This is a genomic window from Pseudomonas sp. MIACH, assembly GCF_001269925.1.
Classification (GTDB): Bacteria; Pseudomonadota; Gammaproteobacteria; order Pseudomonadales; family Pseudomonadaceae; genus Aquipseudomonas.
The window spans coordinates 1-40,463 of record NZ_LHVO01000055.1 but is presented as its reverse complement, the minus strand read 5'-3'; the positions used below and the strand labels follow the sequence as shown (position 1 = coordinate 40,463).

At 61.7% G+C, this 40,463-nt stretch carries 36 protein-coding genes, 1 tRNA gene and 1 pseudogene; 22 read left to right on the top strand and 16 right to left on the bottom strand.

The window, feature by feature from the left end; translation table 11 throughout:
• Positions 1-182: 182 nt before the first annotated feature.
• The 5 genes and pseudogenes from AD670_RS22825 to AD670_RS22815 form a co-directional block, all read right to left on the bottom strand.
• Positions 183-1,010, bottom strand: a complete 828-nt coding sequence (locus AD670_RS22825; protein WP_256243934.1) for a hypothetical protein — start codon at positions 1,008-1,010, stop codon at positions 183-185.
• Between the two features lie 284 nt (positions 1,011-1,294).
• Positions 1,295-1,510, bottom strand: a complete 216-nt coding sequence (locus tag AD670_RS32060) for a hypothetical protein (RefSeq protein WP_256243932.1) — start codon at positions 1,508-1,510, stop codon at positions 1,295-1,297.
• A 12-nt stretch (positions 1,511-1,522) separates the two neighbouring features.
• Positions 1,523-1,762 (bottom strand): hypothetical protein, encoded by a 240-nt coding sequence (locus AD670_RS32055; protein WP_256243931.1) that lies wholly within the window; start codon positions 1,760-1,762, stop codon positions 1,523-1,525.
• A 45-nt stretch (positions 1,763-1,807) separates the two neighbouring features.
• Positions 1,808-2,511 (bottom strand): annotated as a pseudogene (locus tag AD670_RS32050) (DUF927 domain-containing protein).
• Positions 2,512-2,747: 236 nt separating this feature from the next.
• Positions 2,748-2,824, bottom strand: a tRNA-Arg gene (locus tag AD670_RS22815).
• Positions 2,825-3,194: 370 nt separating this feature from the next.
• On the opposite strand from AD670_RS22815, the gene gabD reads away from it, so the two are divergent.
• From gabD to AD670_RS22800, 3 genes are all read left to right on the top strand, one after another.
• On the top strand, positions 3,195-4,637 hold the full coding sequence (gene gabD, locus AD670_RS22810; protein ID WP_027607874.1) for an NADP-dependent succinate-semialdehyde dehydrogenase: 1,443 nt from the start codon (positions 3,195-3,197) through the stop codon (positions 4,635-4,637).
• 181 nt (positions 4,638-4,818) lie between these two features.
• On the top strand, positions 4,819-6,096 hold the full coding sequence (gene gabT, locus AD670_RS22805) for a 4-aminobutyrate--2-oxoglutarate transaminase (protein ID WP_053137701.1): 1,278 nt from the start codon (positions 4,819-4,821) through the stop codon (positions 6,094-6,096).
• 208 nt (positions 6,097-6,304) lie between these two features.
• The gene (locus tag AD670_RS22800) at positions 6,305-7,513 is read left to right on the top strand and encodes an HDOD domain-containing protein (RefSeq protein WP_053137699.1); all 1,209 of its coding nucleotides are present in this window, start codon (positions 6,305-6,307) and stop codon (positions 7,511-7,513) included.
• 14 nt (positions 7,514-7,527) lie between these two features.
• Here AD670_RS22800 and AD670_RS22795 read toward each other — a convergent pair whose 3' ends face one another.
• Positions 7,528-8,529: a sensor domain-containing diguanylate cyclase gene (locus AD670_RS22795; RefSeq protein ID WP_053137697.1), complete on the bottom strand. Its 1,002-nt coding sequence runs from the start codon at positions 8,527-8,529 to the stop codon at positions 7,528-7,530.
• A 188-nt stretch (positions 8,530-8,717) separates the two neighbouring features.
• Positions 8,718-9,902 (bottom strand): delta-9 fatty acid desaturase DesA, encoded by a 1,185-nt coding sequence (gene desA, locus AD670_RS22790; RefSeq protein ID WP_053137693.1) that lies wholly within the window; start codon positions 9,900-9,902, stop codon positions 8,718-8,720.
• Between the two features lie 166 nt (positions 9,903-10,068).
• Between desA and dibA the strand changes: the two genes are divergently transcribed.
• The 6 genes from dibA (at position 10,069) to AD670_RS22760 (ending at position 16,298) form a co-directional block, all read left to right on the top strand.
• Entirely contained in the window at positions 10,069-11,982 is a 1,914-nt protein-coding gene (gene dibA / locus AD670_RS22785; RefSeq protein WP_053137690.1) for a phosphodiesterase DibA, read from the top strand.
• Between the two features lie 290 nt (positions 11,983-12,272).
• Positions 12,273-12,455, top strand: coding sequence for a sulfur starvation response protein OscA (gene oscA / locus AD670_RS22780; RefSeq protein ID WP_003170956.1), 183 nt, complete (start codon positions 12,273-12,275; stop codon positions 12,453-12,455).
• A gap of 66 nt (positions 12,456-12,521) precedes the next feature.
• On the top strand, positions 12,522-13,532 hold the full coding sequence (locus tag AD670_RS22775; protein WP_053137687.1) for a sulfate ABC transporter substrate-binding protein: 1,011 nt from the start codon (positions 12,522-12,524) through the stop codon (positions 13,530-13,532).
• 77 nt (positions 13,533-13,609) lie between these two features.
• On the top strand, positions 13,610-14,428 hold the full coding sequence (gene cysT, locus AD670_RS22770) for a sulfate ABC transporter permease subunit CysT (RefSeq protein ID WP_027607868.1): 819 nt from the start codon (positions 13,610-13,612) through the stop codon (positions 14,426-14,428).
• A 13-nt stretch (positions 14,429-14,441) separates the two neighbouring features.
• Complete coding sequence (gene cysW / locus AD670_RS22765) at positions 14,442-15,314, top strand: sulfate ABC transporter permease subunit CysW (protein WP_053137684.1); 873 nt, start codon at positions 14,442-14,444, stop codon at positions 15,312-15,314.
• Between the two features lie 3 nt (positions 15,315-15,317).
• Positions 15,318-16,298: a sulfate/molybdate ABC transporter ATP-binding protein gene (locus tag AD670_RS22760; protein ID WP_053137682.1), complete on the top strand. Its 981-nt coding sequence runs from the start codon at positions 15,318-15,320 to the stop codon at positions 16,296-16,298.
• 126 nt (positions 16,299-16,424) lie between these two features.
• Here AD670_RS22760 and AD670_RS22755 read toward each other — a convergent pair whose 3' ends face one another.
• Complete coding sequence (locus AD670_RS22755; RefSeq protein WP_053137679.1) at positions 16,425-16,952, bottom strand: DUF962 domain-containing protein; 528 nt, start codon at positions 16,950-16,952, stop codon at positions 16,425-16,427.
• 83 nt (positions 16,953-17,035) lie between these two features.
• Between AD670_RS22755 and AD670_RS22750 the strand changes: the two genes are divergently transcribed.
• Entirely contained in the window at positions 17,036-17,722 is a 687-nt protein-coding gene (locus AD670_RS22750) for a Crp/Fnr family transcriptional regulator (protein WP_053137676.1), read from the top strand.
• A 38-nt stretch (positions 17,723-17,760) separates the two neighbouring features.
• Positions 17,761-18,126 (top strand): response regulator, encoded by a 366-nt coding sequence (locus AD670_RS22745; protein WP_053137674.1) that lies wholly within the window; start codon positions 17,761-17,763, stop codon positions 18,124-18,126.
• Positions 18,127-18,228: 102 nt separating this feature from the next.
• On the opposite strand, the gene AD670_RS22740 is transcribed toward AD670_RS22745, so the two are convergent.
• Positions 18,229-19,233 (bottom strand): AraC family transcriptional regulator, encoded by a 1,005-nt coding sequence (locus tag AD670_RS22740; protein WP_053137671.1) that lies wholly within the window; start codon positions 19,231-19,233, stop codon positions 18,229-18,231.
• 101 nt (positions 19,234-19,334) lie between these two features.
• On the opposite strand from AD670_RS22740, the gene AD670_RS22735 reads away from it, so the two are divergent.
• Positions 19,335-20,414 (top strand): fatty acid desaturase, encoded by a 1,080-nt coding sequence (locus AD670_RS22735; protein ID WP_053137668.1) that lies wholly within the window; start codon positions 19,335-19,337, stop codon positions 20,412-20,414.
• On the opposite strand, the gene AD670_RS22730 is transcribed toward AD670_RS22735, so the two are convergent.
• The 3 genes from AD670_RS22730 to AD670_RS22720 are packed head-to-tail and all read right to left on the bottom strand — an operon-like array spanning position 20,386 to position 24,417.
• The gene (locus tag AD670_RS22730) at positions 20,386-21,996 is read right to left on the bottom strand and encodes an arylsulfatase (protein ID WP_053137665.1); all 1,611 of its coding nucleotides are present in this window, start codon (positions 21,994-21,996) and stop codon (positions 20,386-20,388) included. The two genes, AD670_RS22735 and AD670_RS22730, sit on opposite strands and share 29 nt — an antisense overlap.
• Positions 21,997-22,012: 16 nt before the next feature.
• A complete protein-coding gene (locus AD670_RS22725) occupies positions 22,013-22,828 on the bottom strand; it encodes an ABC transporter ATP-binding protein (RefSeq protein ID WP_053137662.1) in 816 nt (271 codons plus the stop codon).
• Positions 22,825-24,417 carry an ABC transporter permease gene (locus tag AD670_RS22720; RefSeq protein WP_053137659.1) on the bottom strand — a complete coding sequence of 531 codons (1,593 nt, stop codon included), beginning with the start codon at positions 24,415-24,417 and terminating at the stop codon, positions 22,825-22,827. Before AD670_RS22720 ends, AD670_RS22725 begins: the two co-directional genes overlap by 4 nt.
• A gap of 288 nt (positions 24,418-24,705) precedes the next feature.
• Here AD670_RS22720 and AD670_RS22715 point away from each other — a divergent pair, with 288 nt between their 5' ends.
• On the top strand, positions 24,706-25,707 hold the full coding sequence (locus AD670_RS22715) for an ABC transporter substrate-binding protein (RefSeq protein ID WP_053137656.1): 1,002 nt from the start codon (positions 24,706-24,708) through the stop codon (positions 25,705-25,707).
• Between the two features lie 53 nt (positions 25,708-25,760).
• Here AD670_RS22715 and AD670_RS22710 read toward each other — a convergent pair whose 3' ends face one another.
• Positions 25,761-26,681, bottom strand: a complete 921-nt coding sequence (locus AD670_RS22710) for a LysR family transcriptional regulator (protein ID WP_053137653.1) — start codon at positions 26,679-26,681, stop codon at positions 25,761-25,763.
• A 179-nt stretch (positions 26,682-26,860) separates the two neighbouring features.
• Between AD670_RS22710 and AD670_RS22705 the strand changes: the two genes are divergently transcribed.
• The gene (locus AD670_RS22705; protein ID WP_053137649.1) at positions 26,861-27,766 is read left to right on the top strand and encodes a TauD/TfdA family dioxygenase; all 906 of its coding nucleotides are present in this window, start codon (positions 26,861-26,863) and stop codon (positions 27,764-27,766) included.
• 238 nt (positions 27,767-28,004) lie between these two features.
• Here the strand turns inward: AD670_RS22705 and AD670_RS22700 are convergent, their stop codons facing one another.
• Both AD670_RS22700 and AD670_RS22695 read right to left on the bottom strand, forming a co-directional pair.
• Entirely contained in the window at positions 28,005-29,612 is a 1,608-nt protein-coding gene (locus AD670_RS22700; RefSeq protein WP_053137646.1) for an alkaline phosphatase family protein, read from the bottom strand.
• 100 nt (positions 29,613-29,712) lie between these two features.
• Positions 29,713-30,657, bottom strand: a complete 945-nt coding sequence (locus AD670_RS22695; protein WP_053137643.1) for a LysR family transcriptional regulator — start codon at positions 30,655-30,657, stop codon at positions 29,713-29,715.
• 155 nt (positions 30,658-30,812) lie between these two features.
• Between AD670_RS22695 and AD670_RS22690 the strand changes: the two genes are divergently transcribed.
• Positions 30,813-33,161 carry a TonB-dependent receptor gene (locus AD670_RS22690; protein WP_053137640.1) on the top strand — a complete coding sequence of 783 codons (2,349 nt, stop codon included), beginning with the start codon at positions 30,813-30,815 and terminating at the stop codon, positions 33,159-33,161.
• Here AD670_RS22690 and AD670_RS22685 read toward each other — a convergent pair.
• Positions 33,132-34,319, bottom strand: a complete 1,188-nt coding sequence (locus AD670_RS22685) for a CynX/NimT family MFS transporter (RefSeq protein WP_053137638.1) — start codon at positions 34,317-34,319, stop codon at positions 33,132-33,134. The genes AD670_RS22690 and AD670_RS22685 overlap by 30 nt on opposite strands.
• 108 nt (positions 34,320-34,427) lie before the next feature.
• Between AD670_RS22685 and AD670_RS22680 the strand changes: the two genes are divergently transcribed.
• From AD670_RS22680 to AD670_RS22650, 7 genes are all read left to right on the top strand, one after another.
• Positions 34,428-35,261 (top strand): LysR family transcriptional regulator, encoded by an 834-nt coding sequence (locus AD670_RS22680; RefSeq protein ID WP_053137635.1) that lies wholly within the window; start codon positions 34,428-34,430, stop codon positions 35,259-35,261.
• A 257-nt stretch (positions 35,262-35,518) separates the two neighbouring features.
• Entirely contained in the window at positions 35,519-36,334 is an 816-nt protein-coding gene (locus tag AD670_RS22675) for an energy transducer TonB (protein WP_053137632.1), read from the top strand.
• Positions 36,335-36,388: 54 nt separating this feature from the next.
• Positions 36,389-37,108, top strand: a complete 720-nt coding sequence (locus AD670_RS22670; protein ID WP_053137629.1) for a MotA/TolQ/ExbB proton channel family protein — start codon at positions 36,389-36,391, stop codon at positions 37,106-37,108.
• A gap of 1 nt (position 37,109) precedes the next feature.
• The gene (locus tag AD670_RS22665) at positions 37,110-37,511 is read left to right on the top strand and encodes a biopolymer transporter ExbD (protein WP_053137627.1); all 402 of its coding nucleotides are present in this window, start codon (positions 37,110-37,112) and stop codon (positions 37,509-37,511) included.
• A 317-nt stretch (positions 37,512-37,828) separates the two neighbouring features.
• Positions 37,829-38,410 carry an alpha/beta hydrolase gene (locus AD670_RS22660; RefSeq protein WP_053137623.1) on the top strand — a complete coding sequence of 194 codons (582 nt, stop codon included), beginning with the start codon at positions 37,829-37,831 and terminating at the stop codon, positions 38,408-38,410.
• 49 nt (positions 38,411-38,459) lie between these two features.
• The gene (locus tag AD670_RS22655; RefSeq protein ID WP_053137620.1) at positions 38,460-39,407 is read left to right on the top strand and encodes a sigma 54-interacting transcriptional regulator; all 948 of its coding nucleotides are present in this window, start codon (positions 38,460-38,462) and stop codon (positions 39,405-39,407) included.
• 123 nt (positions 39,408-39,530) lie between these two features.
• Positions 39,531-40,313 carry a MetQ/NlpA family ABC transporter substrate-binding protein gene (locus AD670_RS22650; protein ID WP_053137617.1) on the top strand — a complete coding sequence of 261 codons (783 nt, stop codon included), beginning with the start codon at positions 39,531-39,533 and terminating at the stop codon, positions 40,311-40,313.
• Positions 40,314-40,463 lie beyond the last annotated feature (150 nt).

The window sequence follows — 40,463 nt, the reverse complement described above, 5'->3', positions numbered from 1 at the left end:
TTTCTATGGGGTATGTTAGTAATAATAGTGTTAGTACAATGATAACAGAGACTATAGAGCCAGCCGATCCGGATGAAATTTTCTATTAAGTTGAAAGTCATAACATTGTTATTATCTATATGTTTCATAGATTAAGGATAGTCTGTTGGGAAAGCAGCCCGCATGTGCGGGCTGATTCGGATCTACGCGGCGAGAAGGTCGTCTAGAGAGAAGTTGCGGGCGACCGCTGCCAAATCGGAGCGTTCAAGGCTCGAATGGAAGGGATCGAAACGGGGCACCTCAAGCCCAGACAACGCATCACCCATTCCGCCTTTTTGGTAGCTGACGGCAAGTATCCGTGCGCCTACAGCGAGCAGTTGCTCGGTCACCGCGTTCCACTCCTCATCTAATGCAAATCCAACCGCGCTCAATGCGGCTGTCTTGGACTCATCTCCACGTTGGCGAGCACTCGTGATTTGAGCCTCAAGAGCATCAAGCTCGACTTGCAGAGCACTGAGGATCAGGTCTTGCCTCCTTACCTGCTCGTCCGTTGTTGCCAGTTGCTTAGCGGCCTTTTGCATTTCTCCGCTTGCTGATTTTTCCCCTTCGGCATCACCGCTCGCGAGGCATTTGGCGTAGGACGTTGCAGCATCGCGCTCGGCTTGTTGCGCCTTTTCCAGGTCTTGATCGGCTTCTGATTGAATTGTCAGAAACCGCTCGCTCAGGTGCGATTTTTTTCGTTCCAGCGCTTCTACTTCAGCGGTTGCATCGGTCATCGCTTGAATAGCGGCAGCTTTGATCTGACCAGTTTTTTCTAACCTCTCCAGGTGTTGAAGCTTGCGATCAATTGATGCCAGCTCACCGGGAATTGCATCTATGCGGGCTTTGACGCTTGATAATTTTTCCATAGCCTCGCGGCTTTCAGGGCTTCCAATTACGTTGCCATTCGCGCTGAATCCGCTGGGTGCATTGCGCCATTCGGCCTCCAGTTGTGGCAGGCTTTCTTCCAGTGTTTCCAGTTCTTGAATCAAGGCGGCTTGTTGCTGTTATAGCTGTTTCATGTTGCGTTCCTAAAGGCGAAAGGTTGACTGGTTTTTTTTCGTTGGCGGGCCAGGCCAAGGTGAGCCTGCATTCCTCATGGAGCGGCCGTTATTACGCCGCCTGGGCGCCGTGATCACCTTGTTCTGGCACTGGACAACCACATAGCAGCGCTGCAAGCCCTGTCCCGGTAGTCGCACTGCGGTTGAGGCTTTGCCGTCCTTTCCAGGCTCTAGAACACCCTTTCGCAAAAGCTCTTTGTTGACCGCACTCAGGTTCATGCCTCGGAAGATCTCGGGCGCCATGCTTCCGGCAGCACGTAGTAGGTGTTGGTGGTGTGCAGGGCGTCGCCCATCCCGTGTTCCATCGTCTTGCGAAAGCCCAACCGATCAATCGTGCGTGGGCCGTATTCATCGATCTTGGCGGCGGCTGATTCCCCGCGGGTGAAGCGGCTTTCTCCGAATCGTTCGATCACCTGGCGCAGTCGAGCCAAGATCGCATCACCCTAGAAGTTACCGGCGCCGCCACGCTCAGCCAGCCATGCATGCAGGCAAACCCGCGCGGCAGTCGTGGCCGTACCATCAGGCCAACCGGTGACGCCGAAGGAGGTGGCCAACTCTCCGGCTGCTGCTGCGAGGTCAAAGCGAAGGGCGGCACGCTGCGCCTGACCACTGGCCGAAACGGGCAGGTTTTGGGTGATGAACTGCTCCACCGTGCGGCGAATGATCACCGTCCATCTGAGCATTTCGACAGGCGCACACAGTGCGTGCAGGAAGGCGGTGAGGGGGGGCTAGTATTTGGCTACTCGGGCTTTGAGCGCATCGGAGAGAGCGGCAGCGTCCTCAAAACCGTTCAGCACATCGAACATACCGAGTCCTTTGCTGGCATCCGCAGGGACGGCGAGCATGCGCACCTCCATATCGGCTTTCAGCTCCTTGTTGGCATCCGCCATGTGCTGCGCCAAAGTCTTCTCGCCCGTCGAGAGAAACAGCAAGCACCACTCCTGCACCTGTCGGCCCGCTTGTCCTCGATCATTCGCCCGGGCCTTACCGGTGCCGTTGCCGAGCATGTACACCGTCTCGCCAACAATGCGTGGATCGCACATGCCGATTTCATTCAGCACCAGGAGACCGTTTGAGTGGGCGGCGGCGATGGATTCCAGGGCGTTATCTGTCGAGCGCCACGAACGCACCAAGCGCGGCCCGCCATAGACCGAGGCAGCGACCTGCAAGTGGGTGGTCTTGCCGCCGCAGCTGTCGCCGTAGAGGTGGAAGCCGCCTGACTCATCTCCAGCAGGTTCAGCAACGGCCCTGCAAAGGCCACAGAGACGACAAACGCCAAGCGGTGATTACCAACGCACAGCGCGCCGATTTGCTGCTGCCATTTCTCCAGAGAACCCGCTTCGCAGATCGGTGGCAACTGCGCACCGGCTTCATAAAAATAAAGGTGTTCGGAGTGCGAACCGATCTGTTGTTCGGGCAATAGAAAACGCATTGTCGTGCCAGCCCAAGCGCCTCACCAAGCGTGCGCGCTGGGTCCTGTCGAACCCGCCGAGATAACTCTGCAGGTCGTTGCGGGCATTGCGTCCTGATCGGCTTCCGGCAAGGCGAATACACGGCGGGAAGTTATAGGGGTAGACAGGGACGGATAGCCAGATACAAGAAAGCCCGCACAGGGCGGGCTTCTTGGGGTATTTCGTAGACTGTCTGAGAAAGCCCGAGACTGCTATATGGTGCACCCGGCGGGATTCGAACCCACGACCCCTGCCTTCGGAGGGCAGTACTCTATCCAGCTGAGCTACGGATGCTTGTGCGGGCGACATCATACCCATGTCGACCTTGGGCGTCCATGCTGGTCTTTGGCCGTTCAAACGTAGGCATTTGCTGCGCAGAGGCCCTGCGCCGGGCGCCGTTGGTCAACGCGGCGGAACGCGCTCAAATCACGCTGATCAGAAAAATCCAGCAAATGCGCCGTTTTCGTTCTTTTTTTCGAACAGACTATTGCCCTGTACCCCCATTGATCCTAGGATTCGTTTGAGATTTCAAACGCTCTGTCTCTCGTGCGCTATTTATTGATCGCGCGCGCGGGGGCTGATTTCCCTGACGGCAGCCCACAAGGCGCCTTTCAACAACTCTAATTCGCTCCGCGTGCGCGCGGTGCTGTTAAGGAAAGCCGACATGCAGCTCAAAGATTCCCAGTTGTTCCGCCAGCAAGCCTTTATCGATGGCGCTTGGGTGGATGCGGACAACGGTCAGACCATCAAGGTCAACAACCCTGCCACGGGCGAGATTATCGGCACCGTGCCGAAGATGGGCGCCGCGGAAACCCGTCGCGCTATCGAAGCTGCCGACAAGGCGCTGCCGGCCTGGCGTGCGCTGACCGCCAAGGAGCGCGCCAACAAGCTGCGCCGTTGGTTTGAGCTGCTGATCGAAAACCAGGACGACCTCGGTCGCCTGATGACCCTCGAACAAGGCAAGCCATTGGCCGAAGCCAAGGGCGAAATCGTCTACGCCGCGTCCTTTATCGAGTGGTTCGCTGAAGAAGCCAAGCGCATCTACGGTGACGTGATTCCCGGCCACCAGCCTGACAAGCGCCTGATCGTGATCAAGCAGCCTATCGGTGTGACCGCCGCCATCACTCCGTGGAACTTCCCGGCCGCGATGATCACCCGTAAAGCCGGCCCGGCCTTGGCCGCCGGTTGCACTATGGTGATCAAGCCTGCTTCGCAAACCCCGTTCTCGGCCCTGGCCCTGGTTGAGCTGGCGCACCGTGCCGGTATCCCGAAAGGCGTGCTGAGCGTGGTCACCGGCAGCGCCGGCGACATCGGCGGCGAGCTGACCAGCAACCCGATCGTGCGTAAATTGTCCTTCACCGGCTCGACCGAAATCGGTCGCCAGTTGATGGCCGAATGCGCCAAGGACATCAAGAAAGTTTCCCTGGAGCTGGGCGGCAACGCGCCGTTTATCGTGTTCGACGACGCGGACCTGGATAAGGCCGTCGAAGGCGCGATCATCTCCAAGTACCGCAACAACGGCCAGACCTGCGTCTGCGCCAACCGCCTGTACATCCAGGATTCGGTGTACGACGCGTTCGCCGAAAAGCTGAAAGTGGCGGTGGCCAAATTGAAGATCGGCAACGGTCTGGAAGAAGGCACCACTACCGGCCCGCTGATCGACGAAAAAGCCGTGGCCAAGGTCCAGGAACACATCGCCGACGCCCTGAGCAAAGGCGCCAAGCTGTTGGCCGGTGGCAAGGTCATGGAAGGTAACTTCTTTGAACCGACCATCCTGGTCGACGTGCCGAAAAACGCCGCCGTTGCCAAGGAAGAAACCTTCGGCCCGCTGGCGCCGCTGTTCCGCTTCAAAGACGAAGCCGAAGTGATCGCGATGTCCAACGACACCGAGTTCGGCCTGGCTTCCTACTTCTACGCCCGCGACCTGGGCCGTGTGTTCCGTGTGGCCGAAGCCCTGGAATACGGCATGGTCGGGGTCAACACCGGGTTGATCTCCAACGAAGTGGCGCCGTTCGGCGGCATCAAGGCCTCGGGCCTGGGCCGTGAAGGCTCCAAGTACGGGATCGAGGATTACCTGGAAATCAAATACCTCTGCCTGGGCATCTAAGCCGGGAAGGGATTGCAGTAAACGCAAAGGGCACGAGAGCGCTGACCCTTTGCGTGTTTCACACCGTTATTCGTAGTGGCCGGGAAAGCTGTGGCAGTCGATCATCGCATGCTGCCGTAGTTGCCTCCCCGTCACGTATTCCTTGAACAACGCCACCCGATGAGTGGCGAATGAGGACTTTATGAGCAAGACCAACGCTTCCCTGATGAAACGCCGCGAAGCCGCTGTACCGCGCGGTGTTGGCCAGATTCACCCGATCTTCGCCGAATCCGCGAAGAACGCCACCGTGACCGACGTTGAAGGTCGCGAGTTCATCGACTTCGCCGGCGGTATCGCCGTGCTGAACACCGGCCACGTGCACCCGAAAATCATCGCCGCCGTGACCGAGCAGTTGAACAAGCTGACCCACACCTGCTTCCAGGTACTGGCCTACGAGCCGTACGTAGAAGTGTGCGAAAAAGTGAACGCCAAGGTCCCAGGCGATTTCGCCAAGAAAACCCTGCTGGTCACCACCGGTTCCGAAGCCGTTGAAAACGCCGTGAAAATCGCCCGTGCCGCGACTGGCCGTGCTGGCGTGATCGCCTTCACCGGCGCCTACCACGGCCGCACCATGATGACCCTGGGTCTGACCGGTAAAGTCGTGCCTTACTCGGCCGGCATGGGCCTGATGCCCGGCGGCGTGTTCCGCGCGCTGTACCCGAACGAACTGCACGGTGTCAGCGACGACGACTCCATCGCCAGCATCGAGCGCATCTTCAAGAACGATGCCGAGCCGCGTGATATTGCCGCCATCATCATCGAGCCGGTACAAGGCGAAGGCGGTTTCTACGTCGCGCCGAAGCCGTTCATGAAGCGCCTGCGCGAACTGTGCGACAAGCACGGCATCCTGCTGATCGCCGACGAAGTGCAAACCGGCGCCGGCCGTACCGGTACCTTCTTCGCCATGGAGCAGATGGGCGTTGCCGCCGACCTGACCACCTTCGCCAAATCCATCGCTGGCGGTTTCCCGCTGGCCGGTGTGTGCGGCAAGGCCGAATACATGGACGCCATTGCCCCAGGTGGCCTGGGCGGCACCTACGCCGGTAGCCCGATCGCTTGCGCCGCTGCGCTGGCGGTGATGGAAGTGTTCGAAGAAGAGCACCTGCTGGACCGCTGCAAGGCTGTCGGCGAGCGCCTGGTGACTGGCCTCAAGGCGATTCAAGCCAAGTACCCGGTGATCGGCGATGTGCGTGCCCTGGGCGCGATGATCGCGGTCGAGTTGTTCGAAGACGGCGACAGCCACAAGCCAAACGCTGCTGCTGTGGCGGCCGTGGTGGCCAAGGCGCGTGACAAGGGCCTGATCCTGCTGTCCTGCGGCACCTACGGCAACGTGTTGCGCGTACTGGTCCCGCTGACCGCACCGGACGAGCTGTTGGACAAAGGCCTGGCAATCATCGAAGAGTGCTTCTCCGAGCTGTAACACAGCCCCTGTAGGAGCGAGCTTGCTCGCGAGAAACGCCCAGGCACCGCGTTATTCTGGTTGCCCGCGTTATCGTTGACGGTCTTCGCGAGCAAGCTCGCGCCTACAAACAACAAAAAACCGCTTCGGCGGTTTTTTTGTGCCCCAGCATTTTACGCAGTCGGCGTCATTGTCTAAGGTTGCAAGCATTGCCGATGGAGCGTGCTGGATGACTGCTGTTGATTTGCCGGCTGTACCCCGAGTGTTGATTGCCGAGGCGGACCCTTGGTCACGGGATCTGCTCAAGCAAGTGTTGTTGAATGTGCGCTGCGACGCGCGGCTGGATGTGTGTGCCGATGGGCAGCAGGCCGCCACGCTGCTGCGGGAAAAGGCCTACGACTTGATCCTGGCGGATTGGGAGCTGCCGGGCATCGATGGCCTCAGCTTGTTGCGCAACGTGCGTCAGACGCGTCGCGCGCCCGCGCTGCCGTTCATTCTGCTGAGCAGCCGCAATGACAGCGCCAGTGTGCGCGAAGCCCTGCCCCTGGCGCCCACGGCGTACCTCACCAAACCCCTGAACATGGAAAGCCTGACCCAGCGCCTGCAGGACCTGCTGCTTAACGAAGGCGAAAACGTGTACTGCGAGATTCCGCCGCTGGCGCCGGGCATGACGTTGCCCGTGTTCCTCGAACGCCGTCGCGAAGCGTCCGATGGCGCGCCGTTGCGGGTCGATGTGAAAGCCGCCGTGCAAGCTAGCCTCGGCCCCGACGGCCTGGACCTCAAGCACCTGGAAGACCTGGTGCGCATGGACCCGCAAATCACCGCCGTGCTGATCGCCGCTGCCAACAGCGCCGGCCATCACGGCTCGCCGGTGCAAACCCTGCCCGAGGCGTTGCACAAGCTCGTCGCCGGGCAAAGCATGAACCTGATCCTCGGCCTGGCCCTCAAGCACAACGTGGTATTGGGTGACCCGGGCCTGGTGGCCTACGCCGAGCGCCATTGGCAATTGTCCCAAGACACCGCCGACTATGCTCGGGGCCTCGCGCGTATGTTGGGGCTGGACGACGAGCGTTGTTACTGCGCCGGCATCCTGCACCGGTTAGGCGACCTGGCGTTGTTGCGCTGCCTGGAAGAGTGGCGCCAAGGCGGCGGGGCGCTGGATGACGAAGCGATTGGCGAGTCCCTCTACACCTTTGGCGCCGCCTATGGCTCAGCCCTGCGCGCCCGCTGGCGGTTGCCATTGGAGTTGCGCCAATTGATTGCGGCGACCTATTCCCTGGAGGGCGGGGTGTACGCCCGGGATGCGCTGGTGGTGAACCTGGCTGCGCAAATGGCTCGTTTGACCGAGCATGAAGGGCTGGAAGAGCTGGCCCGCGGCAAGACCGCGCGCTTGCTGAAGATTGGTTTGTCGGAACTGATGAGGCTGCGCAAGCCTTAGAGAACAATGAAGTTCTAACCCGCAATCACACGATTCTTGCCCAGGCGCTTGGCCTCATACATCGCGGCATCGGCGCGGGCGAACAGGCTGTCCAGGGTTGAGTCTTCCTCGGTCAGGCTGGCCAGGCCCTGGCTGATGGTCACGCCGAACGTCTGGCCTTCGTAGCTGAAACTCAGCTCCTGGATCTCCCGGCCCAGGCGCTCAGCCACTTGCAGGGCCATCTCCGGCGCGCAACCCGGCAACACGGCCGCGAATTCTTCGCCGCCAATGCGCCCGAACAGATCGCCACGGCGCAGTACCCCGCGACCGCTCTCGGCGATACGCCGCAGCACTTGGTCGCCCTCCAGGTGGCCGTAGGTGTCGTTCACGTCTTTGAAGTCATCAATGTCCAGCAACAGGAAGGCCAGCGGCGCGCCTTGGGCGCAGGCGCTGTCGAAGGCCTGGTTGGCGCATTCGAAGAAGTGCCGGCGGTTGCTGCTCTGGGTCAGCACGTCGGTGGTGGCGAGACGGTGCAACTCCAGTTCCAGCTGCTTTTTTTCAGTGATGTCCTCGGCGATGCCGACGACGATCACCGGTTCGCCGGGCTCGACCTGTTGGTTGATGTAGCACTTGTCGCTCAGCCAGCGGATCTGCCCGTCGGCGGTGATAATGCGGTACTCGCGGTCCTCCACGGCGCCCAGCTCAAGCACACGGGCCAGGCTGTGTTCGGCGTAGTCGAGGTCTTCGGGGTGAATGCTGTTGCGCCATTCCCGGTGGTCGGCCAGTAACAGGCCGGCGGAGCGTCCGAAAATCCGCTCATACGCCGGGCTCACGTAGAGCACGCGGCGGGTTTGCCAATCGATGGCCCACAGCACGGCGTTCACGCTGACCAGCAGAGAACTGAGCAGTTGTTCGCGCTCACTCAGCCGCTCGACTTCACCCTGGGCGTGCATCAGCGCCAGCAGGGTCGCCGCAGCTGCTGGGCGCGGCGGCTCAGCAGTGGGCGTATCGGGTAAGCAGGACTTTTCGTGAACCATCGGTACAACTCTCTCTGGGCGCGCCGCAAGATCGAGCAGCGGTCACTACAAGGGGTCACCATGATGGCGAAGTGTTCATTGAGAGAGGGGAATTGCAGTGAAGTTCCGTCAACAGGCGCGATTGACGGTGTCCGAGAAATGACGCCAAAAAGCTGATGGGCGGGAGGGAAGGCCCTCCCGCCATGTTGTCATACGGATGCAGGTCGCAGTGAGTAGGTCTTCAATTGGTGGGCAAAATCCCGCAGGGACTGGATGCCGCTGGCCTCGGCCTCGTGTACCCATTCCTTGATGGCGGCCAGCATGTCATGGCCGTTGGAACTGGTCTTGAGCCAGATCTGCTGCAGTGCCAGGCGTTTTTCATAGATCACTTTCAGGGCCTGGCTGTGTTCCAGCATGCTCTGGATACGCAGGTGGTGACGGTCATCCAGCAGGCTGGTTTCCCGCGACAGCAGGCGCTTGGCGCGGTGGAACTGGTGGCGCACCGAATGATCGACCTTCTCCAGCTCCTGCTTGACCAGCGGGCCAATTACCAACTTGCGGTATTGGGCCATGATCTGGAAGCGGTTATTGAGGATCGCCATGGCGGTGTCCATGTCCAGGTGGCCCTTGCCTTCCACGCGGTGGGCAATCGGTGCTACACGCTGCACTTTGGCCAGGCGCAGGAAACTGAATACCTTGATCCACGCCCACCCCAGGTCGAATTCCCACTTCTTCACCGACAGCTTGGCCGAGTTGGGATAGGTGTGGTGGTTGTTGTGCAGCTCTTCACCGCCGACGATGATCCCCCACGGCACCAGGTTGGTGGCGGCGTCACGGCATTCGAAGTTGCGATAGCCCACGGCATGGCCCAGGCCATTGATCACGCCGGCGGCCCAGAATGGAATCCACATCATCTGGATCGCCCAGATGGTGATGCCGATGGTGCCGAACAGCAGCAGGTCGATCACACCCATGATCGCCACGCCAAGCAGCGGGTAGGGGGTGTAGATCTTGCGCTCGATCCAATCGTCCGGGCAGTTCTTGCCGTAGATACGCAGGGTCTCCGGGTTTTCGGCCTCGGTGCGATACAGTTCGGCGCCTTTGCGCAGTACGGTAGACAGGCCCTTGATCACCGGACTGTGCGGGTCGTCGACGGTTTCGCATTTGGCGTGGTGCTTGCGGTGGATGGCAGTCCACTCGCGGGTGTTCTGCGCCGTGGTCAACCACAGCCAGAAGCGGAAGAAGTGTTTCAGGCCAGCATTGAGCTCCAGGGAGCGATGGGCTGAATAGCGGTGCAGATAGACCGTGACCGCAACGATGGTCACGTGGGTCATCAACAGAGTGACTGCCACCAGTTGCCAGGCTGACAGGTCAAGAAAACCGTTGTACCACATAGGCTGTATGGCCCTCAGATAAAGAAAAGAACAGCTCACGCATTATCACTAAGCCTACAGAGAAAACCAGCGGCCCTTTCAGATAAGACTTACGAGATGTTACATATCCTATAATCCACAGTCTTTGTAGGACAATTCCGGATTTTGGGTAAGGATTACTGGACATATGCTGTTTTCATACCGAGGTGCCCTGCGTGCGGGGCTGGTATACCTGCTGGCTTCGAGTGCCTGGATAGGTATCACTCATCGGGTATTGATCGAGTTTCTCGATAATCCGACCGAGCTAAGCCACTGGTTGCAGGTGCGCGGCTATGTGTGGGTGGTGCTCAGCGCCCTGCTGATCTACCTGATCTGTGCCCGGTTTGCCGGGGCCAGCCAGTTGCAGCAACCCTTGAAAGAGAACCGTGAGCGCCTGCGCCAGGCTGCCGCCGTGTTCGACTGCACCCGCGAAGGGGTATTGGTCACCGACGCCAACGGCCTGATCGTGCATGTGAACCGGGCGTTCATGGAAATTACCGGCTATCAGTGCGAGGACGTCATGGGCCAGCAGCCGAGCCTGTTCAAGTCCGGTCGCCACTCGTCGAATTTCTATCAGCAGATGTTCCAGACCCTGGAAGAAAGTGGCGAATGGAGCGGTGAAATCTGGAATCGGCGCAAAAGCGGTGAGATTTATCCACAGTGGCAAACCATTCGCGTGATTCACGATGACCAGGGCCACGTCAGCCACTACGTCGCGGTGTTTTCCGACATCAGCGCCATCAAGAATTCCGAACACGAACTGGCCCACCTGGCTCACCACGACCCGCTGACCGACCTGCCCAACCGCCTGCTGTTCACCGACCGCGCCGAGCAGGCGCTGGCCTCGGCGCAACTGCACAAACGCGGCTGCGCCCTGCTGTTGCTGGACCTGGACCACTTCAAGATCATCAACGACAGCCTCGGCCATAACATTGGCGACCAGTTGCTCAAGCTGGTGGGCGAGCGGCTCAAGGCGCTGTTCGGCCCCGGCGTGACCCTGGCGCGCCTGGGTGGGGATGAGTTCGCGGTGCTTGCGGAAAGCTGTTCACAGGTGGTGCAGGCCGCAGCGTTGGCGCAGCGCATGCTGGATGTGATGAAGCAGCCGTTCATCTTTGACGGCCATCAACTCTTTATCAGCGCCAGCATCGGCATCAGCCTGTTCCCAAATGACGCCCTGAGCGCCGAACAGTTGCTGCGCAACGCCGACTCCGCGCTGTTCAAGGCCAAAAGCGTGGGGCGCGAAGGTTACGCCCTGTACACCGAAGAACTCACCGCCCACGCGCAGAACCGTGTGGAAATCGCCCGCGAGCTGCGACGCGCCCTCGAACAGCAGGAGCTGCGCGTCTACTACCAGCCTGTGCATGATTTGCACACCAGCCGCCTGATTGGCGTCGAAGCCCTGGTGCGCTGGGAGCACCCGGAACGCGGCCTGGTGCCACCGGGCGAATTCGTCCCCATCGCCGAGCGGACCGGGTTGATTGCCGATATCGATGGCTGGGTGATGGAGCAGGCCTGCCGCCAGATGTGCCAGTGGCTGGCCGACGGCGTGCCGCTGAGTTTTATTGCCATCAACGTATCCAGCCGCCTGTTTGCCCGACGCGAACTCTACGATCAAGTCGCCCAAGTGCTGCACGATACCGGTCTGGACCCGGCGTTCCTTGAGCTGGAAGTCACCGAAAGCGCGGTGATGGACGACCCGGAAGTAGCCTTGGAACAACTGCACCGCCTGCGCGAACTGGGCTTGCGCCTGGCCATCGATGACTTCGGCACCGGCTATTCCTCACTGCTGCGCCTCAAGCGCCTGCCGGTGCAGAAACTCAAGATCGACCAGGGCTTTGTCGCAGGATTGCCATGGGACGACGACGACGCCGCGATTGTGCGCGTGGTCATTGCCCTGGCCAAAAGCATGGGCATGCAGGTGCATGCCGAGGGGATCGAGCAAGTGGAGCAGGCGCGGTTTTTGTTGGAACAAGACTGCGATATGGGCCAGGGATACTGGTTTGGGCGGCCGATGCCGGCGGACGAGATTGATTGGAGCCGCGCACCCACTCTCCAGCCTTGAAGTGCATTCAAAATGTGGGAGGGGGCTTGCCCCGATAGCGGCGCATCAGGCAGAACATCGGTACCTGACCCACCGCCATCGGGGGCAAGCGCCCTCCCACATAGAGGTCTTTGCAAGGTGCTGTTTTCGGCGCATGCCCCACGCAACCCCGCGTCCTGCCAGAAAATTCTTTTCGGTTATATAAACATTCTTAAATAGTATTTTTAAGAATATCCGCGCTTATCTACTATCGCCCTACGCCGCAAGCAGTGCCGCCACTGCGAGGCACTATTCATTTCAGGAGCGAGACCATGAGCGCATCTCTACGTAGCGTCGACGGCCAGGACGAAGCAGCCATTTTGCGTGAGATCCAGAGCGCCTTGCGCGATCTGCGGTTTGGCGCGGTGGAAATCACTGTGCACAACGCTCAAGTGGTACAGATCGAACGCAAGGAAAAATTCCGTTTGCAGAACCCGGGTAACAAACCGAGCTAAGCAAGAACGGCGATAGACCCGCAACTATAAGAAAAAGCCAACACCCCAGAATTTTCAGGAGCTTCTATGTCGTCGATTCGCCGTTATGCCTTGGCCGCCCTGGCCAGCGCCGTGTTTGCCGGTTCCGCCGTTGCCAAGGACTACGAGTTGCTTAACGTCTCGTACGACCCTACCCGTGAGCTGTACCAGGACTACAACGCAGAGTTCACCAACTTCTGGAAACAGTCCCACCCCGGCGACAACGTCAAGATCCAGCAATCCCACGGTGGTTCGGGCAAGCAAGGCCGGGCCGTGATCGATGGCCTGCGCGCCGACGTGGTGACCCTGGCCCTGGCCGGTGACATCGATGAAATCGCCAAGCTGGGCAAGACCCTGCCGGAGAACTGGCAGACCCGCCTGCCGGACGCCAGCACCCCGTACACCTCGACCATTGTGTTCCTGGTGCGCAAGGGCAACCCTAAAGGCATCAAGGATTGGGGCGACCTGATCAAGAAAGACGTGTCGGTGATCACGCCTAATCCGAAAACCTCCGGCGGTGCACGCTGGAACTTCCTGGCCGCCTGGGCCTACGGCCTGAAATCCGGTGGCAGCGAAGCCAAGGCCCAGGAGTACGTGAAAGAGCTGTTCAAGCACGTGCCGATCCTCGACACCGGCGCGCGTGGCTCGACCATCACCTTCGTCAACAACGGTCAGGGCGACGTGTTGCTGGCCTGGGAAAACGAAGCCTTCCTGGCCCTGAAAGAAGACGGCGGCGCCGACAAGTTCGACATCGTCGTGCCGTCCCTGTCGATCCTCGCGGAGCCGCCGGTGGCCGTGGTCGACAAGAACGCCGAGAAAAAGGGCAACACCGAGATCGCCACTGAATACCTCAAGCACCTGTACAGCCCGGCTGGCCAGGAGATTGCGGCGAAGAACTTCTACCGCCCACGCGATGCAAAAGTGGCCGCCAAATACGCCCAGCAGTTCCCGAAACTGGACCTGGTGACTATCGACAAAGACTTCGGCGGCTGGAAAACTGCCCAACCGAAATTCTTTAACGACGGTGGCGTGTTCGACCAGATCTACACGGCGCAGTAAGCCGAGCAACAACCCGCCCACAGAGCCCGCATTCACCTGCGGGTTTTGTGTGTCAGTTCCGCTAACCAAGGACTCTTATGTCGCGTCGTATTTCCCCCGTCATACCCGGCTTCGGGCTGACGCTGGGCTACACCGTGGTGTACCTCAGCCTGATCGTACTCATCCCCCTCGCGGCGATGTTTGTACACGCCGCACAACTCACCTGGGATCAGTTCTGGAACATCATCTCCGCACCGCGTGTGCTGGCGGCGTTGAAACTGAGCTTCAGCACCGCGCTTTACGCCGCCCTGATCAACGGCGTGATCGGCACGCTGCTGGCCTGGGTGCTGGTGCGCTACACCTTCCCCGGCCGCAAGATCATCGATGCGATGATCGACCTGCCGTTCGCCTTGCCCACCGCCGTGGCCGGTATTGCCCTGACTGCGCTGTACACGCCGACCGGCCTGGTGGGCCAGTTCGCCGCCGACCTGGGCTTCAAGATCGCCTACAGCCCGTTGGGCATCACCCTGGCGCTGACCTTCGTGACCCTGCCGTTCGTAGTGCGCACGGTGCAGCCGGTACTCGCGGATATCCCCCGGGAAATCGAAGAAGCCGCCGCCTGCCTGGGCGCCAAGCCGTTGCAGGTGTTCCGCTACATCCTCGTCCCCGCGCTGCTGCCCGCTTGGCTGACCGGCTTCGCCCTGGCGTTCGCCCGTGGCGTCGGTGAGTACGGCTCGGTGATTTTCATCGCCGGCAACATGCCGATGAAAACCGAGATCCTGCCGCTGCTGATCATGGTCAAGCTCGACCAATACGACTACCGCGGTGCCACCTCCATTGGCGTGCTGATGCTGGTGGTTTCCTTTGTCCTGCTGCTGCTGATCAACTTGTTGCAGCGGCGCATCGAACGTCCATAAGGAGGCGCGGAACATGTCCCAATCGTCTATTTCCGCTGCATCCTCGGCCAACGCCGCCCGCCGTGGCAGCGCTGTTTCCCGGCGCATCCTGATCAGCCTCGGCTGGCTGGTGTTCTTCCTGTTCCTGCTGCTGCCGCTGTTTATCGTGGTGTCCCAGGGCTTGAAGAATGGCCTCGGCGCGTTTTTCACCGCGATCCTTGAACCGGACGCGTTGTCCGCGTTGAAACTCACGGTGATCGCCGTGCTGATTTCGGTGCCGCTCAACCTGGTATTCGGCGTCAGCGCCGCCTGGTGCGTGAGCAAGTACTCGTTCCGTGGCAAGAGCATCCTGGTCACGCTGATCGACCTGCCGTTCTCGGTCTCCCCGGTGATCGCAGGCCTGGTCTACGTGCTGATGTTCGGCGCCCAGGGCCTGTTTGGCCCGTGGTTGCAGGAGCATGACATCCAGATCGTGTTCGCCTTGCCCGGCATCGTACTGGCGACCATTTTCGTCACCGTACCCTTCGTCGCCCGGGAACTGATCCCGCTGATGCAGGAGCAGGGCACCCAGGAAGAAGAGGCCGCGCGCCTGCTCGGTGCCAATGGCTGGCAGATGTTCTGGCATGTCACCGTGCCGAACATCAAATGGGGCCTGATCTACGGCGTGGTGCTGTGTACCGCGCGGGCCATGGGTGAGTTCGGCGCGGTGTCGGTGGTGTCCGGCCACATTCGCGGCGTGACCAACACCCTGCCGCTGCACGTCGAGATTCTCTACAACGAATACAACCACGTTGCCGCCTTTGCGGTGGCGAGTCTGTTGCTGATCCTGGCGCTCTTCATCCTGCTGCTCAAGCAGTGGAGCGAGAACCGTATTAATCGCCTGCGCGCCGGTGCGGCTGAGGAATAAGTCATGTCGATTGAAGTCCGTAATGTCAGCAAGAATTTCAACGCCTTCAAGGCCCTGAACAGCATCAATCTGGACATCCAGAGTGGCGAGCTGGTGGCGTTGCTTGGCCCGTCCGGCTGCGGCAAGACTACCTTGCTGCGCATCATCGCCGGCCTGGAAACCCCGGACGACGGCAGCATCGTGTTCCACGGTGAAGACGTCTCCGGCCACGACGTGCGCGATCGCAACGTCGGTTTTGTGTTCCAGCACTACGCGCTGTTTCGCCACATGACCGTGTTCGACAACGTCGCCTTCGGCCTGCGCATGAAGCCGAAAAACCAGCGCCCGAACGAAAGCCAGATTGCGGCCAAGGTTCACGAACTGCTGAACATGGTGCAGCTGGACTGGCTGTCCGACCGTTACCCGGAACAACTCTCCGGTGGCCAGCGCCAGCGTATCGCCCTGGCCCGCGCCCTGGCGGTCGAGCCGAAAGTGCTGCTGCTGGATGAACCCTTCGGCGCCCTCGACGCCAAGGTGCGTAAAGAGCTGCGCCGCTGGCTGGCGCGCCTGCACGAAGACATCAACCTGACGTCGGTGTTCGTGACACACGACCAGGAAGAGGCCATGGAAGTCGCCGACCGCATCGTGGTGATGAACAAAGGCGTGATCGAGCAGATCGGCTCACCGGGCGACGTCTACGAAAACCCGGCCAGCGATTTCGTCTACCACTTCCTCGGCGACTCCAACCGCTTGCACCTGGGTGAAGACCAGCACGTGCTGTTCCGCCCCCATGAAGTGTCGCTGTCGCGCCACGAACTGGAAGACCACCATGCGGCTGAAGTGCGTGATATTCGTCCATTGGGCGCGACCACGCGGGTGACCTTGAAGGTCGAAGGCCAGAGTGAGCTGATCGAAGCCGAAGTGGTGAAAGACCACGACAGCCTGACCGGCCTGGCTCGCGGCGAGACCTTGTTCTTCAAACCCAAGGTCTGGCAAAAAGCCTGAGCCCCAAACAAAAATCCCGATGTGAAACAGGTTCAATGTGGGAGGGGGCTTGCTCCCGATAGCGGTGTTTCAGCCAGCTTATCTGCTGCTGACCCACTGCAATCGGGAGCAAGCCCCCTCCCACATTCAGGCCTCTCTCGGCTTCAGATCGCGTCGAACCACTGGCCCCGAGCGCTCTTCAATCTGCTGCTTCAAGCCCTGGCGCAACCCCAGCAAAAACGCCACCTCCGCCACCACGAACAACGGCCCCACAATCAGCCCCGACACGTCATCCACAAACGCCGGCTTCTTGCCCTCGTAGTAATGCCCGACAAACTGAATCACCCAACCCACCACAAACAGGCCGACGCCGCTGCTGAGCCACACCATCGTGCTCTGCGCCGCCAACGCATGCCCGGCCCATACCGACAAACCCATCAACACCGTCATCAGCACGCCCAGTGCCCGTTCGAGGCGCAGGTAAAACCACGCCGAAAACAGCGCGACGATTACCGCCGGGGAAAGCCACAGCCCGCCCACCGCCCATTCGGGGCGTGACAGCAGCACGGCCACGGCGACCACAATCAGCGGGATGCCAATGAAGTGGCTGGCGATATTGCGTGGGTCGCGGTGGTAAGCGGCGTATTGACTGAGGTGATCGACGAGGCTTTTCATTGTTGTTCCTCCTGTAGGATGTTTGATCATGCCCTGTCAGCCTGGGACTAACTGTCAGCTGGGCGACAATCTTCGGAGTTCCCATGGACGTAGAGCAATGGCACGCCCGGTTGGCCGTCGGTCACTGGTTCAGTCATCTGCCCGGACCTTTCCAGCATAGTCTGCTGGCCCATGCGCGGCTGCGGCAGCTGACGGCGGGACAATACCTGTTCAAGCGTGGCGACCCGCCCTGTGGCTTGTATGCGGTGCTCGACGGCACCCTGCGTGTCAGTGCGGTGAATGAGCAGGGCAAGGAAGCGCTGTTGAGCCTGGTGGGCGCGCCCTACTGGTTCGGCGAAATCTGCCTGTTCGACGGCTTGCCGCGCACCCACGACGCCTGCGCCACCGGGCCTTGCACGCTCTTGCAGGTGCCGCAGCAGGCGCTGCTGAGCATCCTTGATGACACCCCACAGTATTGGCGTGACCTGGCATTGCTGATGAGTCAGAAGCTACGCCTGAGTTTTATCGGCCTCGAACAACTCAGCCTGATGCCGGCCTCCGTGCGCCTGGCCCACCGCTTGTTGATGATCATTGAGGGTTACGGCGACATCGAACACTCAAAGCGCCGGCTGCAATTGCCTCAGGAAGACCTCGCGGCGATGTTGAACCTGTCACGCCAGACCACCAACGCCTTGCTCAAGGATCTGCAAGCCCAAGGCATCGTGCGCCTGGGCTACGGCGAGATCGAAATCCTCGATGCACAGCGGCTACGAGAGGCGGCGCACACCTGAGGGTGTTAGCCTGCAAACCTGATCAATCGAGGTGTGTTATGCGCGTCCTGTTAGTGGAACATGAATCCGAAGAGGCACAGCGGATGGCCCAGGGCTTGAACGAGGCCGGTTACACCGTGGAAGTCGCGGCCAACGGCATGGCGGCTCAGCGCTTTGTCGAAAGCGCCGAATACGATCTGGTGATCCTGGATGTGATGCTGCCAGGCCTGAATGCCTGGAAGCTGCAGCAGGCCATCCGGCAGAAGGGCGAAACGCCGTTGTTGTTCCTGACCACGCCGGGCGGCATTGAAGATCGCCTGCGCGGCTTGGAGCTGCATGAGGATGATTACCTGCTCAAGCCGTTTGAGGCCAAGGTGCTGGTGATGCGGGTGAAGAAACTGTTGCGGCGCGATCGGGGTCGCTGAGCGATCGCCATCGGGAGCAAGCCCCCTCCCACAGGAGAACGCATTTCAAATGTGGGAGGGGGCTTGCTCCCGATGAGGCCATCACCGTCACCACACATCCCCCTACCGCAACCCATCCCGAAACTGCCCCGGCGTCATCCCCGTCCAGCGCTTGAACGCGCGATTAAAGCTGCTGGTATCCGCAAACCCGAGCAGATGACTGATCTCCGCCAATGAGCACTGCGGATCCCGCAGGTGCAACAACGCCAGATTCTCCCGGCACTCATTGAGCAACGCATCAAACCGACACCCCTCATCCGCCAGATGCCGCTGCAAACTGCGCAAACTCAAGTGCAGCGCCTGGGCAATCCGCTCGGCACTCGGCTCGCCATCGGGCAGTTGCGCCTCGATGGCCGCGCGCACCTTGCGTTCCCAGGTCAGCGGTTGCAGTTGGGCGAGGGTGCGTTTGAGCACGGTTTCGTTATGTTCGGCCAGTTCCGGGTTGGCGTCGTCCAGGTGGCTGTCGAAATCGCGGGCGGCAAATTCGAGGCGGTCTTCTTCGGCGCCGAAAAACACCGGTGCGCGAAACACCGCGTGCCAGGGCTTGGGGTCGGCGGGTTCCGGGCGCCGCAGGTACACCGCCAACGGCGCGTAGTCGCGTCCCAGGCGATTGCGGCATGTGCGCACATAGATCGCGGCAAACGCATCGATGGCTTCCAGCGCCGGCGCCGGGCTGCCCGGTGGTTGCAGCAGGCGAAAGCGGTAGCGCTCGCCATCGCCGCTAAGTTCGAGCGTCAGGGCGTCGCTGACCACCTGGTGATACCGCACGATGCGCTCGAACACCTCACGCAGGCTGCCACTCGCCACCAGCGCATAACCCAGCGCATGAAAGGTGGTCGGGCTGACAAACCGCGACACCCGCAACCCGATGGCCGGATCGCCGCTGGCCTCCACCGCCAGTGCCCACAAGCGCGTGGTGGCCGACAGCGGGTAACGCGCGTTGGGGTCGTCCATCTGCTGCGGATCGAGCCCGGCCTGGGCGCACAGCGCGGCGCTGTCGAGACCGAGGGCATCGAGCTGCTTGCGCAGGGCGCGGGTCCAGCTGGCGAGGGAAGTCGGTTCGGTCATGGCGATTGGCGCTTGCGGTCAACAGGTTGGCGTGTGGGGCTAGCGTCCTGCAACAAGCCCTGGTGCAGGATGTAACCCTCAATGAATAAGAGGATGGGAGCATGGACGGTACTTCTGCAAGTCCCCAGCAGATGAACGCGCAACAGCGTTCGGCGCATATCCGTGAGGTGGTGCTCGCGGAAGGCGTGCGCTTGCGCCGCCGGCATCCGTGGTTGCAGCATCAGGACGCCCTGGGCGCGGGCATCCTGGCGTTTGCGCTGGTGGGCATGATCGGCTCGGCGGCGCTCTATATCAGCGGTCACATGGCCTGGTGGGCCTGCCTGCTGCTCAATGCGTTCCTCGCCTCACTGACCCACGAGCTGGAACACGACCTGATCCACAGCATGTACTTTCGCAAACAGCGCGTGCCGCACAACCTGATGATGGGCCTGGTGTGGCTGGCGCGGCCGAGCACCATCAACCCGTGGATCCGTCGCCACCTGCACCTCAATCACCACAAGGTCTCCGGCACCGAGACCGATATGGAGGAGCGCGCGATCACCAACGGCGAGCCCTGGGGCTTCGCGCGGTTGCTGATGGTGGGCGATAACGTGATGTCGGCGTTTATCCGCATGCTGCGCGCCAAGACCTGGGGCCACAAACTCAAGATCCTCAAGCGCTCGCTGCTGGTCTACGCGCCCCTGGCGCTGCTGCATTGGGGCGCGTGGTACATCTTCCTCGGCTTCCATGCCGCCAATGGCATCGCCAGCCTGTTGGGTACGCCGATCGACTGGTCCACCGGCACCTTGCAGATGATGCAGGTGATCGACATCGCCGCCGTGGTGATCATCGGCCCCAACGTGCTGCGCACCTTTTGCCTGCACTTTGTCAGCTCCAACATGCACTACTACGGCGATGTGGAACTGGGCAATGTGATCCAGCAAACCCAGGTGCTGAATCCGTGGTGGCTATGGCCGTTGCAGGCGTTCTGCTTCAACTTCGGCAGCACCCACGGGATTCACCACTTTGTGGTGAAGGAACCGTTCTACATCCGCCAGATGACGGCCAAGGTGGCGCATAAGGTCATGGCCCAGATGGGCGTGCGCTTCAATGATTTCGGTACGTTTGCGCGGGCTAATCGGCTTGAACCCATGGCGTCGCCCCAGGCCCGGCTCAATCCGGCTGAAACGGCGACGCACTGAGTACCACGCCGGTTTCGTCCACATACTGCTGCCAGTGGCCGATTAACGTGGCGAGTTTGTGCGGATGACTCAAGGCCAGGTCGTGGATTTCTCCAGGGTCCTGGCCCAGGTCATACAGCTGCCAGGTCGCCGGGCCCACGGGGCCGGGGATGTACACGGCCTTCCACTGACCCTGGCGAATCGCGCGGCGGCCAAATAGTTCCCAGCCGGTCACCGTGTTTTCGTCGTGCACCTGGGCGGTCTCGCCAGAGAGGAAGCCCAGCCACGACTTGCCCCGCAGCGGCGCCACCGGCTTGCCACGCCATTGTTTGCCCGGATGACGCACGCCGGCCAGGTCCAGGATGGTCGGCGTAATGTCCATCACCGTGCCGAATCCATGGCTGATACGGCCTTTGAGCGACAGCTGCGGATAGTGCACCAGCGCCGGCACGCGAATCCCGCCCTCGGTGGTGAACGCCTTGAACAAGCGTGACGGTGCGGTTGCCACCTGCGCCCACGACGGGCCATACCAGACGTAGGAGTTGGCGCGGCCGATATTGTCGAGGCTGTTGTCGTAATGCTGGTTGAGGTAAGTCAGCAGCTCGGGGCCGAACTTGGGAAAGGCTTCCAGCAGGGCGCCTTCGGCACCGTTGTCGGACATGAATACGATGAAGGTGTTATCCAGTAGCCCCTGCTGGCGCAGGTAATCCACGACCCGGCCGATGTTCCAGTCCATGCGTTCGACCATCGCCGCATACACCTCCATGGCCCGCGCCGAGACCTGGCGCTGTTTGTCGGTCAAGGCCGCCCACTGGGTGTTCAGTTCGATCAACGGATGGGGTTCGACGTCGGCATCGATCAGCCCGAGTGCCTTGAGTTTTTCCAGGCGTTCCTGGCGCAGCGCGTCGGGGCCGGCGTCGTAGCGGCCACGGTACTTCTCGACGATGTCCGCAGGCGCTTGCAACGGCCAGTGCGGCGCGGAAAACGGCAGGTAAGCGAAGAACGGCTGGGCCTGGTCGCGCTCCTTGAGGTACTGCAGCAGCTTGTCGCCGAAGGCATCGGAGGAATAGAAATCCTTGGGCAGTTGTTCGACGAACCGGTCGTCTTCGATGTACAGCGCCGGGGTGGATTTGAGCAGGCCAGGCGTGTGGTCGTCGTAGGTCGGCTCGAAACCGTAGTGGTTGGCCGCCCCCGGCAGCAGCGAGAACGAACGCTCGAAACCACGGGCGTGAGGCGCCAGTTCGGCGGTCAGGCCCAGGTGCCACTTGCCGCTCATCAGTGTCTGGTAACCGGCCTCGCGCAGCAGCTCCGGCAGCGCCACCACCTTGTCATTCAAGTAGCCCTCGTAGCCGGGCTTGCCGATCAGCTCCGGGGTCAGCGCCTCGGCCATGGTGCCGATACCGGCGATATGGTGGTCGGTGCCAGTCAGCAGCATCGAGCGGGTGGGCGAGCAGGTGGGGGCGGTGTGGAAGTCGGTCAGGCGCAGGCCGTTCAGCGCGAGGGCGTCCAGGTGCGGCGTGGAAATTTCCCCGCCAAAGGCGCCGAGGTCGGAGAAGCCCATGTCATCGGCCAGGATCACGAGAAAATTGGGACGTTGCGGCATCAAGGCGCTCCTTTTTTCAGCAGGCAATAAAGGCCAATGGCAGATCGCGGATCTGTTCGCGCACCGGCGGCTGGTAATGGTCATCGTTGGTCAATTCATGCAGCAGTTCTTCACGCAGTTGGTGGAATTCAAAACTGCTGCGCTGACGTGGATGTGGCAGGGCGACGTCCACCACCTGCTTGATCCGCCCCGGCCGGGGCTCCATCACCACCACCCGGTCGGCGAGGAAAATCGCTTCCTCCACATCGTGGGTCACCAACACCGTGGTGATTTTGGCGCGGGCGCGAATTGCCAGGAGTTCATCCTGCATCTGCTGGCGGGTCAGGGCGTCGAGGGCGCCGAACGGTTCGTCCAGCAACAGGATGCGCGGGCTGGCCACCAGGCCGCGGGCAATCGCCACCCGTTGCGCCATGCCGCCGGACAGTTGGTGCGGATAGGCGCGGGTGAAGTCGGTGAGGCCCACCAGTTCGATAAAGTCAGCGATGCGCCGGTTTCGCTCGGCCTCGCTCAACGGCTCGTTGACCAGGCCCAGGCCGATGTTTTCCGCCACGCTCAGCCAGGGGAACAAACGGTGCTCCTGGAACACGATGCCGCGTTCGCCGCCGATGCCGCTGACCGCTTTGCCGTCGACGCGGATCTCGCCGCGAAACTGCGTATCCAGCCCCACCAACAGGCGCAGCAGGGTGGATTTGCCGCAGCCGCTGGAGCCGACAATCGCGACGAATTCGCCTTCGGCAATCTCCAGGTTGAATTCGCGGATGGCTTCCAGCTCGAAGCCGTCGACGTCAAAGGTCTTGCCCACATGGTTGAAGCTGACGATAGGTGCGTTCATGCGTGTCTCCAGCGGGTGGCGCGGGTTTCGATGCGTTGGCCGATCAGGTTGAGGGCCGCGCCGGTGAGGCCGACCAGGAGCATGCCGCTCATGATCAGGTCCATGCGCAGCAGTTGTTGGGCGCCGATCATCAGGCTGCCGATACCGCCGTTGGACGGCATGAAATATTCCGCACCGATGGTGCCCAGCCAGGCGTAGATCAGGCTCAGGCGCAGGCCGGCGAAAATGCCGGCTGCGGCGCCTGGCAGCACCAGGCGTCGCAGCCGTTGGAACAGGTTCAGGCGCAACACCTGCGCCGCTTCGTTGAGCTGCGGCGACAGATTCAGCACGCTGCGTTGGGTGGCGATAAACAGCGGGAAGAAGGCGGCAAGGGCGATAAACACCCACTTGGCCAACTCACCCAGGCCAAACCAGGCAGTGAGCAGCGGCACCCAGGCGAAAATCGCGATCTGGCGCAAGGCGGCCAGGGTCGGCCCGAGTACCCGCTCACTGCGCCGTGACAGTCCCAGCCACAGGCCCATGGCAAAGCCAAGGCCGCCACCGAGCAGCAAGCCGCCCAGGCTTCGCCCCAGGCTGGTGCCCAGTGCACCGCTGAGGTTGCCATCCACTACCCCGGCGACGGTGGTGTGCAGCACCACCCATGGGCTGACCAGAATGTTCGGGTCTACCCAGCCTTGTTGCGTCGCGACCTGCCACAGCGCCAGCAACAGCAGGGGCAGCAACCACGGTTGCAGGCGCTGCCAGCCTTGATAGCGCGGCCCGCGACGAATCTGCGCCGTGGCCGGATGGGGCCAGTGCACCCATTTGCGGTCCAGCCAGCCAATGCCACGGTCCATCACCACGCCAAATACGCCGATGACCACGATGCACACGAAGACAATATCGAGCATGAACAGCTGGCGCGCCCACACCATCAGGTAGCCGATGCCTTCGCTGGAGGCCAGCAACTCCACCGCCAGCAGCGAGGTCCAGCCGGCCGCCAGGGCCAGGCGCACGCCGGCCATAAAGGCGGGCAGCGCGGCAGGCAGGATCAGGCGGCGGATCAACAGGTGCGTGGGCAAGCGCAACACGCGGGCGGCTTCACGCAACTGGGGTTGGGCGTCGCGTACGCCCACCAGGGTATGCAGGGTGACGGGCACCACGATCGCCTTCACCAGCACCACCAGTTTCAGGGTTTCGCCAATGCCGAAGAACACCATGAACAGTGGAATCCAGGCCAGTGTCGGTACTTGCGACAACGCACTGAACGTCGGAAACACCAGGCGCTCGGCGCGCGCACTGAAACCCAGCAACGCGCCCAGCAGCGCCCCGGCCCCAATACCCGCCAGCAGGCCCCAGAACAGGCGTTGCAGGCTGATTGCCAAGTGGCTCCACAACTCGCCGCCAGCCAGCTCCACGGCGCTGCTCCACACCAGGGACGGTGGTGGCAGGATCTGTTCGCTCATCCAGTGATTGCGGCTGGCCAGCCACCACAGCGCAAACAGCGTCACCGGCAGCAACCATGGCAACAGGCGTTCACTGCGCAGCGGCCAGCGCGGCGTGGCGCCGGGGGCCGCGAGCGGGAGGCTCAAAAGTGAAATTCGGGCCATGGAGGACCTCCGTTGTCGCCGATGGCGTTATGTGTTTTTGATCTTATAAAAACGCAATCAAGATGATTGGGGGATAAGAAAAATCATTTAAAGCTTCTGCCCGGCACGCATCCAATGCATTCGAAGAATATTTTCGATGCTGTTTATGCATAGTCCTCTGGGGCCGGCGTTTTCACTTGTATAGATCCAAAAGCTATTAAATTGTGAATTTATAGTATTTAAAGTTTTGATCAGGGTGTGCGTACTTTCTGCTCCCCAGGCGACCCTCGCCCACAAGGAGCTGCGCTTATGAAACTGCCCTTCAAACGACTGATCACCCTGGTCGCAGGCACCGCACTGGCGGGCCTGGTACAGGCTGCCGACCTCAAGGAAATCCGCATCGCCGTGCCCGACCTCAGCGCAGGCAGCCAGCACAGTGGCGGCGGTATAACGGACGTGTTGCGCGAGCAGCAGATCTTCGAAAAAGCCTTTGCCGACCAAGGCATCAAGATCCAGTGGAATTACTTCAAGGGCGCCGGCCCGGTGATCAATGAAGCCTTCGCCAATGGCCAGGTGGACCTGGCTTACCTGGGCGACCTGGCGGCGATCATCGGCCGCTCCAATGGCCTGGAGACGCGCTTGCTCAGCGCCACCGCGCGGGACATCAAGCAGTACCTCGGCGTGGTACCGGGCTCAGGCATCAAGACCTTGCAGGACCTCAAGGGCAAGCGCGTCGCGGTGTTCCGTGGTACGGCAAGCCAGCTGTCGTTCGACAGTGCATTGGCCAGCCAGGGCTTGAGTGAGAAGGACCTCAAAGTCATCAGCCTGGACTACAACGCCGCCAATGCCGCGTTGGCCGCCAAGCAGATCGACGCCACCTGGGGTGGATCGAACCTGACGGCGTTACAAGCCAAGGGGCTGGCTGAAATTCCGCTGACCACCAAGGACCTCGGCGGCGCCGGCAGCGTCCAGGCGGTGCTGGTGGGCAGCAAACAGTTTGTCGACGAGCACCCCGACGCCGTCGCCAAGCTGCTCAAGGCCCAGCAGCAGGCGGTGCAATGGTTGATCGATGACAACAACAAACAAGCCTACATTGCGCTGGTGTCCGGGCTGGCCAGTTACCCGCCGGTGATCCTCACCAATGACTTGAAAGACCAGACCCTCAGCGAGATTTTCCCGTCGACCCTGGACCCGGTGTTCCTGACAAAATTGCAGGGTTCGGTGGACCTGGCCTCCAAGGAGAAGCTGATTCGCAAGCCGTTCCAGGTGAGTGACTGGGTGGCGCCGAATCTGGCGGCGGCGGGGCTTTGAGTCGGGTGGTGCCTGGGCTATCGACATCGGGGGCTTGCCCCCGATGAGGCCCTTCAAACCGCCACACTCACTTCCTGCCTGTCCACCTCCACCAGCGTCTCGATCATCGCTTTTGCCGCCGGCGACAACCGCGAACCGGTGCGGCTGACAATCCCGCAGCGGGCGCTCATGGTCTCCATGTTCTGCGGCAGGTTGCGCCAGTGCAGCAGCTTCAACGTGCCTTGGGCGATGTCTTCGGCGAACGCCTCCTCGGTGCCGACGCCGATGGCGTTGGACTGCAGCACGATCTTCACCAGCGCCGGGAAATGTTCGGTCTGGATGCTCGGGGAAAAATCCATGCGCCCGCTCAGGTTTGCCAACAGCTTGCGAATGCCCTGTGAGATCAGCGGCGCCGCCAGCGGGTAGTCGAACATGTCGTTGGTCGACAGGCTGTCCTTGGCCAGCAACGGGTGCCCCGGTCGGCAAAAAAATACCCCGCGCTTGGGGGTCAGCGCGCGGGTCTGGAAATTCGGGTCGGCTTCGAATTGGCGGATGTCGGCGATAAAGAACTCGATCTCTTCACGGCTCAGGGCACGGCTGAGTTTTTCCCAGTTATCCACCTGGAAACTGGTGCGGATTTTCGGGTGGGCGCTGATAAAGCGCGCCACCGCATCCGGCACCAGTTTCACCGCCGGGGCCGGGCCGCAGCCGAAGCGCAGGTCGCCGGCGTCGAGCTTGGTCATGCGCGTGACTTCGCTGCTCAGCAACGCCGCGCCATGCACCAGGGTCAGGGCGTGTTGCAGCACTACCTGGCCTTCCGGCGTGGGGCGCAGGTCTTTGTGACCACGGTCGACCAGCACGCAGCCGAACTCCTGTTCCAACCCCTGGATGCTGCGGCTGAACGCCGGTTGGGTGATGCCCATGGCGTCCGCCGCACGCACGAAACTGCGGTGTTCGTTGAGGGCGATGAAGTACCGCAGTTGGCGAAGATCCATATGCTTTCCCTGCATCTTAAAAATAGGTCGAAGGCATTTGCGACCACGGGAGGAGAGGTTTTAAATGCAAGCTCTTATTCCGTCAACGAAGCATTAGTTCATTTGCTAGACCTAAATTGCATATGGATAGAGCGTTGTCGGAAAGCGTCCCCATCAGCAGGCACAAGAGGGTCATCACCATGAGCAACGCCGCATTAGCTGTTCAACCCGTCGCCCAGGCGCTGGATATTCACCCGGTCGCCGGCCGCATCGGCGCCGAGATCCGCGGCATCACATTGTCCGGCGATCTGGATGCCGCCACGGTCGAAGCCATCCAGCAGGCGCTGGTGCAGTACAAGGTGATCTTCTTCCGCGAGCAGACTCACCTCGATGACCAGAGCCAGGAAGCCTTTGCCCATCTGCTCGGCGAGCCGATTGCCCACCCGACGGTGCCGGTGCGCGACGGCACGCGCTTCCTCATGGAGCTGGACGGTACCCGTGGCCAGCGCGCCAATTCCTGGCACACCGACGTGACCTTCGTCGATGCCTACCCGAAAGCCTCGGTCCTGCGTTCGGTGCTCGCGCCCAAATCCGGTGGCGACACGGTCTGGGCCAACACCTCAAGCGCCTACAACGACCTCAGCGTCGAACTGCGCGCCCTGGCGGATAACTTGTGGGCGGTGCACAGCAACGAATACGACTACGCCGCGCTCAAGCCGGATGTGTCGGTAGAGCGGCTTGAGGCATACCGCAAGGTGTTCACCTCGACGGTGTACGAAACCGAACACCCGGTGGTGCGCGTGCATCCGGTCAGTGGCGAGAAGACCCTGTTGCTGGGGCACTTCGTCAAGCGCCTGAAAGGCTATTCCCAGGCGGACTCGACCCAGCTGTTCAACCTGCTCCAAAGCCATGTCACCCGCCTGGAAAATACCGTGCGCTGGCGCTGGAGCACTGGCGACGTGGCGATCTGGGACAACCGCGCGACCCAGCATTACGCCGTGGACGACTACGGCACCCAGGAACGCATCGTGCGCCGGGTGACGCTCAAGGGGGATGTGCCGGTGGGCGTGCACGGGCAGCGCAGTCAGACCACCAAAGGTCTCTGAGCTGACAACGCTTCAAATGTGGGAGGGGGTAAGCCCCAATACCAGTTAGTTAAGGGCGAACACCGTACCTGTGGCGAGCGGGCTTGTCCCGCGTTGGGGTGCGAAGCAGCCCCAGAACCAGGCGCAGAGGAGTGCCTGATGCACCACATTCGTCTTCGTTAGGGGCGCTTCGCGCCCCAACGCGGGACAAGCCCGCTCGCCACAGAGGTAGTGGGGCCTCCCACATTCGATGTGTGGTTTACCACACGCCGATTTGCACCACTTTCTCCGCCTCCGGCTCACCATACCGAAACCGTTGGCCACGCAGATCGATCTCTGCGTGGCTGATGGTGGTGCGCCGCTTCAGCCCGCGCAGCCATTCGAACAGGTACCCCACATGGGTTTCGCGCACGTCGGCATAGGCCGGGTCGTTGCCCAGGTCGTGCAGTTCCTGCGGGTCGTTTTCCAGGTCGAACAGCTGTGGGCGAAACCCGTCGTACGCCAGGTATTTCCAGCGCTCGCTGCGCACCATGGTCATGCGGCAACGGTCGATGGGTTGCGCCAGGCGTTCGCGAGCCGGGGCCTGGAAGGCGTAGTCGTACTCGGCGATGGCGTAGCGGCGCCAGCGCGTTGCCTGGCCTTGCAGCAACGGGATCAGTGAGCGCCCTTCCAGGCGGTGCTCGGCTGCGGGCAGGCCCAAGGCGTCGAGGAAGGTCGGCAGTGCATCAATGGTTTCCACCAGGCGCGCGTCCACCGTGCCACGGCTGGCATCGGCAGCGGCGCGTGGGTCACGCACGATCAGCGGAATGCCCACGGCAGGTTCCAGCAAAAATTCTTTTTCGCCGAGGAAGTGATCGCCGAGGAAGTCACCATGGTCGCTGGTGAACACGATCAGGGTGTCGTCCCAACGGCCATTGCCTTGCAGAAAATCGAACAGGCGTCCCAGTTGGTCGTCGACCTGTTTGATCAGGCCCATGTAGGTGGGAATCACCGTGAGCCGTACCTCCTCACGGGAAAAGTTCAGGCTCTCCTGGTGCTGGCGGAACGCCTGGTACACCGGGTGATCGCTGGTCTCCCCTGGCTGGATCGGTGCCTGGATATGCTCGGCGCCATACAGCGCGTGATACGGCGCCGGTGCGATGTAGGGCCAGTGTGGCTTGATATACGACAGGTGCAGGCACCACGGTTGTTCGGCCTGCTCACGGATAAAGTCGATCGCACGGTCGGTGGTGTAGACGGTTTCCGAGTGTTCCTCGGCCACGCGCGCAGGCAGGCCTGCATTGCGCATGTGCCAACCGCTGAGGACTTCGCCGTTTTCACCTGCTGCCGCATTCGCCCATTCGTGCCACGGGTTGGTGCCGCTGTAGCCTTGCTCGCGCAGGTAATGGGTGTAGGGCGCGGACTCGCGTTTTTCATCGAACAGCGGGCTGTCGGGGTAGATGCCGTCGTGACGCAGGTACGCCTCGAAGCCGACCTCGTTCAACGGCTCGGCCTGCTCGCTGTCAGGGTCGATATTCAGGCGTTGCAAGGCTTCCACATTGGGCGTGGCGTGGGTCTTGCCGACCAGTGCCGTGCGGATGCCGTGGGGGCGCAGGTAGTCGCCGATGGTCAGTTCTTCCAGGGGCAACGGCACCGCATTCCACGCCACCTGGTGGCTGCTGACGTAGCGCCCGGTATAGGCCGACATGCGTGAGGGCCCGCAGATGGTGCCTTGGGTATAGGCGCGGCTGAAGCGCACGCCGGCGGCGGCCAGGCGATCGATGTTCGGCGTGTGCAAGTGGGCGTGGCCGTAGCACGACAGGTAATCGCGGCGCAGTTGGTCGCACATGATGTACAGCACGTTGCGCACGGGTTGGGGGTGGGACATGGGGCTTCACCAGACGGAGGACAGGTGAGGTTTTTCGCCGTTCGGGTGGGGGGCTGGCAAGTGCATTTGGGGACTGGGTTTGATGCAGTGAATGCATGGCCTAAACGGCGACGTTCTCCAGTGCACACACATCCTCATCCAACTCATCGATCTGCTTGATCTGCTCGATCATCGCTTCCGCCAGCGGCGACAAGCGATACCCCGCACGGCTGACGATGCCGTAGCGGGTGTAACGCTCCTCCAGATCCTCAGCCAGGCCCTCGATCTTCAAGCACACCAGTTCGCCCCGGGCCATGTGCAGCACATCGCTGTTGGCGCTGACGATGCCGATGGCGTCGGAGCGCAGCACTACGCCCATCAGGCTATAGCCGTTCTCGCATTCGACATTGGGCAGGTAATCGGGCCGGCCGCTGAGGTCGACGATGACCTTGCGCAGGTTGGGCGGGCGGATGGTCACGGCCAGCGGGTAACTCATCAGCTCGGCGGCGCTCACGCTGTCGCGCAGGGCCAGCGGGTGGCCGGCGCGGCAGCAGAAATACCAGCGGCGCGGGCGCAGGCGGTGGGTGTGATAGTCCGGGTTGGCTTCGAAGTGGCGGGTATCGGCGACGAAAAACTCGAACTCTTCACTGAGCAGGCGTTTGCTCAGGCTCTGCCAGTCGTCCACCTGGTACTGCACCCGTGCCTTGGGGTAGCGCCCGATAAAACTGCCGATGGCGCGGGGGATCAAGCCGCCGGCCGGTGCCGGGCCGCAACCGAAGCGCAACTCCCCCGCCTCCAGGCCATTGAACTGGCTGATCTCGTTGGCCAATTGCTGCGCGCCGCTGACCAGGCGCCGGGCGTGCTCCAGCAAGACCTGGCCTTGTTTGGTCGGTGCCAGGTCCTTGCGGCCGCGATCCACCAGTTGGCAGCCGGCACTGTGTTCCAGGGCCTGGATGCTGCGACTGAACGCCGATTGCGACAGGTTCACGGCCAACGCCGCCGCCACAAAACTGCGTTGTTCAGCAAGGGCGATGAAGTGACGAAGCTGGCGCAAATCGATATGCATTTTTCACATCAAAAATATCTGGGAAATGCATTGGCTATGCATTAGGTCGACTCCTTATAAAGGCTATCTCTTATGCAGTAAATGTTCGTTAAAACATAAATAAATAACCTAAAGGAATATCTCTCGAGGGATATTTCCAGGTTCCGGAGCCGCTTATGAGTCTGTTGAAGTCCGCTGTCCCTTCCTCTCCCTGGCGGCTCAAGCGCTTGCCGCTGGCGCTGTTGCTGGCCGGTAGTGCCAGCTGGACGCCCAGCCACGCGGCCGACGCAAACACGCCAGCGCCCGAAGGCGAGAGCGCCAATGGCCAACTGGAAACCGTCACGGTGACCGCTCGGCGCCGCACCGAGAGTGCCCAGGCAGTGCCGACGCCCATGAGCGTGATCGGCGGGCAGGCGCTGGAGAGCCAGCGGGTGTACCGGATTCAGGATTTGCAGCAACTGGTGCCCAGCGTCAACGTCGCCTACATGCATGCGCGTCAGTCCAGCGTGTCGATTCGCGGCCTGGGCAACAACCCGGCGAGTGACGGCCTTGAGGGCAGCGTGGGGCTGTATATCGACAACGTCTACCTCGGGCGGCCGGGCATGGCGGTGTTCGACCTGATGGACATCGAACAGCTTGAAGTCTTGCGCGGCCCGCAAGGGACCTTGTTCGGCAAAAACACCACCGCCGGGGTGATCAACATCAGCACGCGCGCGCCGAGTTTTACCCCGGAGCGCAGCATTGAAACCTCGTTGGGCGAGGACGGCTACTTCCAGACCAAAGGCACGATTTCCGGCCCGCTCACCGATGACCTGGCGGGGCGTTTCTCGGCGTATCGCACCCGCAGCGACGGCGACATCAAGAACGAATACAACGGCCATGACCTCAACGGTGGCTCGCGCCAGGGTTTTCGCGGGCAACTGCTGTACAAGCCCAGCGAGGCGTTCAACCTGCGCTGGATCGGCGATTACAACGAAGAGGATTCCAGCGCCGGCACCCGTGTGCTGTACAGCACCGGGCCAACCATCAACGGCACCAACCTCTACCAGTCGCGGGCCAACGCGGCAGGCGCGACCCTGGTGGACGGCACCCATCGCAAGGTCAACCTCGACAGCGACCAGCATGTCACGGTGTTCCAGGGCGGCACGTCGCTGGAAGCCAACTGGACGTTGCCGAGTGACTTCACCCTGACCTCGGTCAGTTCGTATCGCTTCTGGAATTTCACCCCGCGTAACGACGACGGCCTTAACGTGCCGGCGTCGTATAACGCCGGGGTGTCGGTGGAAGATAAGCAGTGGTCCCAGGAATTCCGGCTGGCTTCGCCTACCGGCGGTTTCTTCGATTACGTGCTGGGCGCCTACTACTTCGGTAATTCGCTGGATAACAAATCCTTCAGCTATTACGGGCCGCAGGCCGACATCTGGAACGGCACGCCAGCCGGCGCACTGGCCAACGTCAGCAGCGTGGGCAACGGGCACATTCGCACCGACAGTTTTGCACTGTTTGCCCAAGGCACTTGGCACCTCACCGAGCGCCTGGATTTCACCGCTGGCCTGCGTGGCACCTATGAAGAAAAAAGTGCCTGGGTCACGCGTAACAATCCCCTCGGCGGTGCGGCGGTCACCGGTGCTGCCGCTACGGCCCGACGTGGCCGCGCGGGGGCATACGATTCCGGTGATCTCAAGCAATACAGCACCAGCCCCTCGGGTTTGCTGAACCTGAGCTACCACTTCAACGAAAACCTGCTGGGCTACGCGACCTTGTCCCATGGCGAGAAGTCCGGCGGGGTCAACCTGGCGGTAGGCTCAGCACCGACGGCCGGTGCCGACTCATTGCTGATCGGCACCGAGCGCGCCAACAACGCCGAACTGGGTTTCAAAAGCACGTTGTGGGACCGGCGGCTGCAGCTCAATGCCAACCTGTTCTGGACCCAGGTCAACGGTTACCAGACCAATGCCTATGACCAGAACAACCGTGTGCAGTACCTGACCAACGCTGGTTCGGTGCGCTCGCGGGGCGTCGAGGTGGAAAGCACCCTGGTGCCGATCAAGGGCCTGACGCTGAACATCAACGGCTCGTTCAACGATGTGAGCTACCTGTCTTACAAGGATGCGCCGTGCCCGCCGGAAGTCAGTCTGCGCCCCGGTGCGCCGGCCTCCTGCGACCTGAGTGGGCATCAAGTGGTGGGGGCGTCGAAATGGATCGCCAACGCCAACGGCGAATACAAGTGGAACCTGGATAACGGCTTCGAACCCTATGTCACCGCAAGCTATGCCTTCCGCTCCAAGGCCGTGGGCACGGTGGAGGACTCCGACTATGGACAGATTCCTGCCTACGCCGTGGTCAACCTGTCCACCGGCCTGCGTGGCAACTATGAGCAGGGGCAGTGGGACGTGTCGTTATGGCTGAAAAACGCCTTCGACAAGACCTACTACACCACTCTGTGGACGGGGGGGAACGGCGGCTACGAAGGCTTGCTCGGTTCACCGCGCACGCTAGGAGTGACTGGGCGCTATGACTTCTAGCCCTGTGCGATAGGTGGCCGGGCTGAACACTCGCGTCACCACCAGCATCGCCACCGCCGTGACCGTCAGCACCACCCAGGCGCTGACAAAATTGCCGGTCAGTTCGCGCAGCCAGCCGGTCATCCACGGCGACACGGCGTTGATCAAAAAGCCCACGCCTTGCACAAAGGCCGCCAGTTGCCCGGCTTGGCGTGGGTCGCGGTGGTGGTCGAGGGTCAGCAGCAGGCTCAGGGCGAAACACGCGCCCAGGCCGAAGCCACACAACGCCACCCAGAGGTGCGGATACTCCTGCGGCGCGATGATCAGGCCGAGGTAACCCACGGTCTGGGCCAGCAGGGCAATGCCCAGCAGCGGCCGACGGTCGATACCGCGTTGCGCCAGCACCGGCATCAACAGCGCGGCGAGCACCTGGAAAATAGTCATGAACGCCAGCAGCGAACCGCTGGGCAACACGCCCCAGCCCAGTTGCTGATAGTAGGCCGGCAGCCACGCCACCAGGCTCATGTAGCCGCAATTGACCAGGCCGAAATACAGCGCCAGCAACCAGGCGCGACGATTGCGCAGGTCCTTGAAGGCCGGCACCACCTGTGGATTTCTGGCCGCGCCCAGCGGCAGCCAGGCCCATAGCAGCAAGGCGCCCAGCGCCGGCAGCAGCCACACCCCCAACCCCGCCTGCCATTGCTGGAAATGCGTGGCCACCAGCGGGCTGAGCAGCGCAGCGAGCCCGCCGCCGGCCATCAGCGAGGCGGAGTACACGCCCATCGCCACCGGCACGCGATGACGGAATTCGCGCTTGATCATCGCCGGCACCAAGGCCTGGATCAGCGCCACACCCGCGCCGCCGAGCAACGCCGTGACCAGCAGCGCCGACGCCTGGCCCATCAACCAGCGCGCCAGGCACGCCAGCAGGATCATCATCAAGCCCAGGGCGATGCCGCGCCGTTCGCCCAGGCGGGCTTCGACGCGCACGCCCACCAGCGCCACCAACCCCATGCACACCACCGGCAGGCTGGTCAGCAGTGCGCTGCTCTGGAAACTCAGGCCGGTGGCCTGGCGAATCTCGCCGAGCAACGGGCTGATGGAGCTGAGGATCGGCCGCAGGTTCAGGCCGAGCACCACCAGCAGGCCCCAGCCGGCGAGGGATTTATTCAGGGTCATGCAACGCTCTTGCAGTCGGTAAATGAGGCGTGAGTATGGCCAGCACCAAAGGTATTCTGAAATTAAATATAACCATGCTAACCAGTGGCAAATGGAATGGTGACACCCATGTTCGATCCCGTGTTGTTGCGCAGCTTTGTCGCCGTGGTGGACTGCGGCAACTTCACCCGCGCCGCCGAGCGCCTGCACTTGACCCAGTCCACCGTGAGCCAGCAGATCCGCCGCCTGGAAGAGGCGGTGGCGTGCCAGTTGCTGGACCGCGACCAGCGCCGCGTGGTCGCCACCGCCGAGGGCGAGCGCTTGCTGGCCTATGCGCGGCGCATCCTCGCGCTGCATGAAGAAGCCGCCGATGTGTTGATCAACCAACAGAGCGACGGCGTGCTGCGCCTCGGCGTACCGGAAGACTTTGCCGCCGAGCGCCTGATGCCGTTGCTGTCGGCGTTTGTGCTGGCGTATCCACGGGTGCGCTTGGAAGTCACCAGCGGTCTCGGCCCGGAGTTGCAGCGCCAATACCGCAGCGGCGAGTTCGATGTGTTGCTGGTCAAGCAGATGGGCGACAGCGCCGACTGCCTGGCCTCCTGGCCCGAGCCACTGTGCTGGGTCGACAGCCGCAGCACGCCGTGCCTGAGCCGCGATCCGTTGCCGTTGGTGGCCTTTCCGGTGGGTGGCCTGTACCGCAATGAAATGCTGCAACACCTGGAAGTGAGCGGCTGGCGCTGGCGTATCGGCTATTCCAGCGCGAGCCTGGCCAGCGTGTGTTCGGCGGTGGCGGCGGGATTGGGTGTGAGTCTGTTGCCGCGGCGGGTAGTGCAGCCAGGGCATGTGGAACTGGGGCCGGACAGTGGTTTGCCCGTGGTGCAAGGCGTGCGTCTGGCGTTGTATGCCCGTCATGGCCTGAGTGCCGCAGGGCAGTGCTTACAGGCTGAACTGTTCGATTTGTGAGCAAACAGCCCCGTTGAGCCATGCCTTAACTGAATATTTTGTATGCCTGAAAAGCATCAAAAAAAACCACCTCGGCGCCAGGCCACGCCGGCCGGGGCTTTGGTGTTTGCAGAGCGTCCGCTTATTCAGATTTGATCTATCTATAACTTCAAAGATTACTTTAAGAGATAAGCGTCTGGCCCCGATGATTCAGCCCTCGACGGCCTTCCACGCAGGCCCGTCGGTTTTTTGGTTTCGAAACCGTAGGGAGTGAATCAATGGGCAATGTCCAGACCGCCGCCAGTGCATCCGAGGCGCAATGGCGCCAGGCACCGAGTGGTGAGTTGGTCGACCTTGGCCGGCCGCACCGCGCGCCGTTGGGGCAATTGCGAACGCAGAAAACCCCGAAGCGCTTCTCCAGCCGTCGCGAAGGGATCCTGCTCGGTTTGTTGGTGTTGGCCCTTCACGGTGCAGTGATTTATTGGGTAAGCCAGAAACCCACCCCGGTGCTGCCGATTGTGCCGCCGGAAATTCCGCCGATGACCATCGAATTTTCCCAGCCGGCACCGCCCGTGGTGGAACCGCCGCCGCCTGTGCCGCCACCACCGCCGCCGCCCGTGGTCGAGCCACCGCCGCCGGTTGTGGATGAGTTGGCCGCCAAGCCGGCGCCGCCCAAGCCGATTCCAAAACCCAAGCCCAAGCCGGTGCCAAAGCCTGAGCCCAAGCCCGCACCGAAACCGGTCGAGCAGGCGCCCACGCCACCGCAACCGGCGCCACCGGCCCCCGCGCCCGCTCCGCCCGCGCCAGCCCCGGTGACACCGGCTTCGGCCAACGCCGCGTACCTCAAGAACCCGGCGCCGGAGTACCCGTCACTGGCGCAGCGTCGCGGTTGGGAAGGCACGGTGTTGTTGCGGGTGCATGTACTGGCCAGCGGCAAGCCGGGCGAGATACAGGTCCAGAAAAGCAGCGGTCGCCAGCAACTCGACGACGCCGCACTGACCGCCGTGAAGCGTTGGAGCTTCGTGCCGGCCAAGCAGGGCGATGTGGCCCAGGACGGCTGGGTCAGCGTACCGATCGATTTCAAGATTCACTAACTATTGCGCTGCGGTGTGCAACACACGCCGCGACTTGTACAGAGGGAAAACATCATGGCATTAGCATCTCCACTTGAATCCATCGAAAGCGCGGTGATCTGGCTGCTGGTGGTCTTTTCGGTCGCCACCTGGGGCCTGGCCCTGCTCAAGGGCGTGCAGTTCGGGCGCCTTAAAGCGCAGGATCGCAAGTTCCACAAACAGTTCTGGGCGGCGTCGAGTCTCGACTCGGCCGCCGAACTGGCCGAAACCCAGCCCGGCGCCGCTGCCCGTGTGGCCCAGGCCGGTTACGCCGCGATCCAGGTCGGTGAAGCGCCGCACGCGGCCGACCTGAGCCAGGCGATCAACCACCAGGACCGTCTCGAGCGTGCCCTGCGCCAGCAGATCGTACGTGAGCGCCGCTCCCTGGAGACCGGCCTGGCCGTGGTCGCCAGTATCGGCAGCACCTCGCCGTTTATCGGCCTGTTCGGCACCGTGTGGGGGATCATGGAAGCGCTCAAGGGCATCAGCGCCGCCGGCTCCGCCAGCCTTGAAACCGTGGCCGGCCCGATCGGTGCGGCCCTGGTCGCCACGGGCGTGGGGATCGCCGTCGCGGTACCGGCGGTGCTGGTCTACAACTACTTCCTGCGTCGCCTGAAGCTCACGGCTGCCGACCTGGATGACTTTGCCCACGACTTCTACAGCCTGGCGCAGAAGAACTCTTTCCGCGTACTGCTGCACCCGGCACTGACTAAAAATGCGCCGGGCAACCCGCAAAAAGTGAAGGAGGCATCCTGATATGGCCTTCTCCACACAAGACAGTGATGAGGTGCTGAGCGAGATCAACGTCACGCCGCTGGTGGATGTGATGCTGGTGCTGCTGGTGGTGTTTATCGTCACCGCGCCGCTGTTGACCAACGCGATCCCGATCAACCTGCCCAAGACCGAGGCCGTGGCGCCGGTGGAGCAGAAAGACCCGCTGGTGGTGAGCATCGACGGCGGCGGCAAACTGTTTATCAACAAGGACGAAATCCAGCCGGACCTGCTGGAATTCAACCTGCAGGCGGCCAAGGCCAAGGACCCCGATGTGCGGGTGCAACTGCAGGCTGACGATGGAGTGAACTACGGCGAAGTGGCGCGAGCCATGGCGTCTATCGAGCGCGCGGGCATTACCAAGCTGTCGGTGATTACCGCACGTTAGTTGCAAAAGCCTCGACAAGTTTTTGGCCGTCTCCTTGGCAGGGTGCGGCCTTTTTTTTTGCCTGGAATTCAAGCCACGCCGCCAAATCCCAATGTGGAATGGGGGCAATGTGGGAGGGGGCTTGCCCCCGATAGCAGTGGGTCAGTTGATAAATATGTCACTGACCCACCGCCATCGGGAGCAAGCCCCCTCCCACATTTGAACCTTATGAAGATTTGAGTTTTTGGTTATTAATAAATAGCTTCTTATTCCTTAACGAATATAACCCTCGTCCCTATACTGTCCTACAACGTTAAACGCTGCAGGAGGGCACACCCATGCACAGCGAGTCGATTCGTTATCTGATCGTGCCGGGCTGGCAAGGATCGCCAGAAGATCATTGGCAAAGTCACTGGCAGAACAGCCTGCCCAACAGCGCACGCGTTGAGCAGGCCGATTGGCTGACGCCGCGCCGCGAAGATTGGGTGGCTGCGCTGGCCGAGGCGATTGCCGCCGACAGCACACCGGTGATTCTGATCGCCCATAGCCTGGGCTGCATCACCGTGGCCCATTGGGCTGCCACCGCCCCCGTGCAGTTCCTGCGACAGGTGCGCGGTGCTTTGCTGGTAGCGCCGGCGGACGTCGAGCGTCCGGCCTGCTCGCCCGCCCTGCGCAACTTTGCACCGATCCCGACCGACCTGTTGCCGTTTCCCATCCAGGTGGTCAGCTCCGATAACGACAGCGCCGTCAGCGCCCCCCGGGCCCTGGAGCTGGCGCGTAACTGGGGTGCCGAAGCCGGCATCCTGTCGGGTGCCGGGCATATCAATGTGAAGTCCGGTCACCAGCGCTGGGAGCAGGGGTTCGCCTACCTGTATCGCCTGCAAAGCCGTCTTGAGCACCACGCCCGGCGTAGTGCCTGAATTTTTTTCAACGCCCCGTCCCTGAGTGGATTTGGGGCGGGAGCTTGCCATGAGTCTGCATGAAACCTTCGGTCAGCCGCTGCTGACCTTCCCCGACGCCGAAAAAAGCCCGCTGAGCATTCGTGCCAAGGCGCTGGTGTTTGTCGACCCTCGCTCGCGCAAGCTGCGCGAAGACCTGGAAAGCCTCGCCCCCCGCGCTTTGCCGGTGTTGATACGCGGCGAAACCGGCAGCGGTAAAGAACTGTTGGCACGGCATATCCACCGGGGCAGCGACCGCACCGGCTTGTTTGTCTCGGTCAATTGCGGCGCCATCAGCCCGACCTATGCCGACGCCGAGTTGTTCGGCTATGCCGCCGGCGCCCACAGTGGCGCGGCCAGCAGCCGGGCCGGGTGGTTTGGCTCGGCGAATGGCGGCACCTTGTACCTGGATGAGATCGGCGATCTGCCGCTGCCCATCCAGGTAAAACTGCTCGCCGCCCTGGAAAACCATGAAGTCACTCGCGTTGGCGCCCATCAGCCGAGCCCGGTGGACGTGCGCCTGGTGGCCGCCACCAGCATCGACCTGGCCCAGGCCGTGGCGGCCGGCAAATTTCATGAGCGGCTGTTCCATTACCTCAGCGAAGGTCAGCTGGACTTGCCGGCATTGCGTGAGCGGGTGGGCGATATCCTGTCGTTGGCCGAATACTTTCTCGGCATCTACAGTCAGCGCCTGGACCTGCCGGTGCCGCTGATCAGCGATGCGGCCCAGCATGTGCTGGAACACCACAGTTGGCCGGGCAATACCCGTGAGTTGGAGAACGTCATTCACTTTGCCTTGCTGGTGAGCAGCGGCGACGAAATTCTGCCCGAACATTTGAACCTGCCGGTGGCGGGCTCGCCGTTGGAACAAGTGCAGCGGATTTTCGCCAATGCGAGCCCGGCTGAGCAGGAAACCTTGCGCAGCTTTCTAAGTGAACAAAGCCGCTACATGAGCAAAATGGAATATCAACGTGAATAAAAGATATTGTTCGGGAATAAAAAATCTAGGTATTGTCCATCCCACGCCGCGATAGCACTTCGCTGGCACACCACATAAAAAACGGTCGTCAGAGACGCCCCGGAATTTCGATAAGGACACTGCATGAAAAAGGTTCTGTTGTTTACCGCACTGGCGGCTGCCCTGACTGCAAGCTTCGCCCAGGCCAACGAGAAACTGGTGGTAGCCGCGACCCCGGTCCCGCACGCCGAGATCCTCGAACTGGTCAAGCCCGTCCTGAAAAAGGAAGGCGTGGACCTGGAAATCAAAGTCTTCACCGACTACGTACAGCCAAACGTACAGGTAGCCGAGAAGCGCCTGGACGCCAACTACTTCCAGACCCTGCCGTACCTGGAAAACTTCAACAAGGGCAAGGGCACCAACCTGGTCACCGTGGTTGGCGTGCACGTTGAACCCTTCGGCGGCTACTCGAAAAAGATCAAGAACATTTCCGAGCTCAAGGATGGCGCCACCGTGGCCATCCCGAACGAAGGCTCCAACAGCGGCCGCGCCCTGTTGCTGCTGCAAAAGAACGGTCTGATTACCCTGAAAGACCCGACCAACGCCCTGGCCACGCCGAAAGACATCGCCAGCAACCCGAAGAACCTGAAGTTCAAAGAGCTGGAATCGGCCCTGCTGCCACGCGTGCTGGACCAGGTTGACCTGGATTTGATCAACACCAACTACGCTCTCGAAGCTGGCCTGAACCCGGCCAAGGACGCGCTGATCATTGAAAGTGCCGACTCGCCTTACGTGAACTTCCTGGTGGCTCGTCCGGACAACAAGGACAGCGACGCTATCCAGAAACTGTCCAAGGCCCTGACCAGCCCGGAAGTCAAAGCCTTCATCGAGAAGAAGTACAACGGCGCAGTCGTGCCGGCGTTCTGATGTAAGCCAAAACCCCCTTCAAGGTTTCAACGCCGACGGCTACTACAGCGTCGGCGTTTTTTACGCCTGTAATTTGGAATGCAATCAAAATGTGGGAGGGGGCTTGCTCCCGATAGCGGTGTGTCAGTCAAAGATGTACTGACACACCGC

Bases quoted from the DNA above. Each gene is read 5' to 3' on its own strand.
- AD670_RS22665 (WP_053137627.1), top strand. From the start codon at position 37,110: ATGGCCTTCTCCACACAAGACAGTGATGAGGTGCTGAGCGAGATCAAC.
- AD670_RS32055 (WP_256243931.1), bottom strand. From the start codon at position 1,762: ATGCTCAGATGGACGGTGATCATTCGCCGCACGGTGGAGCAGTTCATC.
- cysW (WP_053137684.1), top strand. From the start codon at position 14,442: ATGTCCCAATCGTCTATTTCCGCTGCATCCTCGGCCAACGCCGCCCGC.
- AD670_RS22660 (WP_053137623.1), top strand. From the start codon at position 37,829: ATGCACAGCGAGTCGATTCGTTATCTGATCGTGCCGGGCTGGCAAGGA.
- cysT (WP_027607868.1), top strand. From the start codon at position 13,610: ATGTCGCGTCGTATTTCCCCCGTCATACCCGGCTTCGGGCTGACGCTG.
- AD670_RS22750 (WP_053137676.1), top strand. From the start codon at position 17,036: ATGGACGTAGAGCAATGGCACGCCCGGTTGGCCGTCGGTCACTGGTTC.
- AD670_RS22760 (WP_053137682.1), top strand. From the start codon at position 15,318: ATGTCGATTGAAGTCCGTAATGTCAGCAAGAATTTCAACGCCTTCAAG.
- AD670_RS22675 (WP_053137632.1), top strand. From the start codon at position 35,519: ATGGGCAATGTCCAGACCGCCGCCAGTGCATCCGAGGCGCAATGGCGC.
- AD670_RS22680 (WP_053137635.1), top strand. From the start codon at position 34,428: ATGTTCGATCCCGTGTTGTTGCGCAGCTTTGTCGCCGTGGTGGACTGC.
- AD670_RS22690 (WP_053137640.1), top strand. From the start codon at position 30,813: ATGAGTCTGTTGAAGTCCGCTGTCCCTTCCTCTCCCTGGCGGCTCAAG.
- desA (WP_053137693.1), bottom strand. From the start codon at position 9,902: ATGTGGTACAACGGTTTTCTTGACCTGTCAGCCTGGCAACTGGTGGCA.
- AD670_RS22695 (WP_053137643.1), bottom strand. From the start codon at position 30,657: ATGCATATCGATTTGCGCCAGCTTCGTCACTTCATCGCCCTTGCTGAA.
- AD670_RS22670 (WP_053137629.1), top strand. From the start codon at position 36,389: ATGGCATTAGCATCTCCACTTGAATCCATCGAAAGCGCGGTGATCTGG.
- dibA (WP_053137690.1), top strand. From the start codon at position 10,069: ATGCTGTTTTCATACCGAGGTGCCCTGCGTGCGGGGCTGGTATACCTG.
- AD670_RS22685 (WP_053137638.1), bottom strand. From the start codon at position 34,319: ATGACCCTGAATAAATCCCTCGCCGGCTGGGGCCTGCTGGTGGTGCTC.
- AD670_RS22730 (WP_053137665.1), bottom strand. From the start codon at position 21,996: ATGCCGCAACGTCCCAATTTTCTCGTGATCCTGGCCGATGACATGGGC.
- AD670_RS22795 (WP_053137697.1), bottom strand. From the start codon at position 8,529: ATGGTTCACGAAAAGTCCTGCTTACCCGATACGCCCACTGCTGAGCCG.
- gabT (WP_053137701.1), top strand. From the start codon at position 4,819: ATGAGCAAGACCAACGCTTCCCTGATGAAACGCCGCGAAGCCGCTGTA.
- AD670_RS22775 (WP_053137687.1), top strand. From the start codon at position 12,522: ATGTCGTCGATTCGCCGTTATGCCTTGGCCGCCCTGGCCAGCGCCGTG.
- AD670_RS22800 (WP_053137699.1), top strand. From the start codon at position 6,305: ATGACTGCTGTTGATTTGCCGGCTGTACCCCGAGTGTTGATTGCCGAG.
- AD670_RS22710 (WP_053137653.1), bottom strand. From the start codon at position 26,681: ATGGATCTTCGCCAACTGCGGTACTTCATCGCCCTCAACGAACACCGC.
- AD670_RS22715 (WP_053137656.1), top strand. From the start codon at position 24,706: ATGAAACTGCCCTTCAAACGACTGATCACCCTGGTCGCAGGCACCGCA.
- AD670_RS22735 (WP_053137668.1), top strand. From the start codon at position 19,335: ATGGACGGTACTTCTGCAAGTCCCCAGCAGATGAACGCGCAACAGCGT.
- oscA (WP_003170956.1), top strand. From the start codon at position 12,273: ATGAGCGCATCTCTACGTAGCGTCGACGGCCAGGACGAAGCAGCCATT.
- AD670_RS22740 (WP_053137671.1), bottom strand. From the start codon at position 19,233: ATGACCGAACCGACTTCCCTCGCCAGCTGGACCCGCGCCCTGCGCAAG.
- AD670_RS22755 (WP_053137679.1), bottom strand. From the start codon at position 16,952: ATGAAAAGCCTCGTCGATCACCTCAGTCAATACGCCGCTTACCACCGC.
- gabD (WP_027607874.1), top strand. From the start codon at position 3,195: ATGCAGCTCAAAGATTCCCAGTTGTTCCGCCAGCAAGCCTTTATCGAT.
- AD670_RS22745 (WP_053137674.1), top strand. From the start codon at position 17,761: ATGCGCGTCCTGTTAGTGGAACATGAATCCGAAGAGGCACAGCGGATG.
- AD670_RS22705 (WP_053137649.1), top strand. From the start codon at position 26,861: ATGAGCAACGCCGCATTAGCTGTTCAACCCGTCGCCCAGGCGCTGGAT.
- AD670_RS22655 (WP_053137620.1), top strand. From the start codon at position 38,460: ATGAGTCTGCATGAAACCTTCGGTCAGCCGCTGCTGACCTTCCCCGAC.
- AD670_RS22700 (WP_053137646.1), bottom strand. From the start codon at position 29,612: ATGTCCCACCCCCAACCCGTGCGCAACGTGCTGTACATCATGTGCGAC.
- AD670_RS22650 (WP_053137617.1), top strand. From the start codon at position 39,531: ATGAAAAAGGTTCTGTTGTTTACCGCACTGGCGGCTGCCCTGACTGCA.
- AD670_RS22725 (WP_053137662.1), bottom strand. From the start codon at position 22,828: ATGAACGCACCTATCGTCAGCTTCAACCATGTGGGCAAGACCTTTGAC.
- AD670_RS22720 (WP_053137659.1), bottom strand. From the start codon at position 24,417: ATGGCCCGAATTTCACTTTTGAGCCTCCCGCTCGCGGCCCCCGGCGCC.